53 protein-coding genes, 1 tRNA gene, 1 pseudogene and 1 riboswitch (2 of these 56 running past the window's edge) are annotated in these 55,780 nt (G+C 62.4%); of the genes and pseudogenes, 25 read left to right on the forward strand and 30 right to left on the reverse strand.

Features of this window, described 5'->3' with window-relative positions:
- The 3 genes in view from paoC to paoA are tightly spaced (at most 3 nt apart) and all read right to left on the reverse strand, a layout consistent with a single transcriptional unit that may run on beyond the window.
- Nucleotides 1–59: the beginning of an aldehyde oxidoreductase molybdenum-binding subunit PaoC gene (paoC, locus tag RUH75_RS00600; protein WP_313801114.1), read on the reverse strand. The gene continues 2,158 nt to the left of window position 1, outside the view; the window shows 59 of its 2,217 coding nt (coding positions 1–59); it begins with the start codon at nt 57–59; the stop codon falls past the left edge of the window.
- Between the two features lie 3 nt (nt 60–62).
- Nucleotides 63–1,013 carry a xanthine dehydrogenase family protein subunit M gene (locus tag RUH75_RS00605; RefSeq protein WP_313801116.1) on the reverse strand — a complete coding sequence of 317 codons (951 nt, stop codon included), beginning with the start codon at nt 1,011–1,013 and terminating at the stop codon, nt 63–65.
- On the reverse strand, nt 1,010–1,648 hold the full coding sequence (gene paoA, locus RUH75_RS00610) for an aldehyde dehydrogenase iron-sulfur subunit PaoA (RefSeq protein ID WP_313801118.1): 639 nt from the start codon (nt 1,646–1,648) through the stop codon (nt 1,010–1,012). The genes RUH75_RS00605 and paoA overlap by 4 nt, the downstream gene beginning before the upstream one ends.
- A gap of 254 nt (nt 1,649–1,902) precedes the next feature.
- Here paoA and RUH75_RS00615 point away from each other — a divergent pair.
- A tRNA-Gly gene (locus tag RUH75_RS00615) sits at nt 1,903–1,977 on the forward strand.
- A 285-nt stretch (nt 1,978–2,262) separates the two neighbouring features.
- Here RUH75_RS00615 and RUH75_RS00620 read toward each other — a convergent pair.
- Complete coding sequence (locus RUH75_RS00620) at nt 2,263–4,389, reverse strand: SEC-C metal-binding domain-containing protein (RefSeq protein ID WP_313801288.1); 2,127 nt, start codon at nt 4,387–4,389, stop codon at nt 2,263–2,265.
- A 2-nt stretch (nt 4,390–4,391) separates the two neighbouring features.
- Nucleotides 4,392–5,669 carry a DUF5677 domain-containing protein gene (locus RUH75_RS00625; RefSeq protein WP_313801120.1) on the reverse strand — a complete coding sequence of 426 codons (1,278 nt, stop codon included), beginning with the start codon at nt 5,667–5,669 and terminating at the stop codon, nt 4,392–4,394.
- 95 nt (nt 5,670–5,764) lie between these two features.
- Between RUH75_RS00625 and RUH75_RS00630 the strand changes: the two genes are divergently transcribed.
- Nucleotides 5,765–8,194: an SEC-C metal-binding domain-containing protein gene (locus RUH75_RS00630; RefSeq protein WP_313801122.1), complete on the forward strand. Its 2,430-nt coding sequence runs from the start codon at nt 5,765–5,767 to the stop codon at nt 8,192–8,194.
- 15 nt (nt 8,195–8,209) lie between these two features.
- Here the strand turns inward: RUH75_RS00630 and RUH75_RS00635 are convergent, their stop codons facing one another.
- A complete protein-coding gene (locus RUH75_RS00635) occupies nt 8,210–8,440 on the reverse strand; it encodes a helix-turn-helix transcriptional regulator (protein ID WP_313801124.1) in 231 nt (76 codons plus the stop codon).
- Nucleotides 8,441–8,529: 89 nt separating this feature from the next.
- On the opposite strand from RUH75_RS00635, the gene RUH75_RS00640 reads away from it, so the two are divergent.
- Nucleotides 8,530–9,474, forward strand: a complete 945-nt coding sequence (locus tag RUH75_RS00640) for a surface-adhesin E family protein (protein ID WP_313801126.1) — start codon at nt 8,530–8,532, stop codon at nt 9,472–9,474.
- 52 nt (nt 9,475–9,526) lie between these two features.
- Here the strand turns inward: RUH75_RS00640 and RUH75_RS00645 are convergent, their stop codons facing one another.
- From RUH75_RS00645 to RUH75_RS00655, 3 genes are all read right to left on the reverse strand, one after another.
- Nucleotides 9,527–10,951, reverse strand: coding sequence for a hypothetical protein (locus RUH75_RS00645; RefSeq protein ID WP_313801128.1), 1,425 nt, complete (start codon nt 10,949–10,951; stop codon nt 9,527–9,529).
- A gap of 12 nt (nt 10,952–10,963) precedes the next feature.
- Nucleotides 10,964–11,164 carry a hypothetical protein gene (locus tag RUH75_RS00650; RefSeq protein WP_313801130.1) on the reverse strand — a complete coding sequence of 67 codons (201 nt, stop codon included), beginning with the start codon at nt 11,162–11,164 and terminating at the stop codon, nt 10,964–10,966.
- Between the two features lie 252 nt (nt 11,165–11,416).
- Nucleotides 11,417–12,616, reverse strand: coding sequence for a site-specific integrase (locus tag RUH75_RS00655; RefSeq protein WP_313801132.1), 1,200 nt, complete (start codon nt 12,614–12,616; stop codon nt 11,417–11,419).
- 645 nt (nt 12,617–13,261) lie between these two features.
- Here RUH75_RS00655 and RUH75_RS00660 point away from each other — a divergent pair.
- Nucleotides 13,262–13,949: pseudogene (locus RUH75_RS00660) on the forward strand (transposase); the annotation flags it as partial.
- 378 nt (nt 13,950–14,327) lie between these two features.
- Here RUH75_RS00660 and RUH75_RS00665 read toward each other — a convergent pair.
- The 4 genes from RUH75_RS00665 to RUH75_RS00680 form a co-directional block, all read right to left on the reverse strand.
- On the reverse strand, nt 14,328–14,729 hold the full coding sequence (locus tag RUH75_RS00665) for a MarR family transcriptional regulator (protein ID WP_313801134.1): 402 nt from the start codon (nt 14,727–14,729) through the stop codon (nt 14,328–14,330).
- A gap of 127 nt (nt 14,730–14,856) precedes the next feature.
- Nucleotides 14,857–15,627: a LuxR family transcriptional regulator gene (locus tag RUH75_RS00670; RefSeq protein ID WP_313801136.1), complete on the reverse strand. Its 771-nt coding sequence runs from the start codon at nt 15,625–15,627 to the stop codon at nt 14,857–14,859.
- Between the two features lie 117 nt (nt 15,628–15,744).
- On the reverse strand, nt 15,745–17,565 hold the full coding sequence (thiC, locus tag RUH75_RS00675; RefSeq protein WP_409592302.1) for a phosphomethylpyrimidine synthase ThiC: 1,821 nt from the start codon (nt 17,563–17,565) through the stop codon (nt 15,745–15,747).
- A 75-nt stretch (nt 17,566–17,640) separates the two neighbouring features.
- Nucleotides 17,641–18,048 (reverse strand): DUF2065 family protein, encoded by a 408-nt coding sequence (locus RUH75_RS00680; RefSeq protein ID WP_313801141.1) that lies wholly within the window; start codon nt 18,046–18,048, stop codon nt 17,641–17,643.
- A gap of 56 nt (nt 18,049–18,104) precedes the next feature.
- A riboswitch (TPP riboswitch) is annotated at nt 18,105–18,213 on the reverse strand.
- Between the two features lie 141 nt (nt 18,214–18,354).
- Between RUH75_RS00680 and RUH75_RS00685 the strand changes: the two genes are divergently transcribed.
- Nucleotides 18,355–18,663, forward strand: coding sequence for a hypothetical protein (locus tag RUH75_RS00685; RefSeq protein WP_313801143.1), 309 nt, complete (start codon nt 18,355–18,357; stop codon nt 18,661–18,663).
- Nucleotides 18,664–18,813: 150 nt separating this feature from the next.
- On the opposite strand, the gene gltX is transcribed toward RUH75_RS00685, so the two are convergent.
- Nucleotides 18,814–20,142: a glutamate--tRNA ligase gene (gltX, locus tag RUH75_RS00690; protein ID WP_313801145.1), complete on the reverse strand. Its 1,329-nt coding sequence runs from the start codon at nt 20,140–20,142 to the stop codon at nt 18,814–18,816.
- The gene (locus RUH75_RS00695; RefSeq protein WP_313801147.1) at nt 20,139–21,800 is read right to left on the reverse strand and encodes an NAD+ synthase; all 1,662 of its coding nucleotides are present in this window, start codon (nt 21,798–21,800) and stop codon (nt 20,139–20,141) included. The genes gltX and RUH75_RS00695 overlap by 4 nt, the downstream gene beginning before the upstream one ends.
- Before the next feature lie 132 nt (nt 21,801–21,932).
- Between RUH75_RS00695 and RUH75_RS00700 the strand changes: the two genes are divergently transcribed.
- Nucleotides 21,933–22,868 carry a ribose-phosphate pyrophosphokinase gene (locus tag RUH75_RS00700; RefSeq protein WP_313801149.1) on the forward strand — a complete coding sequence of 312 codons (936 nt, stop codon included), beginning with the start codon at nt 21,933–21,935 and terminating at the stop codon, nt 22,866–22,868.
- A 78-nt stretch (nt 22,869–22,946) separates the two neighbouring features.
- Here the strand turns inward: RUH75_RS00700 and RUH75_RS00705 are convergent, their stop codons facing one another.
- Together RUH75_RS00705 and RUH75_RS00710 are read right to left on the reverse strand one after the other, a co-directional pair.
- Nucleotides 22,947–23,183 carry a hypothetical protein gene (locus RUH75_RS00705; protein WP_313801151.1) on the reverse strand — a complete coding sequence of 79 codons (237 nt, stop codon included), beginning with the start codon at nt 23,181–23,183 and terminating at the stop codon, nt 22,947–22,949.
- A gap of 140 nt (nt 23,184–23,323) precedes the next feature.
- Nucleotides 23,324–23,767, reverse strand: coding sequence for a VOC family protein (locus RUH75_RS00710; protein WP_313801153.1), 444 nt, complete (start codon nt 23,765–23,767; stop codon nt 23,324–23,326).
- A 66-nt stretch (nt 23,768–23,833) separates the two neighbouring features.
- Between RUH75_RS00710 and hisN the strand changes: the two genes are divergently transcribed.
- Nucleotides 23,834–24,619 (forward strand): histidinol-phosphatase, encoded by a 786-nt coding sequence (gene hisN / locus RUH75_RS00715; RefSeq protein ID WP_313801155.1) that lies wholly within the window; start codon nt 23,834–23,836, stop codon nt 24,617–24,619.
- A 67-nt stretch (nt 24,620–24,686) separates the two neighbouring features.
- On the opposite strand, the gene RUH75_RS00720 is transcribed toward hisN, so the two are convergent.
- Both RUH75_RS00720 and acs read right to left on the reverse strand, forming a co-directional pair.
- On the reverse strand, nt 24,687–25,199 hold the full coding sequence (locus RUH75_RS00720) for a cytochrome b (protein ID WP_313801157.1): 513 nt from the start codon (nt 25,197–25,199) through the stop codon (nt 24,687–24,689).
- A gap of 19 nt (nt 25,200–25,218) precedes the next feature.
- Nucleotides 25,219–27,162, reverse strand: a complete 1,944-nt coding sequence (acs, locus tag RUH75_RS00725; protein ID WP_313801159.1) for an acetate--CoA ligase — start codon at nt 27,160–27,162, stop codon at nt 25,219–25,221.
- Between the two features lie 182 nt (nt 27,163–27,344).
- Between acs and RUH75_RS00730 the strand changes: the two genes are divergently transcribed.
- The gene (locus RUH75_RS00730) at nt 27,345–28,016 is read left to right on the forward strand and encodes a glutathione S-transferase family protein (protein WP_046761966.1); all 672 of its coding nucleotides are present in this window, start codon (nt 27,345–27,347) and stop codon (nt 28,014–28,016) included.
- 33 nt (nt 28,017–28,049) lie between these two features.
- Here RUH75_RS00730 and RUH75_RS00735 read toward each other — a convergent pair whose 3' ends face one another.
- From RUH75_RS00735 to RUH75_RS00745, 3 genes are all read right to left on the reverse strand, one after another.
- The gene (locus tag RUH75_RS00735; protein WP_313801163.1) at nt 28,050–29,213 is read right to left on the reverse strand and encodes a GGDEF domain-containing protein; all 1,164 of its coding nucleotides are present in this window, start codon (nt 29,211–29,213) and stop codon (nt 28,050–28,052) included.
- A 77-nt stretch (nt 29,214–29,290) separates the two neighbouring features.
- Nucleotides 29,291–30,172, reverse strand: coding sequence for a LysR substrate-binding domain-containing protein (locus RUH75_RS00740; RefSeq protein WP_313801165.1), 882 nt, complete (start codon nt 30,170–30,172; stop codon nt 29,291–29,293).
- Nucleotides 30,165–30,299: a hypothetical protein gene (locus RUH75_RS00745; RefSeq protein ID WP_313801166.1), complete on the reverse strand. Its 135-nt coding sequence runs from the start codon at nt 30,297–30,299 to the stop codon at nt 30,165–30,167. The genes RUH75_RS00740 and RUH75_RS00745 overlap by 8 nt, the downstream gene beginning before the upstream one ends.
- A 211-nt stretch (nt 30,300–30,510) precedes the next feature.
- Between RUH75_RS00745 and RUH75_RS00750 the strand changes: the two genes are divergently transcribed.
- The 3 genes from RUH75_RS00750 (at nt 30,511) to RUH75_RS00760 (ending at nt 35,071) form a co-directional block, all read left to right on the forward strand.
- Nucleotides 30,511–32,805 carry a CDC48 family AAA ATPase gene (locus tag RUH75_RS00750; RefSeq protein ID WP_313801167.1) on the forward strand — a complete coding sequence of 765 codons (2,295 nt, stop codon included), beginning with the start codon at nt 30,511–30,513 and terminating at the stop codon, nt 32,803–32,805.
- Between the two features lie 127 nt (nt 32,806–32,932).
- Nucleotides 32,933–33,577 (forward strand): methyltransferase domain-containing protein, encoded by a 645-nt coding sequence (locus RUH75_RS00755; protein WP_313801169.1) that lies wholly within the window; start codon nt 32,933–32,935, stop codon nt 33,575–33,577.
- A 228-nt stretch (nt 33,578–33,805) separates the two neighbouring features.
- The gene (locus tag RUH75_RS00760) at nt 33,806–35,071 is read left to right on the forward strand and encodes a glutamate-5-semialdehyde dehydrogenase (RefSeq protein WP_313801171.1); all 1,266 of its coding nucleotides are present in this window, start codon (nt 33,806–33,808) and stop codon (nt 35,069–35,071) included.
- 19 nt (nt 35,072–35,090) lie between these two features.
- Here RUH75_RS00760 and kdsA read toward each other — a convergent pair whose 3' ends face one another.
- Both kdsA and RUH75_RS00770 read right to left on the reverse strand, forming a co-directional pair.
- Nucleotides 35,091–35,927: a 3-deoxy-8-phosphooctulonate synthase gene (gene kdsA, locus RUH75_RS00765; RefSeq protein WP_313801173.1), complete on the reverse strand. Its 837-nt coding sequence runs from the start codon at nt 35,925–35,927 to the stop codon at nt 35,091–35,093.
- Between the two features lie 5 nt (nt 35,928–35,932).
- Nucleotides 35,933–36,226 (reverse strand): hypothetical protein, encoded by a 294-nt coding sequence (locus RUH75_RS00770; protein ID WP_313801175.1) that lies wholly within the window; start codon nt 36,224–36,226, stop codon nt 35,933–35,935.
- 22 nt (nt 36,227–36,248) lie between these two features.
- Between RUH75_RS00770 and RUH75_RS00775 the strand changes: the two genes are divergently transcribed.
- Nucleotides 36,249–37,376, forward strand: coding sequence for a hypothetical protein (locus RUH75_RS00775; protein WP_313801177.1), 1,128 nt, complete (start codon nt 36,249–36,251; stop codon nt 37,374–37,376).
- Nucleotides 37,373–38,740 carry a cytochrome P450 gene (locus tag RUH75_RS00780; RefSeq protein ID WP_313801179.1) on the forward strand — a complete coding sequence of 456 codons (1,368 nt, stop codon included), beginning with the start codon at nt 37,373–37,375 and terminating at the stop codon, nt 38,738–38,740. The genes RUH75_RS00775 and RUH75_RS00780 overlap by 4 nt, the downstream gene beginning before the upstream one ends.
- A 75-nt stretch (nt 38,741–38,815) precedes the next feature.
- Here RUH75_RS00780 and RUH75_RS00785 read toward each other — a convergent pair whose 3' ends face one another.
- Nucleotides 38,816–39,244: a VOC family protein gene (locus tag RUH75_RS00785; protein ID WP_313801181.1), complete on the reverse strand. Its 429-nt coding sequence runs from the start codon at nt 39,242–39,244 to the stop codon at nt 38,816–38,818.
- A 53-nt stretch (nt 39,245–39,297) separates the two neighbouring features.
- Nucleotides 39,298–41,496, reverse strand: a complete 2,199-nt coding sequence (locus RUH75_RS00790; protein ID WP_313801183.1) for an AsmA family protein — start codon at nt 41,494–41,496, stop codon at nt 39,298–39,300.
- A gap of 158 nt (nt 41,497–41,654) precedes the next feature.
- Between RUH75_RS00790 and rpmI the strand changes: the two genes are divergently transcribed.
- The 7 genes from rpmI (at nt 41,655) to RUH75_RS00825 (ending at nt 47,637) form a co-directional block, all read left to right on the forward strand.
- The gene (gene rpmI, locus RUH75_RS00795; RefSeq protein ID WP_007689506.1) at nt 41,655–41,858 is read left to right on the forward strand and encodes a 50S ribosomal protein L35; all 204 of its coding nucleotides are present in this window, start codon (nt 41,655–41,657) and stop codon (nt 41,856–41,858) included.
- Between the two features lie 13 nt (nt 41,859–41,871).
- The gene (gene rplT, locus RUH75_RS00800) at nt 41,872–42,234 is read left to right on the forward strand and encodes a 50S ribosomal protein L20 (RefSeq protein WP_007689504.1); all 363 of its coding nucleotides are present in this window, start codon (nt 41,872–41,874) and stop codon (nt 42,232–42,234) included.
- A 91-nt stretch (nt 42,235–42,325) separates the two neighbouring features.
- The gene (locus RUH75_RS00805; RefSeq protein WP_313801189.1) at nt 42,326–42,943 is read left to right on the forward strand and encodes a LysE family translocator; all 618 of its coding nucleotides are present in this window, start codon (nt 42,326–42,328) and stop codon (nt 42,941–42,943) included.
- Between the two features lie 49 nt (nt 42,944–42,992).
- Nucleotides 42,993–43,331, forward strand: a complete 339-nt coding sequence (locus RUH75_RS00810) for a GIY-YIG nuclease family protein (protein WP_313801191.1) — start codon at nt 42,993–42,995, stop codon at nt 43,329–43,331.
- A 52-nt stretch (nt 43,332–43,383) separates the two neighbouring features.
- Nucleotides 43,384–44,475, forward strand: coding sequence for a phenylalanine--tRNA ligase subunit alpha (pheS, locus tag RUH75_RS00815; RefSeq protein WP_313801193.1), 1,092 nt, complete (start codon nt 43,384–43,386; stop codon nt 44,473–44,475).
- Nucleotides 44,472–46,913, forward strand: coding sequence for a phenylalanine--tRNA ligase subunit beta (gene pheT / locus RUH75_RS00820; RefSeq protein WP_313801195.1), 2,442 nt, complete (start codon nt 44,472–44,474; stop codon nt 46,911–46,913). The genes pheS and pheT overlap by 4 nt, the downstream gene beginning before the upstream one ends.
- Nucleotides 46,914–46,923: 10 nt before the next feature.
- Entirely contained in the window at nt 46,924–47,637 is a 714-nt protein-coding gene (locus RUH75_RS00825) for a DUF4386 domain-containing protein (RefSeq protein WP_313801197.1), read from the forward strand.
- Here the strand turns inward: RUH75_RS00825 and RUH75_RS00830 are convergent.
- On the reverse strand, nt 47,585–48,109 hold the full coding sequence (locus RUH75_RS00830) for a hypothetical protein (RefSeq protein WP_313801199.1): 525 nt from the start codon (nt 48,107–48,109) through the stop codon (nt 47,585–47,587). The genes RUH75_RS00825 and RUH75_RS00830 overlap by 53 nt on opposite strands.
- 98 nt (nt 48,110–48,207) lie before the next feature.
- Here RUH75_RS00830 and RUH75_RS00835 point away from each other — a divergent pair, with 98 nt between their 5' ends.
- Together RUH75_RS00835 and RUH75_RS00840 are read left to right on the forward strand one after the other, a co-directional pair.
- Complete coding sequence (locus tag RUH75_RS00835) at nt 48,208–49,089, forward strand: aldose 1-epimerase family protein (RefSeq protein ID WP_313801201.1); 882 nt, start codon at nt 48,208–48,210, stop codon at nt 49,087–49,089.
- A gap of 43 nt (nt 49,090–49,132) precedes the next feature.
- On the forward strand, nt 49,133–50,698 hold the full coding sequence (locus tag RUH75_RS00840) for a peptide chain release factor 3 (RefSeq protein WP_313801203.1): 1,566 nt from the start codon (nt 49,133–49,135) through the stop codon (nt 50,696–50,698).
- 187 nt (nt 50,699–50,885) lie between these two features.
- Here RUH75_RS00840 and metW read toward each other — a convergent pair whose 3' ends face one another.
- Together metW and RUH75_RS00850 are read right to left on the reverse strand one after the other, a co-directional pair.
- Complete coding sequence (metW, locus tag RUH75_RS00845; protein ID WP_313801205.1) at nt 50,886–51,476, reverse strand: methionine biosynthesis protein MetW; 591 nt, start codon at nt 51,474–51,476, stop codon at nt 50,886–50,888.
- Nucleotides 51,473–52,609 carry a homoserine O-acetyltransferase gene (locus tag RUH75_RS00850; RefSeq protein WP_313801207.1) on the reverse strand — a complete coding sequence of 379 codons (1,137 nt, stop codon included), beginning with the start codon at nt 52,607–52,609 and terminating at the stop codon, nt 51,473–51,475. Before RUH75_RS00850 ends, metW begins: the two co-directional genes overlap by 4 nt.
- A 67-nt stretch (nt 52,610–52,676) precedes the next feature.
- On the opposite strand from RUH75_RS00850, the gene RUH75_RS00855 reads away from it, so the two are divergent.
- From RUH75_RS00855 to RUH75_RS00865, 3 genes are all read left to right on the forward strand, one after another.
- Nucleotides 52,677–53,627 (forward strand): 2-hydroxyacid dehydrogenase, encoded by a 951-nt coding sequence (locus RUH75_RS00855; protein WP_313801209.1) that lies wholly within the window; start codon nt 52,677–52,679, stop codon nt 53,625–53,627.
- Nucleotides 53,628–53,703: 76 nt separating this feature from the next.
- Nucleotides 53,704–54,801, forward strand: a complete 1,098-nt coding sequence (hisC, locus tag RUH75_RS00860) for a histidinol-phosphate transaminase (protein WP_313801211.1) — start codon at nt 53,704–53,706, stop codon at nt 54,799–54,801.
- Nucleotides 54,801–55,706 (forward strand): prephenate/arogenate dehydrogenase family protein, encoded by a 906-nt coding sequence (locus RUH75_RS00865; RefSeq protein ID WP_313801213.1) that lies wholly within the window; start codon nt 54,801–54,803, stop codon nt 55,704–55,706. The genes hisC and RUH75_RS00865 overlap by 1 nt, the downstream gene beginning before the upstream one ends.
- Nucleotides 55,707–55,756: 50 nt before the next feature.
- Here the strand turns inward: RUH75_RS00865 and RUH75_RS00870 are convergent, their stop codons facing one another.
- A protein-coding gene (locus RUH75_RS00870) for a lysophospholipid acyltransferase family protein (RefSeq protein ID WP_313801215.1) crosses the window boundary here: on the reverse strand, nt 55,757–55,780 show its final stretch. 666 nt of this gene lie beyond the right edge of the window; 24 of the gene's 690 nt are visible here — the last part of the coding sequence; its start codon lies beyond the right edge, outside the window — the gene reads right to left on this strand; the stop codon is at nt 55,757–55,759.

Genomic DNA, 55,780 nt, shown 5'->3' on the forward strand with positions numbered 1-55,780 from the left:
ATGCCGACGACGCGGCCGCGATCGATCGGGTTGGCGGTGGCGGGCGTGTCGAACTTCATGGCTCAGGCCCCTTTCTGACGATAGAGCGAGGCGAGGGTGCGGGCGGTCAATTGCTGCTTGAACGCATTATGCGCGGTGGGGCGGGCGCCGCTGAGCGCGGCCTCGGCCACCGCTGCGGCCCCGGAAGCGGCGGCGGCATCGGCGGCGGGGATGCGCCAGGGCCTGGTTGCGATGCCACCGAAAGCGAAGCGCGCCTGGCCGTCCCTGCCGAACACCGCCGCGACCGACACCAGCGCGAAGGCATAGGAGGCGCGGTCGCGGACCTTGCGATAGACATGGGTGCCGCCGATCGGCCGAGGCAAGGTGACGGAGGTGATCAGTTCGCCGGGGTTCAGCGCATTTTCCACATGGGGCGTGTCGCCGGGCAGCAGATGGAAGTCCGCGATCGGGATCGCGCGGCGGCTGCCGTCAGCGCTCACCGTGTCGACGCTGGCGTCGAGCAGGCGCAGCGCCACCGCCATGTCGGACGGGTGCTGGGCAATGCAGGCCTCGCTGGTGCCAAGGATGGCAAGGCTGCGGCTGATGCCCTTGAGCGCGCCGCAGCCGCTGCCGGGCTTGCGCTTGTTGCAGGGCATGCGGGTGTCGTAGAAATAAGGGCAGCGGGTCCGCTGGAGCAGGTTGCCGCCAGTCGTCGCCTTGTTGCGCAGCTGGCCCGAGGCGCCCGCGAGCAGGGCACGGCTCAGCACCGCATAGTCGCGACGGACCGCCTTGTCGGCGGCGAGATCGGTATTGCGGACCATGGCGCCGATCTTGAGCCCGCCTTCCGGAGTCGGCTCGATCCGGTCGAGGCCGAGATGATTGACATCGATCAAATGGGTCGGCGTTTCGATCTGGAGTTTCATCAGGTCGAGCAAATTGGTGCCGCCCGCGATGAAGCGCGCGCCCGGGGTGTCCGCGGCCGCCTTTGCCGCTTCCTGGACGCTGCCGGCGCGGCTGTAGGTGAAGGGCCTCATGCCTTTTGCTCCGCCGGCGCGTGCCCGGAAACATCCCGAATCGCCGCTATGATATTGGGATAGGCAGCGCAGCGGCAGATATTGCCGCTCATCCGCTCGCGCACTTCCCGGTCGGAAAAGGCGACCCGGTCGAGATCGTCAGTGGCATGGCTGGGGATGCCGGCCTCGATCTCCTCCAGCACCGCCACCGCCGAACATATCTGGCCCGGCGTGCAATAGCCGCATTGATAGCCGTCATGGGAGATGAAGGCGCGTTGCATCGGGTGGAGCCTTTCCGGCGTGCCCAACCCCTCGATAGTGGTGATATGATCGCCCTCATGCATGACCGCGAGGGAGAGGCAGCTGTTGATCCGCCGCCCCTCGACGATCACCGTGCAGGCGCCGCACTGGCCATGATCGCAACCCTTTTTCGTGCCGGTGAGGTGCAGATGCTCCCGCAGCGCATCTAGCAGGGTCGTACGCGGATCGAGTTGAAGATGCGCTTCGCGGCCATTCACGGTCAATCCTACCGGCGTCATCGACGCTCCTTCCTTGTGTCTGACGGGAAGCGCCTGCGCCGCCCCCAAAGCGGGGATCGCGGCAGCGGCAGTGCTGCCCTGGAGCAGGCTGCGGCGCGTCAACGATTTGGCGGTCATGGCTGCATTCCTCCTGATACCATGCGATACGAAATGGGGAGGGATTATATCCGCCAGTTCGCCGGAGACTGATCGGAAAAACAGTAGCAGATCGCAATGCGGCGCCAAGATCGGAATATGGTGTTCCGCTCCATGGCACATGCGGCTTCCCGGAGAAAAAATGCCTTTCTGTGAAATTCCCCCCTTGCCGAGGGGGAAAGCCGCTGCTAGTTGCCCCCCACCCGCCGAGAGGGAGACTTCCTCCGGCCGCCAGAGCGGGCGTAGCTCAGGGGTAGAGCACAACCTTGCCAAGGTTGGGGTCGAGGGTTCGAATCCCTTCGCCCGCTCCAGTATTTTCAAGGGTTTACGGACCTTTGAATGGATGAAGCCAATTCATCCCCCACCATATCCCCACTCGACAGCTTTGAAATCCCCACCTGTTGCCTCATCGGCGGGTTCTTTTTGACGCTCGGGCGAGATGTCCCGCTATGTTCGCTTCGTGAACCGATGAGGGGGTGCCCCGGGGGGGAGGGGTAAAATCGTCCATCCCCTTCAGACTTAGAAATCCACCTCTCATGCGACATAAAAATTTTGAAAAATTTGGCCACTGGCGTTGTGGGGGGCCTCTTGGGCTGTCAGGGCGCATCTAAAGGCAGATGGCATTTCTTGTACTTCTTGCCGCTACCACAATGGCAAGGATCATTGCGTCCAAGCTTAGGGGCGCGCTCTAACGATAGGCCGATCCCAAACCGTTCTCCCTGGCGCTCAAATTCTTCATCTCGCGCCCAAGGGAACTCTACTTTCTTCCCGGTTCGTATGCGCCCGTCGTTTGGAGAGAGGCTCAGTCCATACCAAGCGGATGATCGTGTCCTATATTTGCGGAGCCACATGTGCCCCTCTAGCCGTCGCTCTGCCTCCGCGTGAGGTAGGTGATTGCTGTGCAATGTTAAGCCGGTTCCGGCGAAGCCAATCGAAAAATCGGACTGGCCCTTGATGGCGGCTTGCGAAAGAAGGCGATCTAATCCGTCGGCAAGCTCCTTCATCGCGGTTCCGCTCAGTTGATACAGGAGCAGCACCAGATCGATCATTGCCCCCATGGGGCTTGCTTCGATTTCAGCGATCACGCGGTCCAGAACGCGGTCATCGATTGCCGTCAGGATGCCCTTGGGTGTCCGTGCGCCCGGAAGCCCTAACCGGCGTGCGCCCATCGCAATCTCGGTGTCAGCTACGAAATCATCTTCCAGAGCAATGAAATCGTACTGCCCGCCTGCCCAGAGATTATATTTCAGATGATAGGAGAGAAGCGTCATTTCATGGCTAGCGTGGAGCTTTGGGCCATGGATTGCTCTTAGTTCAAGATAGCTGAGGAACCGCAACGGGCGATCTAAAAATTCAGCCATGACATCGAGCGTAAAAACGTCGATCACAAGCGGGTTGATCACACCCGTAGGCTCTTGGCGAACTAAGAACTGGTCGGTTTGAAATGCCAAGGCTGGATAGTGATCAGACACAAGGCAGATAGGAGAAATTTGCTTTAGCGGGGCGACCAACTTCAGTGGCGCGCCGTTGTGCGTCAACTGCACGGTAGGATCAAAAAGTGCAGCAGCACATTCGATTGCCTGATCATAGGCATCTTGAACAGCGCCCTTGAAATCTTCTTTCAATTTCAGTTCATTGCCGCGACGGGCTTCCAGCGTAAGGCGCTTTGATTTGGCTTGAAGAACGATTGCACGATCGCCGAAAAGGACGAGGACATCGATCTCTCCTAAGCGTTCCCCCTTCTTTCTTTCGAGGTTGACGCCCTGATAGACCCTTGCTCCAAAGACAGAGGTTAGTCGGCGCAGCGCGAACGCTTCGGTGAACTCTCCCCGGTGTTTGAAAGCGGTGTCCTTGTACCCCTTATCCGCGATGAGCCAATATAGGGGGGACTCGTAAACCGCCTCAGCAAGCGCGTTGAAGTGGAACAGAAGATATTTTTCCTCTCCCACAGCTAGAATGGGTGATCCATTCATCGCATTATAGTCATTCAACGCATTAAAAGAGGCGTTCCGCGAACCTGAGTCCAGCATGAAGGCATGTATGCACGCTTTGATTTTATCAGCAGGTAGATCGATAGCTGCTTGAATATCTTCAACTGAGAAAACGAAGGCTGGCAAAAATTGATCACCGACCGGGTTTAGCTCGCTGGCACGCCGAGCCACCGTAGCTTTCGCATACTGCACCTCTCCGATTGCCATGGCGACCGCGATCATTTCATCTATCGTCGCACCTTTGTGGTTCACCAGCCACGGATCATCTGCAGCGTATTTCTCGGCCGCAAAAGCACAATTTTGAAAGGAGAAGGCTGCCTCGCCGCCATAGAAAATTGGTTCGCGCATGGCGTCGCCAGTCCCCCACCAAGCAAGGAAAGTGTCCAAGGCTGGCGGGTTGTCGGTTGGAACCCTAAGAGGCTTCCCTAAACTTTGATGCAACTCCTCAAGGAGTTCCTCCGCCCGCGCTGCTACGGAAATAGCGTTCTCGGGTGGCGGGGCCGCATAATCTGGTTCGGCCTGTACCATTAGGCCAATCAGCGTGAATATCTCGGTCCTGATCAAACGGGAGCGCGAGTAGAGATGCTGCATATCCTCGGCGGTGATTTCATCATGATACCATGTGAAATTATCGCGGAGGCAAAAGTAGGCGATGACGTGGGCGAAGCCCGGTCTCGCTGTCAACGTGCGTAGGTCGTCAAAGATTTCCTGTTCGGGCCGAGGCTGCTGCATCTTCAATGTTGCCTGATAGGGCGGCGCTTTTGCCGAGAAGCGAATTGACGCTCCGCAAGGCGTCCGACCCGTTGACGCTCTCGCGCTTCGTCTCGTTCAAGCTTGGCTGCGGCGCGTTCAAAGGCTCGGCAAGTCTCATCCCGTAGAGAAATTGTGGCTCTCATCATCGCCAAGTCGTCCAGTTCCCAAGGCTCTGATCGAAGCAGCCCCATCATCCGCACAATGCAATATGCTGCATTTGCTCCCGGCATCTCTAATCCCGCGTTGGTCGCCCCGGCGAACTGCATTTCATAGAGAAGCCCTACACGAGTAGTGAGGCCGCTCGGCCCGGCGTGAATGCCATGGCTCGATAGCTTGTAGTAGATATGCATGTCGGCCCGGTCGGCGGCGGCTTGCAAATCCCTAAAGTTAGGCTTCGCGCAGCCAAAAAAGCCTGCCGCCCATCCATAGCTCTCGCGGAAGGGCTGGCCATATTTTCGGAGCGCAACGGCATATTCCTTTTTGATCGCATCATAGTCAGCTTGCCCAATGCGCCTTTCGCCTAAGGCGGGAGCGCAGCGCTGAAATTCGTCGGCTGACTTTTTTCGTTCGACTATCTCGTGGGCGAGGTATCGGTCGGCTAGCTCGTCGCCGCCGTCAGCTATCAAGGTTGCGACGGTCGAGATTTCATAGAGGGTCCGCCAGCGCGACATAGCTGCGTCGGCAAAGCCGTTTTCTAGCAGACAGACTATCTCAGCGGTGACTTGGCAGGCGCGCATATGGAGCCGCGACAAAGCCTCGTTCCGCAATGAGCCGCGTTTGATTTTGGATTTTGCGATCCGAGCATCAAACTCCTCGCATTGCTCACGAGCCATCTGCAACAAGATGCCTAGGCCGTCTAAACCCTCGCTCCAGCGCTGACGCAAACGCTGTCTGAAGCCTACAAGCTCATCTTCGACTTTTAATCGATGGTCTTGCCACGTCCTTTTGCATTCATCCGCGACAGACTTGCCTATGGACTCGGCAGAATTTTGAATCAGATCAGGCAGGTTCGCGGTAAAGCGCTCGGACAGTTCTTCTAGCTTTGCAAAATCCTCGTCGCCAAATTCGAGTGTCACATCGGGGCCGTCATCGGGCCATTCAAAATGCTCTTCGCCGTTCAGAATATGGTTCGTGATCTTCTCAACCAGCGCAGCGTCACTCCTACCCACTTTCTCCAATTTTTCCTCAACGAGCTGCGTCAAGATAGCACGCGGCAAGCGCTCAATCTGATCATCGAGAAGTTTTTGGAATGTGCCCATATTCGAGCCTTACCATGTTCCCATTTCAGAACAAAGAGTGTACATTTTGACTCGGATAAGCCTCCGGTGACGGAGCATGATTTTGTCGGGGTGAAATGGGCAAGCGCAGAAAGAGCGGGATCACAGGGCCGACGCCGGACGACTATTTTGCGGCTGGGCCTTTCGAGTTCGCACGCTTCGGCAAAACGATGGTTGGGCGTTCGCGAATGGCACCTCAGCAATTCGCCGATGTTCAGCAGCGTATGGTCGCTCGGCTTCCTGAGGTCGTTCGGGAAATCGACGAGCTTGTTTTGCAAATTGCTGGTCAAGTCGCGGAGTTACCTCCGGGTCGGTTGCTGCATCGGGCTTATTGGGAGTTTGCCGGATTAGCGATCACCCAAGGAACCCATGCCGTCGAGCAGGCTGGAGCGATCCGAATGCTCGACTACGTTCAAAGCTTGATCGCCTCTGTCCCGCCCACTGAACAACAACCCAGCGATGTTAGCGAGGAGGCTTGGGACCGGCTGGGGAGCAACGTCAAAACGCTTTTTGACCGGATCACGATTGAGTATCAGACCTGTCTCACGGCATCTCGGCGTGCGGCGGACCCCCAACTCGATATGGAACTGGAGGAGTTTCGCTTTCGTGCGGAAGGCATGTGGATGCATGTGCGTGGAAAGCGCTATCAACCTCATGAGCATATAGCGCTGGCCGAACTGCTAGCGCCGCATTCAGACGTTCTTGTCCGGCTATTTGGCATGTCCGCTGCGGGTATCGCGGAGGAACTGGATAAGATTTTGCGCAAGCTGAGCGGCGGAGCCGCTATGTCCATGTTGGCGCTTAAGAAGCTGCATGAGGACAGCATTCCAAGAATGGAAGCACTTATCCAGTCGGGTGAGGCGCAGAGCATTGAGGAAGTCAGGGAAAAGCTGTTTGGCGATCCAGCCTTTGCGGCCCGGCGTGATGCGGTCATGGGCGAAGTTGCGGGCCTAGACCTATTCGATGTTGCGAAAGTTACTGATCTACCTCAGCCATTGATCGACGCACTTACTTGGTCTCCGGGTGAAGATAAGGAGTTCATGGCTGCGGGTGAGTTTGCGGGTTGGCCTCTGCGTGTCTGGCCGACGATGAAGCGCCCTTTTATCCGTATAGACGGGCAGGCAATGTGCTTCGAGATGTGGGGGCTATTCGATAATATTTATCGAGCGCTTCAGCGCCTCATTTTGAAGCTGGAGCCGGACTATCGGGAGCAATGGAATGCCGGTCAGCAGGAAGCCAGCGAAGCCATTCCGATCACTTACTTTGATAAGCTGCTTCCCGGCAACCAGAGCTTCGCACCCATAACCTATCAATGGCGTACCGGGGCAGGCAAACAGCAATGGTGCGAATGTGATGGACTGGTAATCTACGACGATCACCTTTTCGTTTTTGAGGTGAAGGCAGGTGCCTTTACCTACACCTCTCCGGCTACCGATCTGGACGCGCACCTCGCCTCACTTCGAAATCTCCTTGCTGCGCCAGCAACACAAGGCAGTCGCTTTCTTGATTATCTGGAAAGTGCCCCGGAAGTGCCGATCTTCGATGAAGCGCGGTCCGAGGTTGCTAGGCTGAAACGTGCCGATTTCCGCCAAGTCACAATCCTGGCCATGTCGCTTGACGCCTTTACGGAATTGGCTGCACGAGCGCATCATTTGTCCAAGGTCGGACTAGAGCTAGGGCCGAGGCCGGTTTGGGCGCTGTCGATCGATGACCTCAGGGTATATGCTGATGTTATCAATAATCCGCTGATTTTTCTTCATTACGTTGAGCAGCGAATGCGGTCGGTGACGAACCAGCGGATAGACCTAGACGACGAAATGGATCATCTCGGGCTATATCTAGCTCAGAACAATTATGACCAATTCGCCCGTGAATTCGGCACTGGTAGGGACGGACAGCTTCGCTTTAACGGCTATCGAGAACCCATAGACGAGTTTTATTCCGCAGTCATAAACAGTGAAGAGCCTGCTCCGCCGAAGCAGGACATGCCTGTCCGGTTCGCAGAGATTATTGAGGTGTTGGCCTCCTCGCCTAAACCGGGGCGTGCCTTTCTCGCTTCCTTCCTTTTGGATAGCGGGGGTGAGTTGCGCACAATGATCGCTGACGGCATCGCCAATCAACTTGAGGGTAATTCTCGCCTACGACGCCAACGCCCGTTTCTGGTCGCTGGAGAGAGGCCTTTCACGGTTTGCACTTGGTCTCCGAGCGTGCCTCGCGTCGAAGGTGAGGCGTTGGATTACACACGCTCTATTGTCGCGTCGAACGGTGGTGCCGAACGGTTGCTGATCGAACTTGAATATAACGGGCTGGACCGGCTGATCGACGTTCATTGGCAAAATGTGTCGCTTGATGGCTTGAGTGCGGATCAACTCGCCAAAGCGCAATTGCGTGGGGCAGTCGGTAAGCAGCAACGTGTTGCGCTCGCTCGTAAGAACGGAAAAATCGGCGTCAATGAGCAATGTCCCTGTGGCAGCGGGAAGAAATATAAGCGCTGCTGTCGGCCGTAGTCTGGTGACAGGGCTTTACACCACTGGCGGCAACGCTTGTGTCAGCCGAGCAATATCGCATTCCAAGGCAGCACTGATGCGACATAGGACGGTGAAGGTGACGTTGCGCTCACCCCGCTCTACAGCGCCGTAATACGACCGATCCACATTGGCCGCCAAGGCAAGCGCCTCCTGCGTCAGGCCGATGCTCTTACGCTGCGTCCTGATCCGTTTGCCCAATTCATGAAGGATAGCCCCTTCGTCCATCGAGCAGGATAGACGACAAATGATGACTTTCAGTCCACGGGCATTTATACCTCATTTTGAGGTGGCGATTTTCCGGGGGCTGACTGTCAATGTATCGAACAGCTATCGCTCTTGTAGCGTTGGTCTGCGCCACGGACGCTTTCGGCCAGTCCACCAGCACGACGATGGATATGGGTGGCGGGATGACCCACGTTGATACGATGGGACCGAACGGTGCGATGAGTTCGTCCAATTGCATGAGCATGGGCGGAAGCATGACAACCTGTCAGACGATGGACATGAGCCAGCCGAACCGTAGTTACCCAACTCCCGACATGAGCCGCCCGCAATGGACGTATGCGAGGCCAGACTTTAGCCAGCCGGAGCCTGCCTATCCGGTCCCTTATGTTAGCCGTCAGCTCACACCCATCCCGGTGGCTCCTCGGGCGACGCTCGCCGGTCGAGATGGAAGCAATCCCACGGCAGCTAAGGTTGGCGATGTTGGGGGCGTTCCTATTCTGCCAGTTCCAATGACGCTGATTTCCTCGAAGCCGATCCCGAAAGGGACACCAGATTGGGCGCACTTTGGTACGCCTGAGATCGCTTTCTCTGATCGAGGCAAGGTCGCGACCGAATACACCGTCAGCTACTTAGGACATGCCCTATCATTGATCGGGCCAAATGGGCTGGCAATCGAGGATATTCGATTGGGGTTCGAGGAAGCGTGGCGCGATAATCCTTGGGTGGAATACACCTCCAGCGGCTCGGGCAGTGTCTATTCCTACAACATAAAATCAGAGACAGTTTACAGCGACCGTGTGGAGGTCTGGGTGATGGCGGACCATTCCAAAAACCGGACAATCAAGGCCCGAACGTCGAAGTTTCTGTATGAAATTAAATGCGAGAGCCAGACCATTCGAGAGTTGCAGTCTGCCGAGTATGACGCGGGTGGGAGAGTCCTGTCATCGTTTGACGCGCCAGACACACCTATCCGCGTGATACCGGAAACCGTTGGCAGGGCGCTCTATGACGAGATGTGCAAGGTCAAGTCGTAGTTTGCGGTTCCATTAGATGAAGAATTTCTTCTAGTGATAATCCGATATCCTATTACTTTATAATAGGATTATATCCAACACTTGATTTATAAACAAAGATCATTTCATTCTTCAATTCATCTTTTTGTTCAGCGTCAACGATAAACGAGTCATGAATGGGGAGGCAGGTTATCCCTTTCGCTTTCAGGTTGGTTATGATGTCGAGAGCAATATCGGACTCACGGCGTTGCAGCTTGATGCCAGCCTCTGAAAAGAATGAGCCAGCAATCGGGGCATGTTTCGCCTTGAGCATCTCCGCCACCTCGATCCGCGAGAAGTAGGGGCGGAAGGTTTGCCTGCTGGGCATCCGTATGCGCTCGTTTCGTTTTCCCTCTCGCCCATTGATGAGGGCTTGCATCATCCGTTTGACCGGCTCCCGGAAATGAGCCTCACCCAGACCGTGGGCGTCCTCACATTCCACTAACGGAGCAAGCAAATACGGGTCGTCCTGATAGTCTATGCCGTCCAAGTGATAGAGCATTCGGATCAGGCAACCGGAGAAATCGAGTTCCACGGTCGGCTTTCCGTTGATGGTGATCCGCTTCCGCAATTCCTTGGGGCAGTTGATCCACCAGCCGCCATAGAGCCGCCCGCCATCGTCAAAACTGCCATTGTTGAATTGCCGATACAGGCATTTCCTGAGCAGTTCGGGCTTGACGTATGCCAATTTCCCTCTGGACCGTTCCTTGTTCATCCGGGCCGTGAGGTGTGCCACCTCCTCAGGTGACAGGGCTACGCCAATGTCCTGTTCGCCCAAGAATGCGCTGTAATCCTCCAGCCGAGTTGCCCAACTCCGTCGATCCTTGTTGAAGCCGAAGGCCATCAATTCGGTATCCCGGTTTCCTTCGCGAAGCCGGAGAGTCCGGTCGCCTGGCATCCGGTAGATTAGGGCTTGCTCTGTTGCCCCCGCTTCCAACGCCATGAACAGCAGGGCAGGAGAAGCCGTGAGCGTAGTTGCCGCAACCTTATGCCTGCCCTTCACCCGTTCAATCAGTCCGGCATCGGCCAGCAGCTTCGTGGTGCGGGCCATTGCCTTGCCGTTGAGCCAGACCGGCTTGCCCTTGTAGGCAGATGCACGAAGCTGCACCGCGACCAAGGCCGGGTTATGAAAGCTGGTGCAGCGGATGGCATTGGCGATCAGCTTGCGGACAAGCATCTCGTGGTTGTGCTGATCCTCGTCACACCGCTTGATCTTACGGGTATCGACTATCGCAATTGCTGCCAGTACAGCCGTAGTCATGGCCGTGCCGACTGGCTCCCGAAAGTCGTACCCCTCGTCAAACCATGTGCCTTTCTGGGCCTCTGGGAAGGCGCTGGAGCCGCGATGAGCAGGGCGGGCGGGTTCGGTTATGTCGAAGTCAGAAATCGCCTGTAGTGTGTTCGCAGGGGCTGGGGAGGCGGTGTTACCCGCCCCCAGCATAGCCTTGTCATAAAACATGGTTCCCGCCCCTTATGCTGCGATAGCTGCAACGAAGGCTTCGATCTCTCCCCGAACATATCGGGGGCAGGTGCCGATATAGCGGGCATCCACATTGAGTGTGTGAGGAAGGCCCTTGGCGCGTTTGTGCCGCTGCACCCTCACCCAACTTGTTGACAGGTTCAGCTTCCGGGCAACGTCCTTATCAGTGTAAAAATCAGGTTCGATCTGCATCGCATCTCCCTTTTATGGACGAGCGAAAGCCCCGTGCGGGGCGGGGCCTCGAACGGAGCATTTGGCTATTGGTCTAGTGAAACAAGGATAGGAGAAACCTCCCATCCTTATAATAATATTACCCTATTTTAACCGATTTGTCAAGGGAAAACTGGCATTTCGGGCTGGAAGAGAACGGAATTGCAATCTCCATTCCTTCCGACAGCATTGACTTTGCTAGACTTTATCTAGTTTCCGCTAGTCCCGCCGCCCTTATGCGAATGCCGCCGCCGCTTCCTTGTCTCCGCGATCCACCGCGTAGTGCTTGGCCAGCATCGCGGTTCCTGTGTGACCAAGCCGCCCCGCGACGGTGCGAACGTCAAACCCCTTGCCAACAAGAATGGTGGCATGGCTACGGCGAAGATCATGCAGCCGCACATCCTTTAAGCCCGTCGCCTTCCACAACGCCGTCAATGACCGCTTCACCGTGGTAAGGGACAGAGGGAAGAGCCTGTTGTCGCCATCCTCGCGCGGCAGGATGCGAAGCGCCGCGAGGATCAAGATCATTTCAGGGGTGCAACTGACATGGCGAGACTTGCCATTTTTGCTGTTCAACACCTCCACCACGATATGATCGGCCTCGACCTCTCTAACATTGGCCCATGTCAGCCCGACGATTTCCGAACGGCGCATTCCAGAGTTGTAAGCCCACGAAACGAAGTGACGCAGCCACCCCCGCTTCTGTTGTGGAGTGACCTCTTTCTTGTCCTCTTGCTCCCGCTCGATCCGTTCGCAGGTATCCAATATCGTCTGATATTCCTGCTCAGTAACGAACCGTTGTCGTGCCTCAACGCCTCTAATCTTGTCGGCGCGTGATGAAGGGTTGCGCTCGATCACCCCGCTACGGACGGCATCGTTCATAATCGCGTTGAATGTGGCCATCTGCCGCTGCACCGTGCCGGGTGCGAGTGTGGTCCGCTGGTGGCCAATCCACTTGTTCACATCCGCAACGCTGATCGCGTCCAATGCTTTCTTGCCGAAGCTGGGCATGAGCGCCGAATGGACGTGGCCTTTGACGATGCCATAGCCTTTCAGTGTCGATTGCTTCCGCGTCAGCCAGTCCGTTGCATAGGTGTTGAACGATTGGACCTGAGCGGTTTCCAGTGGCTCGCCCCTATCTGCTCGCCCCTGTAGGCGCTCACGCTCCGTTTCAATCTGCTGCCACGTCCAAGACGCTTTGTTGCCTGCCTTATGCTCTATGGAGCCTCCTACAGGCACTGTCCGACCGTTATAGACGCCCCCGTGGGGAAGTCTGATTTTGATCCACACCGTTACGCCACGACTCCCGCGAAACAGGCCGATGCCGTCGCAGTAAGCGGGGCGCTTAGCCATTTTGGCGGGCAGCGAAGCCAACAGCTTCTCATACTTCGTATATCGGCCAGGGCGACCGACCGGGAGTCGGGTTTCCGTCATTCGTTGTCATTCCTCTCGGGCTTGATTTTTGGGAGATACGCCCTCAAATCCGCAGTGGGGATTTCAGTGGGGTATAGTGTAATTATATGTCAAAATCGCCCAAAAGTCAATCCCCACCCTATCCCCACTCGCAACGGTTTTAACCCCCCATATCGGCCAATAACCGCAGAAACTCTGGAGTTTAGGAAATGGCGAAAATCCGGGAACGGCAGTAACGAGGAAGATGCCGGAAAACAGGTGATGCCGACCTTGCCAAGGTTGGGGTCGAGGGTTCGAATCCCTTCGCCCGCTCCAGAAATCGCAGAAATCTGCGATTTTCTAAATCTTCGGTTTTCCCGAACACCAAAAATCCCGATATACGGATATCCGGATTTGGGGACGGACTTTGGGAAAAATCGGGTTTCAACGATTCTGCATCGGACGCGGACGATCACCCTGATCGCAAAGGTCGGCCGGGAAAGAACATCCTCGAATCAAAGTCTTTTCGGGATGGTGGAATCTACCTCTTCCTCCGAGGGGACTACAAAAAGCCAATCTGATTCTGTCGGATCAGGAATGAGTAGCGAAGCAGCTGGTATCAAGGCCGGATTCTCACAACCTGTAGGGACCAGATGGTTCCGGGAGGCCGGCGGTATGCCACCAACGATGTTCAGGGAGACAGCGAAGCCGCTGTCGGGAAGATATCTTTCCTTGGCGGAGCGCGAGGAGATAGCGCTGCTCCTCGTGCAGAACTATAGCTTGCGGGAGATTGGTCGACGGATTGATCGTTCTGCTTCGACGATCTCGCGTGAGGTTCGCCGCAATGCAGCCACGCGCGGTGGTCGTTCGAGTTATCGTGCAACCGTGGCCCAGTGGCATGCCGAACGGTCCGCTCTCCGCCCCAAACCGGAACAGGTTGCAAGGCGCCTGATCATCGATTTCCCGAATGACGAGACAATGCGCATCAGTCACAAAGCTATTATCAGGCGCTTTACGTCGCGAGTTGACTGCCTGCCTGAGAACAGGACGGACCTTACGAATGCCGCACGGACGTACCGCCCTGCGTGGCAAGAACTTCGTTTCAAGCGATATCATGATAAGCCAACGTCCCGCTGAGGCCGACGATCGGGCAGTGCCGGGCCACTGGGAAGGCGATCTCATTTTGGGCCTGGGCAGTTCGGCGATAGGCACGCTGGTCGAGCGCACGACGCGCTTTACGATGTTGCAGCACCTACCGCGAATGGAAGGTCATGGTGTTGGCCCAAGTGTTAAGAATGGGCCAGCGCTTACAGGACATGGGGCCGACGCAGTACGCGATGCAATCACGCGTACCATCATGACCTTGCCCGCCCAAGGCCACCGCGCTGGCCACCGCCCAGTTCGCGACCCTGCGCCTGAGACTACTCAAAGTCGCGGCCCGCGTCATCGCCGCAGCGCTCAGGCTAATCCCGACATAGCCCGTACGGCCCTGCCGCCCAGCCCCAGAACCCCGTCCTTCAATCTCGCAAACCTATCGAACATCTGCGGTGAAATAGACGCGCCACGATCGCTCGTCCCGATCACCCCCATCTGGCAATCTTTGCCCCGGGCGGATGGAAAGAACGTCGTCACGAATAATGCGGGCTAGATGCCGTCGGGGGGGCGCCCAACCCAACAGATCATTCCTTGCATCAGTGGACGCTATCTTGATACTTGCCAAGGTTGGACTTCCCCCGCGGCCATCCAAAGCCCGTCATTCACTCCCATCCTCCATCCAGCCAAGAAGCAGAAGGCCGAGCCGCTCCTGCAATGCTGGGGACAGTTCCATCAGTACGCGCCGGCCATCGCGGAAGTCCCGCCGCCGCAACAGCAAACCCCGTTCCACCAGCATAGCGATATGGCGTAGCGCGCTGGTGGTGGGCACGCCCGATGCGATGCAGAGGCTGGATATACTAACCTCCCGCCCTTCGCTGGTGCTGGCGAACAGATCCAGCAGCATGTCCCAGACCGGCTCACCAAACAGATCGACCCCGAAAATCTGGTCGCGGCGGCGGCGTTGCCCCAACAGCTTGCGCGCATAGGCGCCAACATCAGGCAGGGGGTCGTTGGCGGCCGCATCCTGCGAGGCGGGCGGACGCACACAGGAGAAGGTCATGACCATCTTCCACGGATGCATTGGCTGCTGCGGCGAAAAATTTTGGAAAACGGGACCATTCGCCTCTCCTTGAGGCGATGAAATATGTCCAAAATGGCGGGTTTCCGCGTCCCCCCTTGAGAGGGGGTTACTGAACGAGATCGGAAAGGGCGATATGGCCATCCTGAAGCGCGCGCATCACCAGCTGGATACGACGTGCCACGCCGTAGCGGGTCCGGGCGGCGTCCAGATATTCGGTAACCGTGTCCTCCTTCAGCCCCAATATGCGCCCGATTTCCCAATCGCTTTTGCCGCGCCCCGCCAGGACGATGCAATCGAGTTGCCGGGGGGTCAGGGCGACCCGCTCAACGGGGAGTGCTCCTTTTTCCGTCAGTGCCCGAGCCGTCTGGAAAGCGAAGGCGCCAACCAGTTGCACCATGCCCAGATGATGATGCGGCAAGGCCCGTCCCGTCCGCATGGCGAAGCTGCAGGAGGCGCTGACCTGCCCAGGCATGTGGATGGGGACGGTAAATCCGTCGCCCAGCCCCTCTTGCGCGGCGGCTTTCATGACATCGCGCTGGCGGTTGGTGATCCGGATGATGTCGGCCACCTCCGACCAGGCGAAGGCGGCGTTGGTCCGGTTGCTCGCCACGACGATCGGGTCCCAGCTGTAAAGCTCTTTTTCAAGGAAAGTGCCGACCCAGGATTCGGGATAATTTTCCAGCCTTATCATGGTTTCGCCGGCGCTGCGGTGGTCGACATGATGGATGAGCGCATAATGGGAGAAGCCAAGCTCCCGGCTGATCTGGTCCAGCCGCAGCGCGAGTTCGCTCTGGTCCACCGCCTGTCTGATGGCGTCGATAAAGGCCTGCCCCTCACCGAGCGGCGAGAGTGGCTGCGCGCCCAATCTCCCTTTCATGCCTCCTATCCCCGATCATTCAAAATTCACCACGATATCATAATCATGACGCAGGATCGGGGCAATCGGGAAAGGCATGGGGAGGACCGCCGAGGGACGGCGGTCCTCCACTGGTCCTTATTCGGCGGCAGGCAGGTAGATTTCGCTGCCCTGCTTTTTGAACGCCTCGCTCATTTCGGCCATGCCTTTTTCAGCCTCTTCCGCCGCGATGAAGCTGTCGGCGGGCTGGTTCTGCTTCGCCGCGAAGTCCCTCACCTCTTGCGTGATCTTCATCGAGCAGAATTTGGGGCCGCACATGGAGCAGAAATGCGCGCTCTTGGCGCCTTCGGCCGGAAGTGTCTGGTCGTGATATTTTTCCGCCGTATCCGGGTCGAGCGACAGGTTGAACTGGTCGCGCCAGCGGAACTCGAAGCGGGCGCGGGAGAGCGCGTCGTCACGGACCTTGGCGGCGGGATGGCCCTTCGCCAGATCGGCGGCATGGGCGGCGAGCTTGTAGGTGACGACACCCACCTTCACATCGTCGCGATCCGGCAGGCCGAGATGCTCCTTGGGCGTGACGTAGCAGAGCATCGCCGTGCCGTACCAGCCGATCATCGCGGCGCCGATGCCGGACGTGATATGATCATAACCCGGCGCGATGTCGGTGGTGAGCGGCCCAAGCGTATAGAAGGGCGCCTCGCCGCAGGCCTCCAGCTGCTTATCCATATTCTGCTTGATTTTGTGCATCGGGACATGGCCCGGCCCCTCGATCATCACCTGCACATCCTGTTCCCAGGCGCGCTTGGTCAGTTCGCCCAGCGTGTAGAGTTCAGCGAACTGGGCTTCGTCATTGGCATCCGCGATCGATCCGGGACGCAGGCCATCGCCCAGCGAATAGGCGATGTCATAGGCCTTCATGATCTCGGTGATCTCGTCGAAATGCTCGTAGAGGAAGCTTTCCTTGTGGTGCGCGAGGCACCATTTCGCCATGATCGACCCGCCGCGCGAGACGATGCCGGTGACGCGCTTGGCGGTCATCGGGATATAGGGCAGGCGCACGCCAGCATGGATGGTGAAATAGTCGACGCCCTGCTCGGCCTGCTCGATCAGCGTGTCGCGGAAGATGTCCCAGGTCAGTTCCTCGGCAATGCCGCCGACCTTCTCCAGCGCCTGATAGATCGGCACGGTACCGATCGGCACGGGCGAGTTGCGCATGATCCATTCGCGGGTGTCGTGGATATTGCGGCCGGTCGACAGGTCCATCACCGTGTCCGCGCCCCAGCGGATCGACCAGACCAGCTTGTCGACTTCGGACGCGACGTCGGAGGCGACCGCGCTGTTGCCGATATTGGCGTTGATCTTCACCAGGAAGTTGCGGCCGATCGCCATCGGCTCCGATTCCGGGTGGTTGATGTTGTTGGGGATGATGGCGCGACCACGGGCGACTTCGTCACGGACAAATTCGGGCGTGACATAATCGGGGATCTCCGCGCCCCAGTCCTGCCCGTCGCGGACATATTCGGCGAGGCGGGCGCGGCCCAGATTTTCGCGCTCGGCAACATATTCCATCTCCGCCGTGATGATGCCGCGGCGGGCATAGTGCATCTGGGAGACGTTCATGCCCGGCTTGGCGCGCAGCGGGCGCCTGACGGTGTTCGGGAAAGGCTGGACGCCGCCGCTGCGGTCAGGGCCTTTCAGGCCATTATCTTCCGGCTGGATCGCGCGGGCGTCATATTCCTCTACATCGCCACGGCCGATGATCCAGTCGCGGCGGAGTTGCGGAAGTCCCGCCATGATGTCGATGCGGGCGTTGGGGTCCGTGTAGGGGCCGGAGGTGTCGTAGACGCGCACGGGCAGCTCGCCGCTGCCGGGTTCGAGGTCGATCTCCCGCATGGCGACCTTGAGCGGGCCGACATGGATTTTGCGGGAACCACGAATGGGTCCGGTGGTGACGCGCATCTCGGTGCGGGCCTCAGGGCTTCCGGTGGAAGCCCGTTCAATCAAGGAATCGACATCTGCCATAGGTTCGTCCTTTCAGGCGGTAATAGTGGCGCGGCCCGTCAGGCCTGCGAGGAAGAGGAGGACGCCCAGCACGATCGAGACGATCGCCCAGACGCGGATGAATTTGAGGGACCAGAAACCGATCCGGATCAGCGGACCGGGGACAGCGAGCAGTAGGGCGCCCTCGATCAGGGCGACATAGCCAATGGCCGAGACGATGATGGCGAGGGGGTCGGTCCAGATGCTGTGGATCAGCACCAGCGCCGCGCCGACCGCGAACACCGGGAAGCCAAGTGCCATCACCAGGCCCGGCGATCGTTCCAGATCGTCCATCATCTGCCGCCAGCGCTGGGGCGCGGTCAGGCCGCCAATGCCGATGACGATCATGTAGAGGCCGATGGCTTCGGCCAGACGCAAGGTCAGAACGGAAATGCTGTCCATGATCGCCGTCCTCCTCTTGCGCTCTTGGGCGGAGGACGGGCGCGGGCTGTCTCATGCGAACAAGCCGTTCCCTCCCTACGCCGGTCTTATCCGGATCAGGTTCAGCGGGTCGCGGCCACGTCAGCCGCCTCTCAACCGTCTGTGGACGGTCCCCCGGGGATGGTTCTGCGTGTAGCCGATGCGGCGCGCGAACGGAAGCCTTGTTTGATCGTCGCGATTTCCGAGCCGTGAAATGTATCATTTCACTCGAAATCGCTTAGTTGCGACGCTGGACAGGCTGTCGGCTTTTCCGCTTTATTGCCGGCGATGAAGCATCCCGATCTGTCGACGAAAGAAGGACGCAAGGCGCATCGGCATGAGATGCGCATGGTGGCTGTCCGGCCGCGCCGCTGGGGCCTGTGGCTGCTGACGGCGGGGTTTCTGCTGCTGCTGGCGCCTTCCGCGCTGAACATGCACAGCCTGTTCGGGCTTTGGCCGCCGATGCTGGGGGGGGCGTGCATCATGGCGGGCGCGCCGCTGCTGGTGGCGAGCGTGGTGCTGAAGCGGCGCTATGCGCGGCAGAGAGACGCCGGGCAGGCGATGGTCGGACGGATCAGGGGTGAGCCACCCGCATAGGATTTGGGTGACACAGGTGACACGATGGAAGCTGCGGGAAAGCGGCGGTTCGTGGCGCGGGTTCACGGTTCAAAGAGCGGGATCGCGATACGCTCTGAGGCGGCCTGTAGGACAGCAAAATCAACGGGTGAGCCGATAGCCGCCATTTGATCAGCAATGGAGGCGGGACAGGGCCTCTTCCTTACCGATGAGCGGGAGGAGCTGGCCCATGTCGGGGCCGTGATCCATGCCCGTCAGCGCGCGGCGCAGGGGAAGGAACAGCGCCTTGCCCTTGCGGCCGGTTTGCGCCTTCAGCGCTTCGGTGAGGGTGCGCCAGATGGTGGCGTCAAACGCCGCTTCCGACAGAGCGGCCTGCGCGAGGGCGAGGAAGTCGCGATCTTCCTCCGCCGGTGCGGGGGCGTCGATCGGGCCGGTGACGATCCGCCACCAGTCGGCCGCGCCGGATACCGTTTCCAGATTGGGGCGGATGGCGTCCCAGGCGGTTTCGTCCATGCCATCGGGCAGGCGGGTGGATACCGCGCTGTAGGGCAGGAGGTGGACGATCTTCTGGTTGAGGGTTGCCAGTTCCGCCTCGTCGAAGCGCGCGGGCGCGCGGCCGAAATGGGCGAAATCGAAGCTGTCGATCAGCGGCTGGATGTCCACAAAAGGCTCGATCGGCTGCGAGCTGCCGAGGCGGGCGAGGAGCGAGGCAATGGCGGCGGGTTCCAGGCCGGTTTCGCGGAAATGCGCGACGCCGAGCGAGCCGAGGCGCTTGGAGAGCTTGCCTTCGCTGCCGGTGAGCAGGGCTTCATGGGCGAAGGCGGGCAGGCCTGCGCCCAGCGCGGTGAACATCTGAATCTGGGTGGCGGTGTTGGACACATGGTCCTCGCCGCGCAGGACGTGGGTGATGCCCATGGCGATGTCGTCAATCACCGAGGGGAGCATGTACAGCCAGCTTCCGTCGGCGCGGCGGATCACCGGGTCGGAGAGCAGCTTCGGGTCGAAGCGCTGATCGCCCCGGATCAGGTCGGTCCAGGCGATGGGCTGGTCATGATCCAGTTTGAAGCGCCAATGGGGCCGGCGCCCTTCGGCTTCATAGGCGGCGATCTGGTCCGGGGTCAGGGACAGGGCGGCGCGGTCATAGACCGGCGGCAGGCCGCGCCCCAGCAGGACCTTGCGGCGCAGGTCCAGTTCCTGGCTCGTTTCATAGGCGGGGTAGACATGGCCCGAGGCCTTGAGGGCTTCGAACTGCGCTTCATAGAGGGCGAAGCGGTCGGACTGCTTCTCCTCGCCGTCCCAATGAAGGCCGAGCCATTGCAGGTCCGCCTTGATCCCGTCCGCATATTCGGGGCGGGAGCGTTCAAGGTCGGTGTCGTCTAGGCGCAGCAGGAATTGGCCGCCGCTCTTCCGTGCCCACAGCCAGTTATGGAGCGCGGCGCGGATATTGCCGACATGGAGGTTGCCGGTCGGTGACGGAGCGAAGCGGGTGATGACAGTCATAGAGTCCGGAAGGCGTTGGTGATGGGATAACGGCGGTCGCGGCCGAAATTGCGCATGCCGAGCTTGACGCCGGGAGGCGCCTGGCGGCGCTTATATTCGGCGATGTAGAGCAGCCGCTCAATGCGGGCGACGGTGTCGCGCTCGAAGCCACGGGCGACCAGTTGTTCGACGGAGAGTTCTTCTTCGACCAGTCCGTAGAGGATCGGGTCCAGCACCTCATAAGGGGGCAGGCTGTCCTCATCCTTCTGATTATCGCGCAGTTCGGCGCTGGGCGGCTTGGTGATGACGCGGTCGGGCATGACCGGGCCTTTGGGGCCGAAAGCCTCGCCCAACGAGGGGACATTGTCGTTGCGCCAGCGGCAGAGGTCGAACACCGTGGTCTTGTAGGCGTCCTTCAGCACCGAATAGCCGCCCGCCATGTCGCCATAGATGGTGGCGTAACCGACCGACATCTCGCTCTTGTTGCCGGTGGTGAGCAGCATATGGCCATATTTGTTGGACAGGCCCATCAGCGTCACGCCCCGGATGCGGGACTGGATATTCTCCTCGGTCAGGTCGCGCTGGCGGCCGGTGAAGACTTCGGCCAGCATGGAGTCAAAGGCCGCGACGGCGGGCTCTATCGGGATGGTGTCGTAACGGACGCCGAGCAGGCGGGCGCATTCGACGGCGTCGTCCAGGCTTTCCTGGCTGGTGAAGCGCGAGGGCATCATCACGCACCAGACCCGGTCGGCGCCCAGCGCATCGACGGCGACGGCGGCGGACAGGGCGGAATCGATGCCGCCAGACAGGCCCAGCACCACGCCGGGGAAGCGGTTCTTGTTCACATAGTCGCGCAGGCCGAGGACCATGGCGTTGTAGATATCGGCCGGGCGGGGATCGAGGGCGTGGCGCTCGCCGGGGAGGCAGACCCACTGGCCGTCCCATTTCTCCCAGTTCGTCAGGACCAGCGCTTCCTCCCAGTCGGGGAGTTGCTGGGCGAGGCTGAGGTCCGCGTTCATCACGAAAGAAGCGCCGTCGAACACCAGTTCATCCTGACCGCCGACGCGGTTGAGATAAATGAGTGGCAGGCCGGTTTCGCGGACGCGGGTGCCGGCGACGGCGTTGATGCGGCGGTCGTCCTTGTCGACCTCGAACGGGCTGCCATTGGGGCTGATCAGGATTTCCGCGCCCTCCGCCCGCAGATGCGCGGTGACGAAGGGGAACCAGATATCTTCGCAAATGGGCACGCCGATCTGCACGCCCCGGAAGTCGATCGGCGCGGGCAGCGGGCCGGGAGCGAACAAGCGCTTTTCGTCGAATGTCCCGTAATTGGGCAATTCGCGCTTCTGCCGGATGGCAGTGACGGCGCCGTCTTCCAGCAGGGCGACGACGTTGAACAGGACGCCCTGCGAGGCGACCACCGTGCCGACGAGCATCGCCGGGCCGCCATCGGCCGTGGCCTGGGCCAGGCGGTCCAGTTCGTGGTTGGCGCGGTCGACCAGAGCGGGTTTCAGCACCAGATCCTCGGGCGGATAGCCGATCAGCTGGAGTTCGGGATAGACGATGAGGTCGGCCTCCATGGCCCGCGACCGCCATTCCAGCATCGCATCGGCATTGGCGGACAAGTCGCCCACCGACTGCGTCATCTGGGCAAGGGCTATCACGAGTTTGTCGGTCATGATCAGCGCCCGTAGAGCATTTTTCCGCAAGGCGCAAAAGCGCCTTTTCAGCAGGGGGATGCGCCGCTAAAGGGGCGGCGTTCTCGCATCGTCATCAATTCGTCACGCCATTTAGTTCTGGGGGTTTTGGCCATGAAGCTCATGACCGGCAATTCCAACAAGCCGCTCGCGGCCGCCATCGCCGATTATATCGAAATCCCCCTGACCGACGCGAGCGTCCGGCGCTTCGCCGACGAAGAGGTTTTCGTGGAAATTCATGAGAATGTCCGCGGCGAAGACGTGTTCGTGCTGCAATCGACCAGCTATCCGACGAACGACAATCTAATGGAGCTGCTGATCATGATCGACGCGCTGAAGCGCGCGTCGGCCAAGCGAATCACCGCGGTCGTCCCCTATTTCGGCTATGCCCGGCAGGACCGGAAGCCGGGACCGCGCACGCCGATTTCGGCCAAGCTGGTCGCGAACCTGATCACCACGGCGGGCGCCGATCGCGTGCTGTCGGTTGATCTGCATGCAGGCCAGATCCAGGGCTTTTTCGACATCCCCACCGACAATCTGTTCGGCGCACCGGTGATGTCGGCGGACATCCAGGCGCGCTTCGGCGGCAAGAACATCATGGTGGTGTCGCCCGACGTCGGCGGCGTGGTGCGGGCACGGGCGCTCGCCAAGCGGCTCGACAACGCCCCGCTCGCCATCGTCGACAAGCGGCGCGAGCGGGCCGGCGAATCGGAAGTGATGAACATCATCGGCGATGTTTCGGGCCGCTTCTGCGTGCTGATCGACGATATCGTCGATTCGGCGGGTACGCTCTGCAACGCTGCCGCCGCGCTGAAGGCGGCGGGCGCGGAAGAAGTGGTCGCCTATGTCAGCCATGGCGTGCTGTCGGGTGGCGCGGTGGCGCGGGTCGAGGCGTCGGAGTTGAAGGAACTGGTCATCACCGACTCGATCCAGGGCACCGATGCGGTCAACGGCGCGAAGAGCGTTCGTCACCTGCCCATCGCCCCCCTGCTGGGCGAGGCGATCAAGCGCATCGCGGACGAAAGCTCGGTGTCCAGCCTGTTCGACTGAGCGCGCTCGCTTCAAGACAAAAAGGCCGCCGATGTCCGTATCGGCGGCCTTTTTGTTCGAAGTCGCGCGGCGCGACTTTCAGGCGACGGGGAGCAGAAGCAGCGGAACGCTCAGGAAAAGGATCAGCGCGGCGAGGATGCGCTGGCCGCGCGAAATGCCGAGCGGCTTTTCCCGCCAGATCATCGGACAGGCGATCAGGGCCAGCAATATCAGCAGGTTCGACAGCATCACCGATCCGCCGATCGGCAAATCCTGTCGCAGCGCCAGCGCGGCGAACAGGGCCACGAAACTCATGATCCAGCCGACCAGCGCCATGTGCGACTCCCTCAATAGCTATCGGAAGAATAGACGGACGGGATTGCCGAAGGTTTAGAGTATCGTGCGCAAAAGTGGGAACCGGTTTTGCGCCTGACGTCGCGGAAACAAGAAACCGGAGCGTGCGTCCCGCGTCTGATTCAACGTAGCGCGCTCGAGAGGGAAACCGCCCAGGGATCGTAGGAACCGAAGCTCCAGACATTGCCCTCCGGGTCGAGCGCTTCATAGCCGCGGCCGGGATAGCCGATATTGTCATGCGGTTCGGCCACCACCACCGCACCTTCATTACGGGCGTGGAGGCAATGGGCGTCGGGATCGGGCACGACGACATGGATGCAGGCGGTGACGCCGCCCAGATCGCGTGGGGTGGTCCAACTATACAGCGATTCGCCATCCCCGTCCTTCGCGCTGCCCAACATGACCATGCCTTCGCCCAGCACCAGTTCGGCATGGTGGACGATATGGGGGTCGGCCTCATCCTCATAGGAAGCGCGGACTTCGAAACCGAAGGCCGCGCAAAGAAAAGCGATGGCGGCGGGCGCGTCGACATAACGCAGGCATGGGATGACGGGTGAACCGGGCATCTTTCCCTCCTTCATTGTCGCGGCTGAGCCTAGCCTTTCCGCGCCTTTGCCGCTAGGTCCAACGCCATGACGACCCGCGATGACCTGGCCCTTGCCAACCGCCTAGCCGATGCCGCCGGCGCGGCGATCCGCCCCTTTTTCCGGGCCCGCTACGACATGGAGTTCAAATCCGACCAGTCGCCCGTGACCGAGGCCGACCGCGCGGCGGAAGCGGCGATCCGGGCAATTTTGGAGAAGGAACGGCCGCAGGACGGCATCATCGGCGAAGAATATGGCGCGACGCGCGAGGATGCGGAGCGGGTGTGGATTCTCGATCCGATCGACGGGACGCGCAGCTTCATCGCCGGGCGGCCGATTTTCGGGACGCTGGTGGCGCTGACGCAGGCGGGCTGGCCCACCATCGGCATCATCGACCAGCCGATCGCCGGGGAGCGCTGGGCCGGGATGATGGGGCAGCCGACCACCTTCAACGGCAAGCCGGTGACGGCGCGCGCCTGCCGCGATCTGGATCAGGCGATCCTGGCTTCGACCGCGCCGCAGCTTTTCCCCGGTTGCACGGGGGAGCATTTCTCGCGGCTGGCAGGTCAGTGCCGGGATACGGTGTGGGGTGGGGACTGCTATAATTATGGGCTGGTCGCTTCGGGTCATGTCGACATCGTGGTCGAGGCGGGGTTGAAGCTGCACGATCTGGCGGCGCTGGTGCCGGTGGTCGAAGGCGCGGGCGGGCGCATGTGCGACTGGTCGGGAGAGCCCTTGACGCATGACAGTGACGGGAAGGTGATCGCTCTGGGCGATCCGGCGCGGCTGGATGATGTGCTGGAGGCGCTGGCGCAGGGCCACGATCATCATTAGGCTGCTAATAATTAATGGCGAGCGCTCATTTCCGTTCAGGATGGATCCACCCCTGTCGGCGCGCGGATCAGACCATCCGCAGCAGCACGCGGTCCTTCAGGATGAAATGATGGCGCAGCGCCGCGGCCACATGCACCAGGATCAGCGCGGCCCAGACAAAGCCCATGACCTCATGCGTTCCGCCTGAAACTCCGACGATCGCATCGCCCTTCGACACGGCGAATTTCGGCACGTCGAACAGGAAGAACCAGTTCAGGGGCCGGTTGCCCGCTGAAGACATGATCCATCCGGTCAGCGGCATGATCAGCATGAACGCATAAAAGGCGAAATGCGTGACATGCGCCGCCGCTTTCTCCCAGGCGGGCATTTCGGCGGGCAGGGGCGGCGGCCTGTGGATCAGTCGCCAGAGAATGCGCAGGAGCGTCAGCGCCAGCACGGTCAGCCCGATCGACTTGTGAACCGGCATGACCTTCCAGTCGCTGGGCAGCGCGTCATGCGCGAAGCCCAGGAAGAGGTTGAAGAGGATGAGGATCGCCATGATCCAGTGCAGCGCGCGAGCAACCCTGTTGTAGCGATCCATCCGGCACCCCCTTCAGTTCCTACCCGTGACGATTGGCCACCAGATTATCCACCACCGACGGATCGGCAAGTGTGCTTGTGTCCCCCAAGGCCTGCGCCGATACCTCTCCCTCCGCGATCTTGCGCAGGATGCGGCGCATGATCTTGCCGCTCCTTGTCTTGGGCAGACCCGGCGCGAACTGGATGACGTCGGGCGTCGCGATCGGCCCGATTTCGCTGCGCACCCATTTCACCAAAGTCTGGCGCAGTTCGTCGGTCGCTTCCTCGCCGCTGTTCAGCGTCACATAGGCGTAGATGCCCTGCCCCTTGATATCGTGGGGGAAGCCGACCACTGCCGCTTCCGCCACGGCCTCATGCAGCACCAGCGCGCTTTCGACCTCGGCCGTGCCCATGCGGTGGCCCGACACGTTGATGACGTCATCGACGCGCCCGGTGATCCAGTAATAGCCGTCGGCATCGCGCCGCGCGCCGTCGCCGGTGGTATATTTGCCGGGGAAGGTGGTGAAATAGGTCTGGAAGAACCGTTCATGATCGCCCCAGACGGTGCGCATCTGCCCCGGCCAGCTCTGCGCGATGACCAGATTGCCCTCGGTCGCGCCGTCCAGCACATGGCCCTCGCCATCGACGATCTGCGGCACCACGCCGGGCATGGGGAAGGTCGCGGAGCCGGGCTTGAGATCGGTCGCGCCCGGCATCGGCGCGATCATCGCCGCGCCGGTTTCGGTCTGCCACCAGGTGTCGATGATCGGGCAGCGATCCTCGCCCACGACATGATGATACCAGCGCCACGCTTCCGGATTGATCGGTTCGCCCACGGTGCCCAGCAGGCGCAGCGATTTCCGGCTGGTCGAATGGACGAAATCGTCGCCCTCCTTCATCAGCGCGCGCAGGGCCGTGGGCGCGGTGAAGATGGTCTGCACCTGATGGCGGTCGACCACTTCCCAGATGCGGCTGGGGGTGGGATAGTTCGGCACGCCCTCATACATCAAAGTCGTCGCGCCGTTCGCCAGCGGGCCGTAGACGATATAGCTGTGCCCCGTGACCCAGCCGATATCCGCCGCGCACCAGTAAATGTCGCCCGGCCGATAGTCGAAGCACAGCTCATGGGTCAGGCTGGCCCAGAGCAGATAGCCTCCGGTCGTGTGCAGCACGCCCTTGGGCTTGCCTGTGGAGCCGGAGGTGTAGAGGATGAACAGCGGGTCTTCGGCCTTCATCGGCTCCGGCGCGCAATCCGCGGCAACCTTGGCCGCTTCCTCATGCAGCCAGAGGTCGCGGCCCTCGGCCATGGTGATCGCGCCGCCGGTCGCCTTGACGACGACGACTGTCTTCACGCCCGGACATTCCTTGAGCGCGGCGTCGACATTGGCCTTCAGGGGGACCTGCCTGCCCGCGCGGCGGCCTTCGTCGGCGGTGATGACCAGCGTCGAATCGCAATCGATGATCCGCCCGGCCAGCGCCTCAGGCGAAAAGCCGCCGAAGACGACCGAATGGATCGCCCCGATCCGCGCGCAGGCCAGCAGGGCAAAGGCAGCCTCAGGGATCATCGGCATGTACACGGTGATGCGGTCGCCCTTCTTCGCGCCCGCGCCCTTCAGCACATTGGCGAAGCGGCAAACCTCCTCATGCACCTGTTTGTAGGTGAAGCGGCGCGGTTCCGCCTCGGGGGAATCCGGTTCCCAGATGATCGCGACCTGATCGCCCCGCTCGGCCAGATGCCGGTCGATGCAGTTGGCGCTGACGTTCAGCACGCCATCGGCGAACCATTTCACGCCGAAATCGGCTTCCGCAAAGCTGCTTTCATTGGCTTTGGCAGGAAAGGTCACCCAGTCCAGCCGCTTGGCCCGCTCCAGCCAATAGGCGTCGGCATCGTGGATCGACCGCTCATAATCCGCCGCGCGTCCATCCCGGTCGAACAACGCGGAGGCCGCCCATTCAGCAGGTACCGGGAAAAAATCGTCCGACATTCAAGCATCCCTTTCTTTGCGAAAACCTTGCGTCGCGGAACTTCTAGACATTGGCGGCGGTGACAGGAAGCCCGGATCGTTCCTCGGCTGCCGTAGTTTTCACCATTATCGGCGGGGAATTGGCAGGATCATGCCATTTGCCGCTTTTCGCCCGGCCACGCTCGGCTTAACAGGAAGGCAATATGTGGCAACTTTTCCAATTTCCGCTCTGCCCCTTTTCCCGCAAGGTTCGCCTGCTGCTGGGCGAAAAGGGCGTGGGCTACGACCTGGTGCGCGAATCGCCGTGGGAGGCGCGCGATGAATTTCTTGATCTGAACCCGGCCGGCACGACCCCGGTGATGGTGGACGAGGAAAAGGGCATCACCCTGATCGACAGCCAGGCGATCTGCGAATATTTCGAGGAAACGGTCGAGAAATTCCCGCTGATCTCCGGCACGGCGGCGGGCCGGGCGGAAGTGCGGCGGCTCACCGCTTTCTTCGACCAGAATTTCTATGGCGATGTCGTCGGTCCCCTGCTGCACGAGCGGATGAAGAAGCGCCTGATCGAGCGCGCGCCGCCGGATGCGCGGGTGCTGAGGGAGGCGATGAAGCGCGCCAACGTCCATATGGATTATATGGATTATCTGCTCGACCATCGCAGCTGGATGGCGGGGGCCACGCTGAGCCTGGCCGACATTGCGGCGGCGGCGCACCTGTCGGTCGCGGATTATCTGGGCGGCATCGACTGGGCCGGGCATGAGACAGTGAAGCGCTGGTATGCCGGCTTCAAGTCCCGCCCGTCCTTCCGCCCGTTATTGTCGGAACGGATGGAGGTGATCACACCCCCGCCCCATTATGAAAAGCCGGATTTTTGATGACAATCCCGTCCCGGGGGGGAGAGGAGCGTATCAATCCACCTCAGCCGCGAGATAGACGCGGTTCCGGCCATGCTCCTTGGCCAGATACAGCGCCCGGTCCGCCGCTTTCAGCGCAGCGCGCGGGTCCTCATAGGCCAGCACATTGGAAACCCCGGCGGAAAAGCTCACCCGCTCCATCCGCTCGCCATTGGCGCGGTTGACCAGGCTCCGCGTCGACAGGTCCTGCCGCACGCTGTCCACCGCCTCGCAGGCTTCCGCCGCCGTCTTGCCGCGGAACAACATGACGAATTCCTCGCCCCCATGACGCGCGACATGGCATTGGTCGTTGCTGGCCTTGGACAGCAGCCCGGCGACGAATTTCAGCACCCTGTCGCCGGTATCATGGCCATGGGCATCGTTGATCAGCTTGAAATGGTCGATGTCACAGAAAGCCACGGCCAGCGACTGCCCCTCGTCCCGCGCCCGTTTCAACTCGTCGCGCAGCACGCTTTCGAAGGCGCGGCGATTGGGCAGGCCGGTCAGATGGTCATGCTCGGCGGCCCTGCGCGCGGTTTCCAGACTGGATTTGAGCAATTGCGTCTGCTTCTGGTTGTCGCGCAGCTGCCCCTCCACCTGCCGGGTCTTTTCCACCATCGACCGCGTCAGCGACACCAGCCGCGCCAGCACCGGCTGATTGTCCGCGCTGGCGGACAGGCCCTTCACCTCTTCCTGCAACGCCGCGCCATAATCCTTGGCCGAATTGCGCGATTCGGTCATCAGGCCGGTGAATTGCGACAGATTTTCCTCAACCTTGTCGAGCATCGACGCCAGCGCTTCGGGCGTGACCTCATCGCCGCGTTGCTCGGCCGCGACCGTTTCGATCCAGCCATTGGTGATCCTGCCCCGTTCGGTCAGCACGGCCTTCACGGCCTTTTCCACGCCGATATGCGATCCGGTCAGAAAATCATGGGCCACCCCGAAATTGAGCGGCGTCAGGTCCAGATCATGGGCGAAGAGGAAGTCGCCAATATCCTGATACAGCTTGCGCCGCCGGGTGATTTCGCGATTGGCGGCGCTGCCGGACCTGGCGCGTTGCGATGTCTCCGGCTCCTCCATTTCCTCATCGGCCTTGCCCGAAAGGCCACGGGCCCAGCGGGCCAGGCGGTCGGTCAGACCATGTTGCGCATTGGCGGTGGAAGATGTTGCCCCAGTCATGTTCGCTATAACGGCGCCTGTTAAACAAGGTTAAGAGCGCGCCAAGCCGAAACCGGCAAGGCGTTGATCAGCCTTCATTATATGTCCGCGCCGATCAGCCAGTCACGGAAAATCCGCACCGCGCGCGTTTGCAGCGCCCGTGGGCGGCATACGAAATAATAGCGATAGGGGCTTTCGACCCGGGTATCGGGAAACAGCCGCACCAGTCGCGTATCCTGCGCGTCATTATAATGGCTGGCGTGCATCACCGCGATGCCCAGCCCCTGCGCGGCGGCTTCCAGCATCAGCTGGCCCGAATCATAATTGTCGATCGCCAAAGGCTGCAATTCGGACAGGCCCACCGCATCCTTCCATGCATCGAAGGCCAGCGTCATGTCGCGATGCAGCAGCACGGTGTGGTTGGCCAGCTCCTGCGGCTGCGTCAGCGCATGGGGCGGCTCCAGCAGCGCCCTGCGCCCGATCAGATAGACCTCGTCATGGTCCAGCTCATGGGCATAGAGGGCAGGGTCGATATCCTTGGCAAGCACGATCGCCGCGTCCAGCCCCTCGCCCAGCCGCGCCACGGCATAGGGGGTGGTTTCGATATCGATATGCAGCTGCGGATGGCGCTGGCGCAGCGCGCCCAGATGCGGGAAGATCCGCTGGGTCGCGAACAGCGGCAGCACGGCCAGCCGCAAACGCAGCTGATTGCCCCCGCTCTGGATATTCTCCAGCGCCTGATTGAGCGCATCGAGCGCGGGGGCGATATCGTCCAGCAGCCTTTGCCCGTCGGCGTTGATCTCCAGCGCCTGATGCTTGCGGTCGAACAGCGGACGCCCGATGAACCGCTCCAGCGCCTGCACGCGGCGGCTGAGCGCGGGGGTGGAGAGCGCGAGTTCCTCCGCCGCCGCCTTGACCGAACCGAGGCGGGCGACCTGAACAAAGGCCTCCAGGGCCGTAAGGGGCGGCAATCTACGCATAAACCATCATGTTCATCCGGCCGATCCGCTGCGACGCGTCATTGCTTCTTCTCAGGCGACGGGCGATCCGGCTTTCCAGCATCCTTATTTCACTGAGCAGGAAAAAAGGGCGGTTGGCAAGATGCAAAAATTGCAACTCCTCGATTCTTTTCGCACTTGCGAAAGTACATGCCGCACTGCACATAGGAAAGGCCTTTCAGGCATCCTCTCCTATAAACTTTCAGGGCTGGCCTTCGGGTCGGCCCTTTTTTTATTCCTTTGGGAGCGGCATGGGGGCCCTTTCCCTTGGCTGCGACGTTTCCTATCTCGTTACGCAGCGACAAGAACGGGGAAGCCAGGTGGCAGAAGAAGAAACCCAGGGACGCAGGATACAGGTAGCCAATGCCCGGCCGGAAGACGCCGGGCGCGGGCTTGCGCGGATACCGCTGGCCGTGATGGCGGAGCTGCATCTGGCCGAAGGCGATGTGATCGAGATCGCCGGCAAACGCTCTACGCCGGCCCGTGTGGTGCGGCCCTATAAGGAGGATGAGGGGCTGGACGTGCTCCGCCTCGACGGGCTTCAACGGGCCAATGCGGGGGTCGGATCGGGCGATTTCGTGGCAATCCGCAAGGTCGATCCTCGCCCCGCCCAGCGCGTCGTCTTCGCGCCTGCACAAAATAATTTGCGATTGCAGGGCAATCCCGAAGCGCTGAAGAGAGTGTTCTTCCACCGTCCGCTCGCGTCCGGCGATATTATCGCCACCGCGGGACAGCAACAGGTGCCCCCCGGCGACATGCCGCCGCACCTGCGCCAGATGCTGGCCGCGCCGGCCTATGCCCTTCAGGAAATCCGGCTGGTGGTGGTGTCCACCGTGCCCAAGGGTTTTGTCCAGATCGACGATGAAACCGAGGTCGAGCTGAGGGCCGAATATGAGGAGCCGCGCGAATCCCGCCGCGCCGACGTCACCTATGACGATGTCGGCGGCATGGCCGAGGCGATCGACCAGCTGCGCGAGATGGTCGAACTGCCGCTGCGCTATCCCGAATTGTTCGAGCGGCTGGGCGTCGATCCGCCCAAGGGAGTATTGCTGCATGGTTCGCCCGGTACCGGCAAGACCCGGCTGGCCCGCGCCGTCGCCAATGAATCGGACGCCGAATTCTTCCTGATCAACGGGCCGGAGATCATGGGGTCGGCCTATGGCGAGTCGGAAAAGCAGCTGCGCGAGATTTTCGAGGCGGCGGCCAAGGCCGCCCCGTCGATCCTGTTCATCGACGAGATCGATTCGATTGCGCCCAAGCGCGGCAATGTCACCGGCGAGACGGAAAAGCGGCTGGTCGCGCAATTGCTGACGCTGATGGACGGGCTGGAGCCGCGCACCAATCTGGTCGTCATCGCCGCGACCAACCGGCCGGAGGCGATCGACGAGGCGCTGCGCCGTCCCGGCCGGTTCGACCGCGAAATCATCGTCGGCGTGCCGGATGAGCGCGGGCGGCGCGAGATTCTGGGCATCCACACCCGCGGCATGCCGCTGGGCGACAAGGTCGATCTCAGCGAATTGGCGCGCATGACCTATGGCTTTGTCGGCGCCGACCTGGCCGCGCTCACCCGCGAGGCCGCGATCGAGACGGTGCGCCGCTTCATGCCGCGCCTCAATCTGGAGGAAGGGACGATCCCGCCAGACGTGCTGGAGGAACTGTCCGTCACGCGGGAGGATTTCATGTCCGCGATCAAGCGGGTCCAGCCCTCCGCCATGCGCGAGGTGATGGTGCAGGTGCCCAATATCGGCTGGGCCGACATTGGCGGGCTGGACGATGCCCAGATGCGGCTCAAGGAAGGGGTGGAGCTGCCGCTCAAGGACCCCGACGCCTTCCGCCGCCTGGGCATCCGCCCGGCCAAGGGCTTCCTGCTCTACGGCCCGCCCGGCACCGGCAAGACCCTGTTGGCGAAGGCGGTCGCCCGCGAGGCGGAGGCGAATTTCATCGCCACCAAATCGTCCGACCTGCTGAGCAAATGGTATGGAGAGAGCGAACAGCAGATCGCCCGTCTTTTTGCCCGCGCGCGGCAGGTGGCGCCGACGGTCATCTTCATCGACGAGCTGGACAGCCTGGTCCCCGCGCGCGGCGGGGGCCTGGGCGAACCGCAGGTGACGGAGCGGGTGGTGAACACCATCCTCGCCGAAATGGACGGGCTGGAGGAGTTGCAATCGGTGGTCGTCATCGGCGCGACCAACCGGCCGACGCTGATCGATCCGGCGCTGCTGCGGCCGGGACGCTTCGACGAGCTGATCTATGTCCCCGTGCCCGATCAGGCCGGACGCAGGCGCATCCTGGGCATCCACACCGCCAGGATGCCGTTGGCGCAGGATGTCGACCTGGACCTGCTGGCGGAGAAGACCGAACGCTTCACCGGCGCCGATCTGGAGGATCTGGTCCGCCGCGCCGGCCTGATCGCGCTGCGCCAGTCGCTGTCGGTGGACAAGGTTGACCAGACCCATTTCGAGGCGGCGCTGGAGGACACCCGCGCTTCCGTCACGCCCGAAATGGAGCGCGAATATGAGCAGATCCAGGCGACGCTCAAGCAAAGCGTGATGCAGGTCGATCCCATCGGCTTCGTCGCGCCCGGCATGCTGCGCGCGCGCGGCGTCAAGGACTGATCCATCGCGGGCGGGGAGGCGCGCGATCTTCCCCGCCCCGCTTTTCCACGCCACTGGCCGCGAAGGCGCTTGCAAGGCCGCGCGATTTTTGCGAGTCGGTCAGGTCAAGGCAGACAGGCGAGAATGAATGGCCTCCATTCCGTTGAAGAAGAAAAATCCGGTTCGCATCGGAAAACAGCCCCCCAGTTTTCTGGGACAGTGGGGCATGTTCTTCCGGCAATTCATCAAGCACCCCGGCATGATCGGGTCGATCATCCCTTCCTCCCAGATGCTGGTCGACACCATGCTGGAGGGCGTGGATTGGCAGCGGGCGCGGCTGTTTGTGGAATATGGGCCGGGCGTCGGCACCTTCACGCGGCCCATTCTGGAAAGGCTGCACCCCGACGCGACGCTGCTTGCGATCGACCTCAATCTGGATTTCGTCGCCTATCTGGAGGCGGAGATCACTGATCCCCGGCTGCGCGTCGTCCACGGTTCCGCCGCCGACGTGCGCCGCTTCATCAAGGAAGCCGGCTATGCTCAGGCGGATCATGTCCTGTCGGGCATCCCCTTTTCGACCCTGCCCGAGGGCGTGGGCGAGGCGATCTGCGCCGAAACCCGCGCCGTGCTGAAGGCAGGCGGCGCGTTCCTGGTCTATCAATATTCCGCCTATGTGCGCCGCCTGCTGTCCCCTCTGTTCGGGGAGATCCGGGAACGGGTCGAATGGCGCAACATTCCGCCCTGCCGGATGTTCACGGCGCTGAAGGATGAAGTGCTGGCCCAGGCGGCCTGATCGTTTCGGTTCCCAATCTCATCAAATTGCAGGAATTTTTTTCCGTTTCCGGCCGGCCTATACCCCATTCAGGGTATGCGCCGGCCGGAGGCGGCCATTACCTCCGCGCCTGAGGCAGTTCTTCTGCCTGCTGGCAACCGGGCCATTTTGCGACCCATGGTCCGGTTGCCGGCTTCGCTTCCGGGGGCTTTCATGATAAGCCCCGCGCGAAACACGGCGAGACACTTCATGAACGATCTGACCCAGACCCCCGAAATGCTGATAGCGTCCATGGGCGCCCGGGCCCGCGCGGCCGCCGCCGTGCTGGCACCGGCCGATGACGCGCAGAAGATCGATGCGCTGCGCCGTGCCGCGCAGGCGCTGCGGGATCAGGCGCCGCAGATCATCGCCGCCAATGCCCGCGACATGGAAAACGCCGCGGCCAACGGCCTGTCGCCCGCCATGCTCGACCGGCTGCGGCTGGACGAAGACCGGGTGGAGGCGACGGCGGCCGGCGTGGATCAGGTGGCGACGCTCATCAATCCGCTGGGCAGCGTGATCGACAGCCAGGTCCGCCCCAATGGCATGGAATTGAGCCGCGTGCGCGTGCCGCTGGGCGTGATCGGCATCATCTATGAAAGCCGCCCCAATGTGACGGCCGACGCCGCGGCCCTCTGCCTGCGTGCCGGCAATGCCGTGATCCTGCGCGGCGGCAGCGAGGCGAAGGAAAGCAACCGCGCCATCCACGCGGCCATGGCCGAAGGCATTGCCGCCGCCGGCCTGCCCGCCGATGCGGTGCAACTGGTCCCCACGACGGACCGCGCGGCGGTGGGCGCCCTGCTCAAGGCTTCGGAATATATCGACCTGATCGTGCCGCGTGGCGGCAAGAGCCTGGTCGCCCGCGTGCAGGAAGAGGCGCGCGTGCCCGTCCTCGCCCATCTGGACGGCATCAACCACAGCTATGTCGACGGCGCGGCCGATCCCGACATGGCGCAAAAGCTGGTGGTGAACGCCAAGATGCGCCGCACCGGCATTTGCGGCGCGACCGAAACGGTGTTGATCGACAAGGGCTTTACCCAGGCGCCCGCCATTGTGAAGGCGCTGCTCGACGCCAAATGCGAAGTGCGCGGCGACGAAGCGGTGCAGGCGATGGACAGCCGCGTGACAGCCGCGTCGGACGAGGATTGGGACACCGAATATCTCGACGCCATCGTCTCGGCGCGGATCGTGAATGGTCTGGACGAAGCGCTCGCCCATATCGCTGCCCATGCCAGCCACCACACCGACGCGATCATCACCGAAGACGTGGAAAAAGCCGAGCGCTTCCTGAACGCGGTCGACAGCGCGATCGTGATGTGGAACGCCTCCACCCAGTTCGCGGACGGCGGGGAATTTGGTCTGGGCGCGGAGATCGGCATCTCCACCGGCCGGCTTCATGCGAGAGGTCCGGTCGCGCTGGAGGGGCTCACCACCTATAAATGGCTGGTGCGCGGGACGGGACAGACCCGGCCCTGATGCCGAGGTGGTGAAGGCGTTACCCCTTCACCGCCTGATCAATCGCCTTCAGCTTCTCCAGCAGCGGCCCGACCCATTCGAGCGGCAGCATCACCGGCCCATCCGAAGGCGCGTTGTCGGGATCGTCATGCGCCTCCGCAAAGATCGCCGCGACTCCCGCTGCCACGGCGCTGCGCGCCAGCACCGGCGCATATTCCCGCTGCCCGCCAGAGGCCGACCCCAGCCCGCCCGGCTGCTGCACCGAATGGGTGGCGTCGAACACCACCGGATAGCCCGTCTGCGCCATCACCGGCAGCGCCCGCATGTCGCTGACCAGCGTGTTATAGCCGAAACTCGCCCCGCGCTCGGTCAGCAGGATGCGCTCATTGCCCGTCGAAGCAACCTTCTGCGCCACCGCCGCCATGTCCCAGGGCGCAAGGAACTGGCCCTTCTTCACATTGATGACAGCCCCGGTCCGTCCGGCGGCCAGCAGAAGATCGGTCTGGCGACACAGGAAAGCCGGAATTTGCAGGATATCCACAGCCTCCGCCGCCGCTTCGACCTGTCCAGCCTCATGCACATCGGTCAGCACCGGACAGCCGAAGCTCGCCTTCACCTCCGCCAGGATCGCCAGCCCGGCATCGATCCCGACGCCGCGCTGCCCCGCCACCGAGGTCCGGTTCGCCTTGTCGAAGGAGGATTTGAAGACGAACGGGACGCCCGCCTTGGCAGCGGCACCGGACAGCCGCTCCGCCATCATCATGGCATGATCGCGGCTTTCAATCTGGCAGGGACCGGAAATCAGGACGAAGGGCAGGTCGTTGCCGATCGTCACAGCAGCGTTTTTTGGCCCGATGGAAACATGCTTGGCTTTCATCCCGCTCACTTCGGCGCTTTTGCGAACCGGCGCAAGAGTTGCCCCCGCCATAGTCCCTTGCCCGCATGATAATTCCAGCAGAACCACCCGAAAGCGAGGCACGCCAGCAGCGAAGGCAGCGCCATCGGATCGCCTTCCCCCTTCATATGCCGGTAAAAAGCGAAGTCCGCCCGCCATCGGTCCCGCTCGCTGCCGCCGCCATTGATGCCATAGGCATTGTCATGGCGCCGACAGCCGATGTTTCGGTTGTATTTGCGGTGGTCTATGAAATAGCAGTAATCGCGTTCGGGTGTCGTCATGGCCCGATGTGGAACAGGGGCCATGGGAAAGTTCAAGCGCAAACTCTTCTACCTCGGCGGATTCGACCCGCGCGGGGTGCGTTTCTACCACCAGCTCTACCGTGAGCAGGCGGAAAGCTACACGCGCCTGTCGGGCGAGCAGGTGGAGGTCAGCGCGCGCCGGTCCGGCCCGGCTTCGTCCGCCCGCTGGACCGTCACCAACCACAGCGCCGGGGTCGAAACCGACTATGAATTCCTCCGTTGGGAGGATCTGGTCGGCAAGGTCTGGATTCGCAATCCCCTCGCTCTGGCCTGGCGCTCCATCGCCACCTACAGCGCCCATGCCCGCCACATGCAGTTCCTGCGCATGCGCAAATTACGGCAGGGTCCGGTCATCACCATCCTCTACCCGCCGCTGCTGGCGGTGCTGATCCCACTGGCCCTCGCACTCATCCCGGCGCTGCTGCTTTCGCCACTGCTCCCCTTCTGGGCCTGCGCCCTCATCGGCATCGGCGCCAGCGTGGCTCTGTCGGGCCGCCTGCTCAACAAGCTGATCGTGCCGTGGCTGCTGCGCTTCATGTATTATAACCACAGCGTTGCCGCCAAAGGCCCCGGCGCGGAGATGAACGCCCGTCTCGACCAGTTCGCCGCCCGCATCGTGGAGGAAATGGACGGTCCCCATGACGAGGTCATCTTCGCCTCGCACAGCAACGGCACCATCTATGCGATGAGCGTCCTGCGCCGCATCCTCGAACTGCGTGGAGACAGGCCGCTGCCCGACAATTTCACGGTCCTGACGCTGGGCCAGGTCGTTCCCGTCATCGCGCTCCGCAAGGACGCGAAATGGTATCATCAGGACCTCAAGGCCCTGGACGACAAGCATTTCCGCCTCGTCGACTTCTCCGCCCCCCCGGACGGCGCGGCCTATCATGACGTCCACCCGATCCGCCTCGTCTCGGACCGATGCGCCGCCCGGGTGGAGCTGCTCTCCCCGCGCTTCCATCTTTTCTACGATCCGGAAAATTACCACAGCGGCTGGTCGAACAAATATGAGGCGCATTTCGACTATCTGCGCGTGGGCGACCGCCTCTCGCCGGTCGATTATGTCAGCCTTACCGCCGGCCGCCGCACGATTGACGATGCCATTGCCGCGTTCAGGGCCATCCAGTGACCAAACCCTTCACCCCGCCCTATCCCGAGCCGCCCCGCACCAAGCGCGGCCTGATGAAACGATTCCTGCGTGGCTGGCACAGCTGGATTCACGTCCTTTTCGAGAAAAGCTACACGATGAAGCTGGGCGAAATCCGCATGCCCGGCCAGACCATGTATATCGCCAATGAACTGCCGCTGGTGGACCAGATATTGCGCGGCGGCACCGCCTATCCCAAGCATCGCGAACTGGTCCGCAACCTCTCGCCGCTGATCGGCAATTCGGTCTTCTCCGCCAATGGCGAGGATTGGGAAAGCCAGCGCGCGATGGTCAATCCGGCCTTCGCCCACACGGCGCTCAATCGCTCCATGCCGCTGATGGTGGCCGCCGCCGACGATCTGCTCGCCCGCCTCGACGCGGCCGACAAAGCGAGGCCCGTCGATATCGATCCGATGATGACCCATGTTGCGGCCGACATCATCTTCCGCACGCTGTTCTCGGAAGCCTTGGACGAGCGCCGCTCCAACATCATCCACACCGCTTTCGGCAGGTTCCAGCGCCTCGCCCACAGCGCCTCCATGCTGCGCCTCTACGGTTTCCCGGCGCGCTGGTTCGAAGCCCGGTCGCTCAAGCCCGCCAGGGCGATCCACGACGTCTTCCGCCCGATCGTGGAGGCCCGCTATCAGGGCTTCCACCAGCGCGGCGAAGCGCCCCACAAGGACATCCTCCAATCCCTGATCGAGGCCAAGCACCCCGGAACCGGCGCGCCCTTCACCCTGCAACAGGTGATGGATCAGGTTTCGACGGTCTTCCTCGCCGGTCATGAGACGTCCGCCAGCACCATGACCTGGGCGCTCTACATGCTGGCCGAATGCGCCCATATCCAGACCGCCGCCCGCGCCGAGGTGGCGGAAATCGCCGGGGACGCCCCGCTTGCCGCGCCGATGCTCAAGGATATGGGGCATATCCGCAACATCTTCCGCGAAACGCTGCGTCTCTATCCGCCGGTCGCCTTCTTCCCGCGCGAGGTGACCTGCCCGATGCCGATGCGCGACAAGCAGCTGGAGGAGGGGGCGATGCTGGTCGTCGCCCCCTGGCTGACCCAGCGCAACAAGGATAATTGGGCCTGCCCTCACAGCTTCGACCCCGCCCGCTTCGAAGACCCGGCAAATGCGGAGATGGTGAAGCAGGCCTGGTTCCCCTTCGGCCGGGGACCCCGAGTGTGCGTAGGCGCCGGCTTCGCCCAGCAGGAGGTGATGACGGTGATCGCAAGCGTGGTGCGCCGCTATCGCCTGTCGGTGCCGGATGGATTCAGGCCCGAACCGATCAGCCGCCTGACGATCCGCCCGAGGACGGGCATGAAGCTGATGTTCGAGAAAAGCTAGAGCAGGCTGCGTTAAACCTGACGCATATCGCCTGCTCTGGTTCCTTTTTATCGCACAGCTTCAAGCTCCAAGACCTCACTCCCTGATCGGGCCGCCGATCGACCAGACATGGCCGAAGGGGTCGGTCAGCTGACCGTAGCGTTCGCCCCAGAACTGGTTCTCAATCGGGAAGCGGACGCTGGCGCCTGCATCGGTCGCGCGTTTCCACCAGGCATCGGCATCGTCCACCGCGAGATGCAGGGTCACGCTCCTCGGCGCCTCGGCCGGGGCTCCACCGGACATTTCGGGGAAATGATCGTTGAGCATCAGCGATCCGCCATTGATGCGCAGATGGGCATGCATGATGCGCTGGCGCCCTTCCGCGACATGGCGCATCAGTTCGGTGGCGCCAAAGGCGCGGGAATAGAAGGCGATGGCTTCGGCAGCCTTGTCATTGGCGATGGTGAGGTGCGGAACGACACCTCCAGTGGGGCTAATGGCCTTGGGGCTTTGCGCTTCGTTCATCTGTCGACCCTCTCCCTGATGACATATGGGACGATAGGCGCTTTGCAGACGGATCAGAAGATGCCCAGAAATTTCTTCTTCTGGCTCTTTTTTTCCTTTGTGTTGCCCTTGCCCGCTTCGTCCTTGGCCCCTTCGTCCTTGCCCGCTTCGTCCTTCGCAGTGGTGCCATGGCCGACATCATCGCGGATTTTACCCCCTCTGGTACGCTGGGCTGCGGCGGTGGCTCCGGCAAGGACCGGGCCGCAGGCGGCGCTTTTCGCGTCGCCTATGTCGACAAAGGCGAGGACCGAGGCGAGCGGGCTGACGACAATGCCCAGCGTCGCCGCCGCCCCGCCGCGCGCGATCAGCTGGGGACTGATGACATCAATATGGGGCCTGGCGAAATAGCCGTCGAGACCGACCGGGGACTGGCCGGAGAAGAGGCTGAATTTCTTGCCGTCGGCGCGGAAGGCAAGGTCGAGGCTTTCATTCCTGAAGGAGAAACCGCCTCGGCCCAGCAGCACATTCTTCTGCGTGTCGATGATGATCGGATCAGCCGCCGCCACGCCGTTGCGGACGGTGAAGGCGATGAGGCCGCAATTGATCTGCACCGGCTTCTTGAGCTTGCCGGCGAACATCTTGGTGATGAAGGTGCCGATGTCGAGTTCCGACAGCTGGATGTTGCGGGTCCACATCGATCCGGCGGGCAGGATGACGGCGATGCGGCCGTTCGACGTGCTGAGCGAATCATGGAGCGTGTCGCCCAGGCCCGCCATCTGGACGCGCGCCTTGATCGTGCCGGTCGTGCCGGATTCCTCCACCCCCCAGCGGGCGAGCAGCTTGCCCATCGGCGTGGGCGAGAGGCGGATGTCGTACCGGGTGTGGACCGGATGGCCGCGCGCATTGATGCCGATGTCGGAACTGACATGGCCGCCGGACATGTCGAAAGTCAGCGGCGACAGGGTCAGCAGGCTGCGGTCCAGCGCGAGGGTGAGGCCGATATTGGAAATCGGCACATGCTCGGCGCGGATGCGGCGGACGTCATATTTGACCCGGGCATCGAAATTGCGGAGCGCCTCGATGCGGAGCGGAGCGTCGGGGAGGATGCGCGGAGTGCCGCCCACGGTGCTGATCGTGCCCTTCGCCCCTTGCGCCTCCAGTTTTTGCGGGTTGTAGCCGATGAAAGGACCGACATCGAGAATGTCGAGCGTCTGCGTGGCGAGGTCGGCCTTCAGCAATAGACGGTTTTGGGGGAGCGAGACGGTCAGGCGGCCTGTCAGGTCGCTGTCGCCGAAACGGCCCTTGAGATGCGTGAAACGCCATTCGCCGCCCTGTTTGGTGAGCGCGGAGGCAAGGCGGTAGGTGCGGGTTTCAGGGATGGCGACGCCGAGGAAGTCGAACAGCCGGGCGAGATTGGGGCCGTGGGTAATGACGCGCAGGTCGGCGCCCTCGATCTCGGTCGCGCCGGGCAGGGTGCCGCTGACTTCGAGGATAGTGGCGCCTGCCTCGGCATGGAGGGCGAGGCTGTTCTTGCCGCCGGTCACCGTCTCATTGGGCGAGAGCAGGCCGCCGCGCAGGGTGAAGGGGCGATCCCGCATCGTGCCGGTGCCGGAGAAGCGCACGTCGCTGGCGAAGCGGGTGTCCTGCGCCTTCACCGTTTCGAAGCCGATGTCGGTGCGGAGCTGCATCCGGGGGTCGCGATAGCGCAGCGTGGTGCCGGCCAGCAGCGCGCGGCGGATCAGGGGAAGGTTGAACGGCTCGCCCTTCCTGTTGGGATCACCGAAGGTCCATGTGTTGCTCTTGCCGTCGCGGGACCATTCGAGGTCGGTGGCCGCATTGCGCAGTTCCAGCCAGCGGACCTTATATTTGTCGCCGAAGATCAGGCTCAAGGGCGCGATGCGGCTGTCGATCAGGTCGGCGCGGAAGAAATCCGGGCGACTGGCCCAGTTGGTGTTGGCGACCGTCATCTGTTCGGCGCGGAACTTGATGGTGACGGGATCGAAATAGAGCTGGAAATCGCCGCCGACATCCACCGGGCGTTCGAGGCGATGGGTGAGGAAACGCTCGAACGGGTGTTTGAGGAAGCGGCCCTTGGTGATGAACAGGATCAGCCAGAGCGCGAAGATGATGCCGACGATCCAGAGCAGGATGCGGAACGGCCAAGGGATTTTGCGCCAGCCTTCGCGCACACGATGCAGATGATGAAGCGCGCCGCGGGGTTGCAGCACTTCGCTCGCCGGATGGTCCGGCCGCAGGGGATCGGCGTCGGCCATGGCGGTTCAACGCCGGGCAAGGATTTTGGGTCCGAATCGCTTGCCTTTCGGTGCGTAGCCGACTATGGGCCGCCCTTCGCGATATTCAGGAAGGACCGCCCGGCTAACCAGGGCTGCCGTGGCTGTCCGTAATCGTCGCGCTGAAAAAGGAGACGAAAATGCCCAAGCTCAAGACCAAGAGCGGTGTGAAGAAGCGCTTCAAGTTCACCGCTTCCGGCAAGGTCAAGCACGGCGTCGCTGGCAAGCGTCACCGCCTGATCTCGCACAATGCGAAATATATCCGCCAGAACCGCGGCACCTCGGTCATGTCCGACGCCGACGTGGCTCATGTGCGCCTCTGGGCGCCCTACGGCCTGAAGTAAGGAGTAGAGGCACATGGCACGCGTAAAACGTGGTACGACCACCAAGGCGAAGCATAAGCGGATATTGGATCAGGCGAAGGGCTATTATGGCCGTCGCAAGAATACGATCCGCATCGCCCGTCAGGCTGTCGAAAAGGCTGGCCAGTACGCTTATCGCGACCGCAAGGTCAAGAAGCGGACTTTCCGTGGCCTGTGGATCCAGCGCATCAACGCCGGCGTCCGCGCCGAGGGCCTGACCTATTCGCAGTTCATGCACGGCCTGAAGCTGGCCGGCGTGGAGCTGGACCGCAAGGTTCTGGCCGACATTGCGATGCACGAAGGCGAGGCGTTTAGCGCCATCATCGCCCAGGCGAAGGCTGCGCTGCCCGCGGCCTGAGCCGGATCGATCCCAGGATCGTCAAGGGGCGCCGGGGCAGATGCCTTCGGCGCCCTTTTTGTTTTCTGCCTTTTTCCGGAGGTCTGATCCCATGTCGATGCATGTCTGGTGGCTCTATGTCACGGCGGTTTTCCTGATCTCGGCCACGCCGGGACCGAATATGCTGCATGTGATGACCCAGAGCATTCATCATGGGCCGCGCCGGGCGCTGGCGACCATGGCGGGGCTGTTGAGCGCGATCCTGCTGTGCCTGATCGCTTCGGCGCTGGGGGTCGGGGCGCTGCTCAAGGCTTCGCCGCGATTGTTCGACATGCTGCGTTATGCGGGGGTGGCCTATCTGATCTGGCTGGGCGTGAAAGCCTGGCGCGCGCCGGTGGGCGATGAGGGCGTGGGCGCGACGCGGGCGCGGTCGCTGGGGGCGCTTTACGGGACCGGGTTGTTGACCGGGCTGTCCAATCCCAAGCTGATCATCTTCGCCGCCGCGCTGTTTCCGCAGTTCATCGATACCGCCCTGCCCTTTGCGCCGCAGCTGGCGATATTGGTGGCGAGCTTCGTCGGAATCGAGTTCGGCTGGCAGTGCGTCTATGCGCTGGGCGGAGTGAAACTCGCCCGCTGGCTGGCGCCCGCCAACCGGCAGCGGCTGTTCAACCGGGGGACCGGGGTGATGTTCATCGGTTTTGGCGGAGCATTGCTGGGCACGCGAGCGTAACCACCGTCGTCATTCCCGCGAAAGCGGGAATCCATCTCCGGGACTGGCCATGCAACGCGACTTCGATCCAACAGTCTATATCCTTGCCAGCCATAAGAATGGCACGCTGTATATCGGCGTAACATCAAATCTCGTTCAGCGGCTGCATCAGCACCGTTCCGGCTTGATTGAAGGCTTCACAAAAGACTACGGCGTGCATCGGCTGGTCTGGTTCGAAAGCGATGGTTCGATGGAAGAAGCGATCCGGCGCGAGAAGCAGATCAAGAAATGGAACAGGCAATGGAAAATCGACTTGATCGAGCAGAGCAATGCCGAATGGCGGGATTTGGCGCTCGATTTGGGGTTTGAACCATTGGATAGCCGACGCATCGACAAGAGCGTCAAATGATTGGGATAGGACGGGAGATGGATTCCCGCCTTCGCGGGAATGACGAAGCACTATGAGTGAGATTGCCAATCTGAAAGCCGGCCTGATCGCCGACATCGCGGCTGCGGAGGCGCTGGAGGCGCTGGAGAACCTGCGCGTGGGCGCCATGGGCAAGAATGGCGTGGTGACGGGGCTGCTCAAGACCCTTGGTCCCATGAGCCCGGAGGAGCGGCTGGAGAAAGGCCCGCCGATCCAGGACCTGCGCGAAAGCGTGACGGCGGCGCTGGCTGACAAGAAGGCCGCGCTGGAGCAGGCGGCGCTCGACGCGAAGCTGGCGGCTGAGAAGATCGACATGACCCTACCCGTCGATCTGGGCGCCCAGGGGTCGGTGCATCCCGTGTCTCAGGTGATGGACGAACTGGCGGAGATTTTCGCGGACCTTGGCTTCTCCGTCGCGACCGGGCCGGAGATCGAGGACGACTGGCATAATTTCACCGCGCTCAATATCCCGGAGACGCATCCGGCGCGGGCGATGCATGACACCTTCTATTTCCCCGACGATGAAGCGGGGAAAAAGATGTTGCTGCGCACCCATACCTCGCCAGTGCAGATCCGCACGATGATGAATGGCGAGCCGCCGATCCGCATCATTGCGCCGGGGCGGGTCTATCGCTCGGACTCGGACGCGACGCATACCCCGATGTTCCACCAGATCGAGGGGCTGGTGATCGACAAGGGGATCACCCTTGGGCACCTCAAATGGACGCTGGAAACCTTCCTCAAGGCTTTCTTCGAGCGGGAGGACATCGTGCTGCGGCTGCGGCCGAGCTATTTCCCTTTTACCGAGCCTTCGGTCGAGGTGGACGTGGGCTATACGCTGACCAACGGCCAGCGGGTGATCGGCGGCGATGGCGACAGCCCCGGCGGCGGCTGGCTGGAAGTGCTGGGCAGCGGCATGGTCAATCGTCGGGTGATCGAGGCGTGCGGGCTGGACCCGGATGAGTGGCAGGGCTTTGCCTTCGGCACCGGCGTCGACCGGCTGGCGATGCTGAAATATGGGATGAACGACTTGCGCGCTTTCTTCGACGGCGATCTGCGCTGGCTGAAACATTATGGCTTCATGGGCCTGGACGTGCCGACGCTGAGTGGAGGAGTGGGCGCATGAAGTTCACGCTGAGCTGGCTCAAGACGCATCTCAAGACTGATGCCGACCTGCCGACGATCCTGAAGGGCCTGACCAATATCGGGCTGGAGGTCGAGGGCGTGGAAAATCCGGCGGAGAAGCTGGGCGCCTTCCGCATCGCGAAGGTGCTGACCGCCGATCCGCATCCGCAGGCCGACAAGTTGCAGGTGCTGACCGTGGATGCGGGCGACGGCGCGTTGCAGGTCGTGTGCGGCGCGCCCAATGCGCGCGCGGGTCTTGTCGGCGTGTTCGGGACCGAGGGCGCGGTGGTGCCGGTGAACGGCATGGTGCTGAAGAAGACCGCCATTCGCGGGGTCGAATCCAACGGCATGATGTGTTCGTTCCGGGAGCTGGAACTGGGCGAGGATCATGACGGGATCATCGAACTGAACCCCGATGCGCCGGTGGGGCAGGTCTATGCCGCATGGGCTGGCCTCGACGATCCGGTGATCGACGTGTCGATCACGCCCAACCGGCAGGACTGCATGGGCGTGCGCGGCATTGCGCGCGATCTGGCGGCGGCGGGGCTGGGCACGCTGAACGCGATTATCGTGCCGACCGTCGAAGGCGTCGGGCCGGGGCCGGACGTGCGGGTAGAGGACAGCGATGGCTGTCCGGCATTCTTCGCCCGGACGGTCAAGGGCGTGAAGAATGGCGCTTCGCCCGAGTGGATGGCGAAGCGGCTGAAGGCCATTGGACAGAAACCGATCAGCACGTTGGTCGACATCACCAATTACATCATGATCGACCTTGGGCGACCGCTGCATGTCTATGACATGGCGACGCTCAAAGGGCCGCTGGTGGCGCGCCGGGGGCGTTCGGGCGAGCAGGTGCTGGCGCTCAACGGCAAGAGCTACACCGTCGATGAGACGATGACCGTGATCGCCGATGATGAGACGGTGCACGATATTGGCGGCATCATGGGCGGCGAGCATTCGGGCGCGCAGGACGGCACGACCGACGTGCTGATCGAATGCGCCTATTTCACGCCGGAGCGGATCGCGGTGACGGGGCAGAAGCTGGCGCTGACCTCAGATGCGCGCGGGCGGTTCGAGCGGGGCGTGGACCCGGCTTTCCTTGACGATGGGCTGTCGATCGCGACCCATCTGGTGACGCAGCTTTGCGGCGGCAGCCCAAGCGAGGCAACGCGGGCGGGTTCGCCGCCGGTCGCCAACAAGACCGTGACCTATGAGCCGTCGCAATGCCTTGCGCTGGCGGGTGTCGACGTGGCCGAGGATGAGCAGAAGCGCATCCTTGAAAGCCTTGGCTTCGGCATCACCGGCCATGATTCCACCTTCGAATATCAGGACGGCGTGCCGGTGACGACGCCCGCCAACTGGACGGTCAGCGTGCCGAGCTGGCGGCGTGACGTCGATGGCTGGCCCGACATTGTCGAGGAAGTGGTGCGCATCGTCGGGCTGGATCAGGTGCCCTCCACCCCCCTGCCCCGCGCACCGGGCGTTGCGAAACCCACCGCCACGAGCGAGCAGATGGTCGAACGGCGCGTGCGCCGGACGGCGGCGGCGCGGGGGCTGGCCGAGGCGATCAACTGGTCCTTCATTTCCGCGAAGGAAGCAGCTTCGGTCGGTGGCGGCGACTGGACGCCAGATTGGATTTTGGCCAACCCGATTTCCGAGGATCTGAAGGTCATGCGGCCTTCGCTGCTGCCCGGCCTGCTCTCGGCCACGCGGCGCAACATGGATCGCGGCGCGGCTTCGGTGCGGCTGTTCGAGCTGGGGCGGCGCTACTTTGCCGGCCAGAATGATGGGAGTTGGGAGCGGGCGACCGTCGGTTTCGTGCTGGCGGGCGAGAAAGCGTCGCGTGGCTGGCAGACGGGCAAGGCGCAGCCCTTCTCCGCCTTTGACGCCAAGGGCGAGGTGATTGCCCTGTTGGCCGCTGCGGGCGCGCCGGTGGCGAATCTCCAAAATTTCGGGGGTGCATCCAGCGCCTATCATCCGGGGCAATCGGGCACTTTGCGGCTGGGTCCCAAAGTGGTTCTGGCCGAGTTCGGCGTGCTGCATCCCAGCCTCGCCCGGCAGTTCGGGCTGACCGGCACGGTGGTTGCGGGCGAAATCTTCCTCGACGCGATTCCGGCCAAGCGGGCCAGCGGCTTCATGCGCGCGCCTTATGCGCCGCCCGCATTGCAGGCGGTGAAGCGGGACTTCGCCTTCGTCATTGACGAGACGGTCGATGCCGATTCGCTGGTTCGCGCGGTGAAGGGCGCGGACAAGAAGGCCATTGTCGAGGCGCGGCTGTTCGATCTGTTCGTCGGGCCGGGCGTGGACGCGGGCAAGAAGAGCCTGGCCGTCGAAATCACCCTGCAACCAGGCGAAAAGAGCTTCTCCCAGGAGGAACTGGACGCGATCAGCGCCGCGGTGGTGAAGGCGGCCGAGAAGCTGGGCGGAACGCTCCGGGCTTGAGGGGGCGCGCATGAAGCTGTTCGCCGGGGTTGAAGGGAAAGCCCGGATCGCCGGACTCTTCACCCTCGGCGCGATGGCGGCGCGTGTCCTTGGCGATGCGGTGGCGCGGGCGGCTTTGGTCGTGCCCGGCAACGGGCGCGAGACGGCGCGGAATATCGGAGACTATCCCTGGCTCTATCGCGCCGGTGAAGCGGCCGATGTCGCCATGCTGTGCGCGATGATCGTGGCGACGGCGCTGCTCTATGCGCTGTTTGCGCCGGTGGCGCGCAATCTGGCGCGGGTGGCGGCGATGATCTCGCTGATCGGGATCGCGACGCTGGCGGCGAGCGGGGTGATGACCATGGCCCCGCTGGTGCTACTGGACGGCGCGCCGCATCCGGGGATCGGCTTGGCGGAGGTGCATTCGCTGGTGCAGCTCTCGCTCGATCTGCGGGAGGCCGTGCAGGGTGTCGGGCGGATTCTTATCGGGCTTTATCTGTTGCTGATCGGGCTGCTGGCCTTTCGGTCCGGGCGGTTGCCCAGGGTGATCGGTCTTGGGTTGGCGCTGGGCGGTTTCATCCAGATGGTGGTGCGATCGGTCGCGCTGATTGCGCCCGACCTGGCCCATGCGATGGTGATTCAGGCGGATATCCTGGCATTGATCGCCGAAGCGGCCTTTGCGCTCGCATTGCTTATTTCCCGGCGTCCTCCGCATTTTCCTGCGGAGTCGGCGGCGGACTCATGATCTTGCAGCCCTTGTTCGCGGCCATCCCGCGCAGATAGCCGCGCCGGGCGACGCCGGCCGTCACGGCGGCTTGCAGGCGGCGTTCGGCAGGGGCGGCGCCGCTGATTTCGCGCACCAGGCCGCGGAACGGGATCAGCGAATTGATGATCGTCTTGCCAACCGCTTCGGCGATCTTGCCGGTGCGGTTTTCATTCGCTTTCTCCCCGACCGTGAAGTCGGGGCCGAGGACTGCATTCAGTTCGTCGAGCGAGGCCTTGATGCCCTTGCAGGTGCGGGATGGCGGGCGCTCATAGGGGTCTTCCACCGCTTTTTGCAGGACTTCGGGGATTTTGTCCTTGTCGATGCCGACGTCTCGGGCCGGTTGGGTCGCGATGGAGCCGGCCTTTTTGAGCGTGTCGTCCTTCTTTTCCTGTTCCTGCGCCGAAGCAGCGGTCGAGAGGAACAGCAGCACGGCCGCGCCGATCCATTTCATCCGATTTTCTCCCTGTTTCTTCTTCAACCCGTTGAGATAGGGCGTGGTTCCGCGCCTGCTTCGCCGCTATGCCGGTGGGACAAGGAGATTTGCGGCATATGGCGGACGAGTTCATCACCATCGGTTCGGGGGGCCTGAGCGCCGCCATCAATCCGCTGGGGGCGGAGCTATGGTCGATCAGGGATGAGGGCGGCCGCGAATTGATGACCGATGCCGATCCACGCTGGTGGACGGGGCATGCGCCATTGCTCTTTCCCTTTGTCGGGCGGTCGCGGGGGGATGTCTATCGTTTCGAGGGCAATGAATATCCAATGCCGCAGCATGGCTTTGCCCGGCGGATGGACTTTGCCGTGGTGGAGCGGGAAGCCGATGCCGTGACCCTGCGGCTGGAGGCGAATGCGGAGACGCGGGCGGTCTACCCCTTCGATTTCCGGCTGGACATGCGCTTTGCGGTCGAGGGACGGACGCTGCGGATGGCGGCGGTGGTCGCCAATCCGGGCGCCACGGACATGCCCTTTTCCTTCGGCTATCATCCCGCCTTTGCCTGGCCCCTGCCCTTTGGCGGCGCGGTTGAGGAGCATCGGGTGCTGTTCGAAAAGGCCGAGCCCGCCCCGATCCGGACGGTGGGCGAAGAACCGGGGCTGATCGGACTGGAGCGCATCGCATCCCCGGTCGAAGGCGAAGTGTTGGCCCCGACCCATGCGATGTTCGCAGGGGATGCGCTGATCTGGGACAGGCTGGAGAGCCGCAGTCTGTTCTGGGGCGCGCCGGGGCGGACGGGCCTTCGGATCGACTTTCCCGATACGCCCTGGCTGGGACTGTGGCAGAAGCCGGGAGCGCATTATCTTTGTGTCGAGCCCTGGGCGGGGATGGCGGATTTGGTCGGCTTTGCCGGCGATGTGTGGGAAAAGCAGGGGATCATGCGGCTCGCGCCCGGCGAGGAACGGCGGTTTCGCATGGACGTCGGCATCGCTGGCTGAGGCATGGCTGGCGAATCCCCGGGGAATCGCTATATGGCCGCCCATGAGCATTCCTTCCCGTCGCACCTTCGCCATCATTTCGCACCCGGACGCGGGCAAGACCACGCTGACCGAAAAGCTGCTGCTGGAAGGCGGCGCGATTCACCTGGCGGGTGAGGTCAAGGCGCGCGGGGCGAACCGGCGGGCGCGGTCGGACTGGATGAAGATCGAGCAGCAACGCGGGATTTCCGTGACCTCCTCCGTCATGACCTTCGAGCGCGACGGGGTTACGTTCAACCTGCTCGACACGCCGGGGCACGAGGATTTTTCCGAGGATACCTATCGCACGCTGACGGCGGTGGATTCGGCGGTGATGGTGATCGACGCCGCCAAGGGCATCGAGCCGCAGACCCGCAAGCTGTTCGAGGTGTGCCGGTTGCGCAACGTGCCGATCATCACCTTCGTCAACAAGGTGGACCGCGAGGGCCGCGACGCCTTTGCCCTGCTGGACGAGGTGGCTGACGCGCTGGCGCTGGACGTGTGCCCGATGAGCTGGCCGGTCGGCATGGGCGGCGAGTTCGAGGGGATTTACGACTTCGCGAAGAATCGCCTGCGGCAGCCTTCGGGCGCGAGCAAGGAGTTTGAGGGGAAAGAGGCGTTTTTCTCCGGAATCGATGATGAGGCTCTGGCCGGGTCGCTGTCGAATCAGGGGCTGGCGCGGCTGCGCGAGGAGGCGGAGCTGGCGGTCGGTGGCTATGCCGACTTCGATCTGGCCGCCTATCGGCATGGCGATCTGACGCCGGTTTATTTCGGATCGGCGTTGAAGCTGTTCGGCGTGACCGAGCTGATCGATGCGCTGACCGCTCATGCGCCGCCGCCGCGCGCGCAGCCTGCGGAGCCTGCCCCGGTCGAACCGGAGAATAGCGAAGTCACCGGTTTCATCTTCAAGGTGCAGGCCAATATGGACCCCCAGCATCGCGACCGGATCGCGTTCATGCGGCTGTGTTCGGGCAAGTTCAGGCGTGGCATGAAGCTGACCCCGAGCGGCAGCGGCAAGCCGATCGCGGTGCATTCGCCGATCCTGTTCTTCGCGCAGGACCGCGAGATTGCCGATGAGGCTTTTCCCGGCGACATCATCGGGATTCCCAACCATGGAACGCTGCGGGTGGGGGACACATTGTCGGAGAAGGCGGGGGTGCGCTTCACCGGCCTTCCGAACTTCGCGCCGGAAATTTTGCGGCGCGTGGCGCTGAAGGACCCGACCAAGACGAAGCAGTTGCGGAAGGCCCTGGATGACCTCAGTGAAGAGGGCGTGATTCAGGTTTTCTATCCGGAGATCGGGTCCAACTGGATCGTCGGCGTGGTCGGGCAGTTGCAGCTGGACGTGCTGATTTCGCGACTGGAGGCGGAATATAAGGTCGCGGCGGGGCTGGAGGCTTCGCCCTTCGACACGGCGCGGTGGATTTCGGGGGATGATGCCGCGATCAAGGATCTGGTGTCGTTCAATGGCGCCAATATGGCCAAGGATCGCGACGGCAATCTCGTCTTCATGGCCAAGAGCGCCTGGGACATCGGCTATCAGCAGGAACGCCATCCCAAGGTGAAGTTCAGCGCGACCAGGGAAAGATAAACGCGATAGGGCTGCTGTTGGTCATTATCGGACATTAAGCGTAACGTGCTCCTGCGAAGGCAGGAGCCCAGTTCAGGTGTTGCAATGATGAGGTGAGGGCAGAACTGGGTTCCTGCCTTCGCAGGAACACGGCGTCTATTAAGGAATGCTCAGCTAAGCCGACCGTCCACCATCCACTCCGTTCCGATCAACGCCGCAGCAGGAACACGGCATGTTCCGCGAACAGATTGGCGTTCGCGTGGGTGGTTTCCCGGTCGCCCTTGAGGAACCATTGGCCGTCGATGGCCCAGCCGCGCGCCTTCACCAGCGCGCGGAAATCGTCGACCGTGACATGGTGGATGTTGAGCGTGTCATACCATGTGTCGGGCAGCAGCCGCGTCACCGGCATGCGCCCGCCCCAGAAGAGCGACAGCCGACCGCGCCAATGGGCAAAATTGGGGAAGGAGACAAAGGCCTGACGGCCGATGCGCAGCAGTTCCTCCACCACCCGATCCGGATGGCGGGTGGTCTGGAGCGTCTGGCTGAGGATCGCATAGTCGAAGCTGGCTTCGGGATAATAGGCCAGATCGGTGTCGGCATCGCCCTGCACCACGGAGAGGCCCCGCGCCACGGCCGCGGCCACATTTTGCGGGTCGATTTCCAGACCTCGGGCATCCACCTGCTTGGCATCGCGGAGGGCAGCCATCAATGCGCCGTCGCCGCAGCCTACATCCAGGACTTTGGCGCCGGGGGAGACGGTACGGGCGATCAGGGCGAGATCGGGACGCAGCAGGCTCATGCGCGGCCGCCCTTCAGGAAGCCGTCGACCACACGGTTGAGTTCGGGACATTCCAGCAGGAAGGCGTCATGGCCGAAGGGGCTGGAAAGCTCGACGAAGCTCGCCTGCGCGCCTGAAGCATTGAGGGCATGGACGATGATCCGGGATTCCGCCGTCGGATAGAGCCAGTCGGTGTCGAAGCTGACGAGGCAGAAGCGCGCTTTCGATGCGACGAAGGCCTTGGCGAGGCTGCCGCCATGATCCTCGGCAATGTCATAATAGTCCATGGCACGGGTGATGTAGAGATAGCTGTTGGCATCGAAGCGCTCGACGAAGCTCAGCCCTTGATGGCGAAGATAGCTTTCCACCTGGAAATCTGCATCGAAACCGAAGGTCTTGGCGTCACGCCCCTGCAATCGCCGCCCGAATTTCTCGGTCAAGCCCGCTTCGGAAAGATAAGTGATGTGCGCGGCCATGCGCGCGACGGCAAGGCCGGCGCTGGGGATCGCGCCATCGGCATAATAGTCGCCGCCGCGCCAGTTGGGGTCGGCCATGATCGCCTGGCGGCCCACTTCGTGGAAGGCGATGTTCTGCGCGCTGTGGCGGGCGGTGGAGGCGATGACGATGCAGCTTTCGACGCGCCCGGGGTAAAGGGTCGGCCAGCTGAGCGCCTGCATCCCGCCCATGGAGCCGCCGATGACGGCTGCCAGGCGATCGACGCCGAGATGGTCGAGCAGCATCGCCTGCGCGCGGACCATGTCGGCTATGGTGATCACCGGGAAGCGCATCGCATGGGGTTCGCCGGTCGCGGGATCGGGGCTGGCGGGGCCGCTGGAACCCATGCAGCTGCCGATGACATTGGCGCAGATGATGAAATGGCGGCCCGGATCGACCGGTTTCCCCTCGCCCACCAGGCGCCACCACCAGCCGGGCTTGCCGGTGACGGGATGTTCCGACGCGACATATTGGTCGCCGGTCAGCGCATGGCAGATCAGGATGACGTTGGAGCGGTCCGCATTCATCCGCCCATAGGTTTCATAGGCGATATCGACCGGCCCGAGCGACGCGCCGCTGTCCAGTTGCAGAGGCCCGGTCAGGCGTGCCTGACGGCGCAGGCCGAAACGGATATCATCGGAAAAGGACGCGCTGGCCATTATCCATCCGGGCTAGGACCGGGGCCGGACTCTGTCAATCGACTGTCCTTTGAACTACATCGCGGTCATGACCGATAATGCTCCCGTCCCCATCGTCGCCTATGGTCCGCTCTATCCCTATTTGAACGAGGCGCTGGCGCGGCGCTTTGTCGTTCATGCGGTGGCGGCGGATGCCGATCTGAACGCACTGTCGCCTGACGCGCGGGCGGCGCGGGCGCTGGTGTCCTTCGGCTCGGTCGGGGCGCCCGCCGCGATCATGGACGCCTTGCCGAAGCTGGAGATGATCGGGCTGTTTTCAGTGGGATATGACAAGGTCGATATCGATCATGCGCGGGCCAAGGGCATCCGCGTCACCAACACGCCCGACGTGCTGACGGACGATGTGGCCGATCTGGCGGTGGGCCTGCTCTATGCCACGGTGCGCCATATGGCGGCGAATGACCGCATGGTGCGCGCCGGGGATTGGGCGCGGGGTGGGAAGCCCGCGCTGTGCGGGCGGGTGACCGGCAAGCGGATCGGGATTTTGGGATTGGGCCGGATCGGGCGCGCCATAGCCCGGCGGCTCGAACCGGTGGCGGGAGAGATTCTCTATCACAACCGGCGGCCGGTGGCAGACGCGGCCTATCGCCATGTGGCCGATGCGCTCGACTTTGCGCGTCAGAGCGATGTGATCATCGTTGCGACGTCGGGCGGGCCGGAGGCGCGAGGGCTGGTCGATGCGGCGATGCTCGACGCGCTGGGGCCGGAGGGGGTGGTCATCAACATCAGCAGGGGCAGCGTGATCGACGAGGACGCGCTGGTGACGGCGCTGGCGGAAAGGCGGATTGCGGGCGCCGGCCTGGACGTGTTCGTGAACGAACCGCATGTGCCCGAAGCGCTGCTGGCCATGGATCATGTGGTGCTGCAACCCCATCAGGGCAGCGCGACGGTCGAGACGCGCAAGGCGATGGCCGATCTGGTGCTGGCGAATCTGGATGCCTGGGCAGCGGGCGAGCCTTTGCTGACGCCTGTGCCATAGCAAATCATGCTCCCATGGCCGAGCCGGTTCGTTCAAGCGCTTTGCGTTTCGCTGCGATGACGCTAAAGCGCGGGCCATGACAAAGCCTGCTCCCAAAGACTGGATTCTTGGTATTTCGCCCTATGTGCCGGGCAAATCGGCCGCCGATGACGGCCGCCAGCTGGTGAAGCTGTCCGCCAATGAAAATCCGCTGGGGACCGGCGACGCGGCGCGGGCGGCGCTGGTGGCGGCGACGGTGGACCTCGCCACCTATCCCGATCCCGGGGCGACGAAGCTGCGGGAAGCGATCGCGGCAGCGCATGGGCTGGACCCGGCGCGGGTGATCTATGGCACCGGGTCGGATGAATTGCTGCATATTGCGGCCAGCGCCTATGCCGGGCCGGGGGATGAGGTTCTTTACGTCCGTTACGGCTTTTCGGTGTACGACATCGCGGCGCGGCGCGTGGGCGCGACGCCGGTGATTGCGCCGGATGCCGATTATGCGACCGATGTGGATGCGCTGCTTGCCAGCGTGACCGAGAAGACCAAGGTGGTTTTCCTCGCCAATCCCAACAATCCGACCGGCACCATGACGTCAGCGCAAGACATTGCGCGGCTGCATGCGGGGCTGCGGCCGGACATCCTGTTCGTGCTGGATCAGGCCTATGCCGAATATCTGGATGCGGATGAAGATGATGGCGGGCTGGAGCTGGCGAAGAATGCGCCCAATATGTTCGTGACGCGAACCTTCTCCAAAATTTATGGGCTGGCGGCGGAGCGGATCGGCTGGGGCTATGCCAGCGCCGAGGTGATCGACGTGCTGCATCGCATCCGGGCGCCGTTCAATGTGACGACGGCGGGGCAGGCCGCGGCGGTGGCGGCGGTCAACGACGCTGGCTGGGTCGAGGCGAGCCGGGTGCATAATCGCAAGTGGCGCGAATGGCTGGCGGGTGAAGTGGCTTCGCTGTCCAACCATGGGCTGCGCGCCGTGCCGAGCAAGGCGAATTTCCTGCTGATCCTGTTCGAGGGCAGGCTGACCGCCGAAGCGGCGATGAAGGGGCTGTGGGACGAAGGGTTCGCCACCCGCTGGCTGCCGGGACAGGGGCTGCCCAATGGCCTCCGCATCACCATCGGCACCGAGGATCAGATGCGCCGGGTCGCGGCCAGGCTGCGCGCCATGGCGGAAGCGGCCTGATGCTACCCTTTTCGCGGGTCACGATCATCGGGCTGGGCCTGATCGGGTCTTCGCTGGCGCGGGCGATCCGAGAATATATGCCGACCGTGCGGGTGACGGGCTATGATGCCGATGCCGGGGTGCGGGACGTCGCGCGGGCCATCGACCTGTGCGACGATGTGACGGATACGGCGGGCGCCAGCGTGACGGATGCCGATCTGGTCGTGCTGTGCGTGCCGGTGCGGGCCATGGGCGCGGCGGCGGCGGAGATTGCCGACGACCTGCCGGCGGAGGCCATCGTCAGCGATGTCGGGTCGTGCAAGGCCGACGTGCTGGCGCAATTGAGCGCCGCATTGCCCGGGCAGACCATCATTCCGGCTCACCCCGTCGCGGGGACCGAGAATAGTGGGCCGGAGGCGGGCTTTGCCTCATTGTTCCAGGGGCGCTGGTGCATCGTGACGCCACCCGTGGACGCCGATCCGACAGCGGTGGAGCGCGTGACCGAGTTGTGGCGGCGCGTGGGCGCGGATGTCGAGATGATGGACCCGGCCCATCATGATCTGGTGCTGGCGGTGACCAGCCATTTGCCGCACCTCATTGCCTATACCATTGTCGGCACGGCGAGCGATCTGGAGGATGTGACCCAGTCGGAGGTGATCAAATATTCCGCCGGTGGTTTTCGTGATTTCACCCGCATCGCGGCGTCCGATCCGACCATGTGGCGCGATGTGTTTCTGGCGAACAAGGACGCGGTGCTGGAGATGCTCCAGCGCTTTTCAGAGGATCTGTCAGCCTTGCAGCGGGCGATCCGCTGGAATGACGGGGACGCGCTGTTCAACCTGTTCACGCGGACGCGGGCGATCCGGCGGTCGATCATCGAGCAGGGACAGGATGATCCCAAGCCGGATTTCGGACGCAGCCATTAACGCGCGTGTTCCGGCCCCTGCCGTTCCGGGCGAGGGTGACCGGGTTCAAGTTATGGATTTAACGCATTGATGGC

Source organism: Sphingobium sp. (genome assembly GCF_032153725.1).
Lineage (GTDB): Bacteria > Pseudomonadota > Alphaproteobacteria > Sphingomonadales > Sphingomonadaceae > Sphingobium.

Coding starts and splice junctions, on each gene's coding strand:
- RUH75_RS00605 (WP_313801116.1), bottom strand. CDS start 1,013: ATGAGGCCCTTCACCTACAGCCGCGCCGGCAGCGTCCAGGAAGCGGCA.
- paoA (WP_313801118.1), bottom strand. CDS start 1,648: ATGACCGCCAAATCGTTGACGCGCCGCAGCCTGCTCCAGGGCAGCACT.
- RUH75_RS00620 (WP_313801288.1), bottom strand. CDS start 4,389: ATGCAGCAGCCTCGGCCCGAACAGGAAATCTTTGACGACCTACGCACG.
- RUH75_RS00625 (WP_313801120.1), bottom strand. CDS start 5,669: ATGGGCACATTCCAAAAACTTCTCGATGATCAGATTGAGCGCTTGCCG.
- RUH75_RS00630 (WP_313801122.1), top strand. CDS start 5,765: ATGGGCAAGCGCAGAAAGAGCGGGATCACAGGGCCGACGCCGGACGAC.
- RUH75_RS00635 (WP_313801124.1), bottom strand. CDS start 8,440: ATGGACGAAGGGGCTATCCTTCATGAATTGGGCAAACGGATCAGGACG.
- RUH75_RS00640 (WP_313801126.1), top strand. CDS start 8,530: ATGTATCGAACAGCTATCGCTCTTGTAGCGTTGGTCTGCGCCACGGAC.
- RUH75_RS00645 (WP_313801128.1), bottom strand. CDS start 10,951: ATGTTTTATGACAAGGCTATGCTGGGGGCGGGTAACACCGCCTCCCCA.
- RUH75_RS00650 (WP_313801130.1), bottom strand. CDS start 11,164: ATGCAGATCGAACCTGATTTTTACACTGATAAGGACGTTGCCCGGAAG.
- RUH75_RS00655 (WP_313801132.1), bottom strand. CDS start 12,616: ATGACGGAAACCCGACTCCCGGTCGGTCGCCCTGGCCGATATACGAAG.
- RUH75_RS00665 (WP_313801134.1), bottom strand. CDS start 14,729: ATGACCTTCTCCTGTGTGCGTCCGCCCGCCTCGCAGGATGCGGCCGCC.
- RUH75_RS00670 (WP_313801136.1), bottom strand. CDS start 15,627: ATGAAAGGGAGATTGGGCGCGCAGCCACTCTCGCCGCTCGGTGAGGGG.
- thiC (WP_409592302.1), bottom strand. CDS start 17,565: ATGCGCGTCACCACCGGACCCATTCGTGGTTCCCGCAAAATCCATGTC.
- RUH75_RS00680 (WP_313801141.1), bottom strand. CDS start 18,048: ATGGACAGCATTTCCGTTCTGACCTTGCGTCTGGCCGAAGCCATCGGC.
- RUH75_RS00685 (WP_313801143.1), top strand. CDS start 18,355: ATGAAGCATCCCGATCTGTCGACGAAAGAAGGACGCAAGGCGCATCGG.
- gltX (WP_313801145.1), bottom strand. CDS start 20,142: ATGACTGTCATCACCCGCTTCGCTCCGTCACCGACCGGCAACCTCCAT.
- RUH75_RS00695 (WP_313801147.1), bottom strand. CDS start 21,800: ATGACCGACAAACTCGTGATAGCCCTTGCCCAGATGACGCAGTCGGTG.
- RUH75_RS00700 (WP_313801149.1), top strand. CDS start 21,933: ATGAAGCTCATGACCGGCAATTCCAACAAGCCGCTCGCGGCCGCCATC.
- RUH75_RS00705 (WP_313801151.1), bottom strand. CDS start 23,183: ATGGCGCTGGTCGGCTGGATCATGAGTTTCGTGGCCCTGTTCGCCGCG.
- RUH75_RS00710 (WP_313801153.1), bottom strand. CDS start 23,767: ATGCCCGGTTCACCCGTCATCCCATGCCTGCGTTATGTCGACGCGCCC.
- hisN (WP_313801155.1), top strand. CDS start 23,834: ATGACGACCCGCGATGACCTGGCCCTTGCCAACCGCCTAGCCGATGCC.
- RUH75_RS00720 (WP_313801157.1), bottom strand. CDS start 25,199: ATGGATCGCTACAACAGGGTTGCTCGCGCGCTGCACTGGATCATGGCG.
- acs (WP_313801159.1), bottom strand. CDS start 27,162: ATGTCGGACGATTTTTTCCCGGTACCTGCTGAATGGGCGGCCTCCGCG.
- RUH75_RS00730 (WP_046761966.1), top strand. CDS start 27,345: ATGTGGCAACTTTTCCAATTTCCGCTCTGCCCCTTTTCCCGCAAGGTT.
- RUH75_RS00735 (WP_313801163.1), bottom strand. CDS start 29,213: ATGACTGGGGCAACATCTTCCACCGCCAATGCGCAACATGGTCTGACC.
- RUH75_RS00740 (WP_313801165.1), bottom strand. CDS start 30,172: ATGCGTAGATTGCCGCCCCTTACGGCCCTGGAGGCCTTTGTTCAGGTC.
- RUH75_RS00755 (WP_313801169.1), top strand. CDS start 32,933: ATGGCCTCCATTCCGTTGAAGAAGAAAAATCCGGTTCGCATCGGAAAA.
- RUH75_RS00760 (WP_313801171.1), top strand. CDS start 33,806: ATGAACGATCTGACCCAGACCCCCGAAATGCTGATAGCGTCCATGGGC.
- kdsA (WP_313801173.1), bottom strand. CDS start 35,927: ATGAAAGCCAAGCATGTTTCCATCGGGCCAAAAAACGCTGCTGTGACG.
- RUH75_RS00770 (WP_313801175.1), bottom strand. CDS start 36,226: ATGACGACACCCGAACGCGATTACTGCTATTTCATAGACCACCGCAAA.
- RUH75_RS00775 (WP_313801177.1), top strand. CDS start 36,249: ATGGGAAAGTTCAAGCGCAAACTCTTCTACCTCGGCGGATTCGACCCG.
- RUH75_RS00785 (WP_313801181.1), bottom strand. CDS start 39,244: ATGAACGAAGCGCAAAGCCCCAAGGCCATTAGCCCCACTGGAGGTGTC.
- RUH75_RS00790 (WP_313801183.1), bottom strand. CDS start 41,496: ATGGCCGACGCCGATCCCCTGCGGCCGGACCATCCGGCGAGCGAAGTG.
- rpmI (WP_007689506.1), top strand. CDS start 41,655: ATGCCCAAGCTCAAGACCAAGAGCGGTGTGAAGAAGCGCTTCAAGTTC.
- rplT (WP_007689504.1), top strand. CDS start 41,872: ATGGCACGCGTAAAACGTGGTACGACCACCAAGGCGAAGCATAAGCGG.
- RUH75_RS00805 (WP_313801189.1), top strand. CDS start 42,326: ATGTCGATGCATGTCTGGTGGCTCTATGTCACGGCGGTTTTCCTGATC.
- RUH75_RS00810 (WP_313801191.1), top strand. CDS start 42,993: ATGCAACGCGACTTCGATCCAACAGTCTATATCCTTGCCAGCCATAAG.
- pheS (WP_313801193.1), top strand. CDS start 43,384: ATGAGTGAGATTGCCAATCTGAAAGCCGGCCTGATCGCCGACATCGCG.
- pheT (WP_313801195.1), top strand. CDS start 44,472: ATGAAGTTCACGCTGAGCTGGCTCAAGACGCATCTCAAGACTGATGCC.
- RUH75_RS00825 (WP_313801197.1), top strand. CDS start 46,924: ATGAAGCTGTTCGCCGGGGTTGAAGGGAAAGCCCGGATCGCCGGACTC.
- RUH75_RS00830 (WP_313801199.1), bottom strand. CDS start 48,109: ATGAAATGGATCGGCGCGGCCGTGCTGCTGTTCCTCTCGACCGCTGCT.
- RUH75_RS00835 (WP_313801201.1), top strand. CDS start 48,208: ATGGCGGACGAGTTCATCACCATCGGTTCGGGGGGCCTGAGCGCCGCC.
- RUH75_RS00840 (WP_313801203.1), top strand. CDS start 49,133: ATGAGCATTCCTTCCCGTCGCACCTTCGCCATCATTTCGCACCCGGAC.
- metW (WP_313801205.1), bottom strand. CDS start 51,476: ATGAGCCTGCTGCGTCCCGATCTCGCCCTGATCGCCCGTACCGTCTCC.
- RUH75_RS00850 (WP_313801207.1), bottom strand. CDS start 52,609: ATGGCCAGCGCGTCCTTTTCCGATGATATCCGTTTCGGCCTGCGCCGT.
- RUH75_RS00855 (WP_313801209.1), top strand. CDS start 52,677: ATGACCGATAATGCTCCCGTCCCCATCGTCGCCTATGGTCCGCTCTAT.
- hisC (WP_313801211.1), top strand. CDS start 53,704: ATGACAAAGCCTGCTCCCAAAGACTGGATTCTTGGTATTTCGCCCTAT.
- RUH75_RS00865 (WP_313801213.1), top strand. CDS start 54,801: ATGCTACCCTTTTCGCGGGTCACGATCATCGGGCTGGGCCTGATCGGG.